At 73.4% G+C, this 56,702-nt stretch carries 55 protein-coding genes (1 of these 55 cut by a window edge); 9 read left to right on the top strand and 46 right to left on the bottom strand.

Features of this window, described 5'->3' with window-relative positions:
* From ACWGKI_RS02980 to ACWGKI_RS02940, 9 genes are all read right to left on the bottom strand, one after another.
* A protein-coding gene (locus ACWGKI_RS02980) for a hypothetical protein (protein WP_452184560.1) crosses the window boundary here: on the bottom strand, nt 1–816 show its 5' portion. The gene continues 18 nt to the left of window position 1, outside the view; only the first 816 of its 834 coding nucleotides appear in the window; its start codon is at nt 814–816; its stop codon lies off the left edge, out of view.
* 11 nt (nt 817–827) lie between these two features.
* Nucleotides 828–2,138 carry a thymidine phosphorylase gene (locus ACWGKI_RS02975; protein WP_452184558.1) on the bottom strand — a complete coding sequence of 437 codons (1,311 nt, stop codon included), beginning with the start codon at nt 2,136–2,138 and terminating at the stop codon, nt 828–830.
* Nucleotides 2,135–2,614, bottom strand: coding sequence for a cytidine deaminase (locus ACWGKI_RS02970; protein WP_380242147.1), 480 nt, complete (start codon nt 2,612–2,614; stop codon nt 2,135–2,137). The genes ACWGKI_RS02975 and ACWGKI_RS02970 overlap by 4 nt, the downstream gene beginning before the upstream one ends.
* Before the next feature lie 2 nt (nt 2,615–2,616).
* Complete coding sequence (locus ACWGKI_RS02965) at nt 2,617–3,912, bottom strand: ABC transporter permease (RefSeq protein ID WP_380242145.1); 1,296 nt, start codon at nt 3,910–3,912, stop codon at nt 2,617–2,619.
* A complete protein-coding gene (locus tag ACWGKI_RS02960; protein ID WP_380242143.1) occupies nt 3,909–5,303 on the bottom strand; it encodes an ABC transporter permease in 1,395 nt (464 codons plus the stop codon). The genes ACWGKI_RS02965 and ACWGKI_RS02960 overlap by 4 nt, the downstream gene beginning before the upstream one ends.
* Nucleotides 5,300–6,844, bottom strand: a complete 1,545-nt coding sequence (locus ACWGKI_RS02955) for an ABC transporter ATP-binding protein (RefSeq protein ID WP_380242141.1) — start codon at nt 6,842–6,844, stop codon at nt 5,300–5,302. The genes ACWGKI_RS02960 and ACWGKI_RS02955 overlap by 4 nt, the downstream gene beginning before the upstream one ends.
* Nucleotides 6,845–7,008: 164 nt before the next feature.
* A complete protein-coding gene (locus ACWGKI_RS02950) occupies nt 7,009–8,109 on the bottom strand; it encodes a BMP family lipoprotein (protein ID WP_452184555.1) in 1,101 nt (366 codons plus the stop codon).
* A 172-nt stretch (nt 8,110–8,281) separates the two neighbouring features.
* Nucleotides 8,282–9,469, bottom strand: a complete 1,188-nt coding sequence (locus ACWGKI_RS02945; RefSeq protein ID WP_452184553.1) for an amidohydrolase — start codon at nt 9,467–9,469, stop codon at nt 8,282–8,284.
* The gene (locus ACWGKI_RS02940; protein WP_452184551.1) at nt 9,466–10,584 is read right to left on the bottom strand and encodes a mannose-1-phosphate guanylyltransferase; all 1,119 of its coding nucleotides are present in this window, start codon (nt 10,582–10,584) and stop codon (nt 9,466–9,468) included. Before ACWGKI_RS02940 ends, ACWGKI_RS02945 begins: the two co-directional genes overlap by 4 nt.
* A 183-nt stretch (nt 10,585–10,767) precedes the next feature.
* On the opposite strand from ACWGKI_RS02940, the gene sdhC reads away from it, so the two are divergent.
* From sdhC to ACWGKI_RS02920, 4 genes are read left to right on the top strand one after another with little or no spacing between them, the layout of a single operon-like run.
* Nucleotides 10,768–11,151: a succinate dehydrogenase, cytochrome b556 subunit gene (gene sdhC, locus ACWGKI_RS02935; protein ID WP_380242462.1), complete on the top strand. Its 384-nt coding sequence runs from the start codon at nt 10,768–10,770 to the stop codon at nt 11,149–11,151.
* Nucleotides 11,151–11,615: a succinate dehydrogenase hydrophobic membrane anchor subunit gene (locus tag ACWGKI_RS02930; protein ID WP_380242460.1), complete on the top strand. Its 465-nt coding sequence runs from the start codon at nt 11,151–11,153 to the stop codon at nt 11,613–11,615. The genes sdhC and ACWGKI_RS02930 overlap by 1 nt, the downstream gene beginning before the upstream one ends.
* Before the next feature lie 15 nt (nt 11,616–11,630).
* Complete coding sequence (gene sdhA / locus ACWGKI_RS02925) at nt 11,631–13,466, top strand: succinate dehydrogenase flavoprotein subunit (RefSeq protein ID WP_380242458.1); 1,836 nt, start codon at nt 11,631–11,633, stop codon at nt 13,464–13,466.
* Entirely contained in the window at nt 13,466–14,242 is a 777-nt protein-coding gene (locus ACWGKI_RS02920) for a succinate dehydrogenase iron-sulfur subunit (RefSeq protein WP_380242456.1), read from the top strand. The genes sdhA and ACWGKI_RS02920 overlap by 1 nt, the downstream gene beginning before the upstream one ends.
* Here ACWGKI_RS02920 and ACWGKI_RS02915 read toward each other — a convergent pair.
* From ACWGKI_RS02915 to sigE, 7 genes are all read right to left on the bottom strand, one after another.
* Nucleotides 14,226–15,284, bottom strand: coding sequence for a YihY/virulence factor BrkB family protein (locus tag ACWGKI_RS02915; RefSeq protein WP_380242454.1), 1,059 nt, complete (start codon nt 15,282–15,284; stop codon nt 14,226–14,228). The two genes, ACWGKI_RS02920 and ACWGKI_RS02915, sit on opposite strands and share 17 nt — an antisense overlap.
* A gap of 27 nt (nt 15,285–15,311) precedes the next feature.
* Nucleotides 15,312–15,866: a 2'-5' RNA ligase family protein gene (locus ACWGKI_RS02910; protein ID WP_380242452.1), complete on the bottom strand. Its 555-nt coding sequence runs from the start codon at nt 15,864–15,866 to the stop codon at nt 15,312–15,314.
* Nucleotides 15,863–16,930 carry a tryptophan--tRNA ligase gene (gene trpS / locus ACWGKI_RS02905; RefSeq protein ID WP_380242450.1) on the bottom strand — a complete coding sequence of 356 codons (1,068 nt, stop codon included), beginning with the start codon at nt 16,928–16,930 and terminating at the stop codon, nt 15,863–15,865. The genes ACWGKI_RS02910 and trpS overlap by 4 nt, the downstream gene beginning before the upstream one ends.
* Before the next feature lie 82 nt (nt 16,931–17,012).
* Nucleotides 17,013–17,417: a Sec-independent protein translocase family protein gene (locus ACWGKI_RS02900; RefSeq protein WP_380242448.1), complete on the bottom strand. Its 405-nt coding sequence runs from the start codon at nt 17,415–17,417 to the stop codon at nt 17,013–17,015.
* Nucleotides 17,418–17,479: 62 nt separating this feature from the next.
* Complete coding sequence (locus ACWGKI_RS02895; RefSeq protein WP_452184546.1) at nt 17,480–18,814, bottom strand: S1C family serine protease; 1,335 nt, start codon at nt 18,812–18,814, stop codon at nt 17,480–17,482.
* Nucleotides 18,811–19,764, bottom strand: coding sequence for a zf-HC2 domain-containing protein (locus ACWGKI_RS02890; RefSeq protein ID WP_452184544.1), 954 nt, complete (start codon nt 19,762–19,764; stop codon nt 18,811–18,813). The genes ACWGKI_RS02895 and ACWGKI_RS02890 overlap by 4 nt, the downstream gene beginning before the upstream one ends.
* Nucleotides 19,765–19,799: 35 nt before the next feature.
* A complete protein-coding gene (gene sigE, locus ACWGKI_RS02885) occupies nt 19,800–20,426 on the bottom strand; it encodes an RNA polymerase sigma factor SigE (protein WP_380242441.1) in 627 nt (208 codons plus the stop codon).
* A 192-nt stretch (nt 20,427–20,618) separates the two neighbouring features.
* Between sigE and ACWGKI_RS02880 the strand changes: the two genes are divergently transcribed.
* Complete coding sequence (locus ACWGKI_RS02880) at nt 20,619–21,191, top strand: O-methyltransferase (protein WP_380242439.1); 573 nt, start codon at nt 20,619–20,621, stop codon at nt 21,189–21,191.
* A gap of 100 nt (nt 21,192–21,291) precedes the next feature.
* On the opposite strand, the gene ACWGKI_RS02875 is transcribed toward ACWGKI_RS02880, so the two are convergent.
* The 4 genes from ACWGKI_RS02875 to dapE form a co-directional block, all read right to left on the bottom strand.
* Nucleotides 21,292–21,459: a DUF3117 domain-containing protein gene (locus ACWGKI_RS02875; RefSeq protein ID WP_380242437.1), complete on the bottom strand. Its 168-nt coding sequence runs from the start codon at nt 21,457–21,459 to the stop codon at nt 21,292–21,294.
* A gap of 163 nt (nt 21,460–21,622) precedes the next feature.
* Nucleotides 21,623–22,570 (bottom strand): dihydropteroate synthase, encoded by a 948-nt coding sequence (gene folP, locus ACWGKI_RS02870; RefSeq protein WP_452184541.1) that lies wholly within the window; start codon nt 22,568–22,570, stop codon nt 21,623–21,625.
* Nucleotides 22,567–23,433: an LOG family protein gene (locus ACWGKI_RS02865; protein WP_380242433.1), complete on the bottom strand. Its 867-nt coding sequence runs from the start codon at nt 23,431–23,433 to the stop codon at nt 22,567–22,569. Before ACWGKI_RS02865 ends, folP begins: the two co-directional genes overlap by 4 nt.
* A 9-nt stretch (nt 23,434–23,442) precedes the next feature.
* On the bottom strand, nt 23,443–24,648 hold the full coding sequence (gene dapE, locus ACWGKI_RS02860; RefSeq protein WP_452184539.1) for a succinyl-diaminopimelate desuccinylase: 1,206 nt from the start codon (nt 24,646–24,648) through the stop codon (nt 23,443–23,445).
* Nucleotides 24,649–24,678: 30 nt separating this feature from the next.
* Between dapE and dapD the strand changes: the two genes are divergently transcribed.
* Both dapD and ACWGKI_RS02850 read left to right on the top strand, forming a co-directional pair.
* Nucleotides 24,679–25,647, top strand: coding sequence for a 2,3,4,5-tetrahydropyridine-2,6-dicarboxylate N-succinyltransferase (gene dapD / locus ACWGKI_RS02855; protein ID WP_452184537.1), 969 nt, complete (start codon nt 24,679–24,681; stop codon nt 25,645–25,647).
* A 2-nt stretch (nt 25,648–25,649) separates the two neighbouring features.
* Entirely contained in the window at nt 25,650–26,558 is a 909-nt protein-coding gene (locus ACWGKI_RS02850; protein ID WP_452184535.1) for a hypothetical protein, read from the top strand.
* A 29-nt stretch (nt 26,559–26,587) separates the two neighbouring features.
* On the opposite strand, the gene ACWGKI_RS02845 is transcribed toward ACWGKI_RS02850, so the two are convergent.
* From ACWGKI_RS02845 to fdxA, 3 genes are all read right to left on the bottom strand, one after another.
* The gene (locus ACWGKI_RS02845; protein WP_380242425.1) at nt 26,588–27,910 is read right to left on the bottom strand and encodes a citrate synthase; all 1,323 of its coding nucleotides are present in this window, start codon (nt 27,908–27,910) and stop codon (nt 26,588–26,590) included.
* A 183-nt stretch (nt 27,911–28,093) separates the two neighbouring features.
* Nucleotides 28,094–29,266 carry a succinyldiaminopimelate transaminase gene (gene dapC, locus ACWGKI_RS02840; protein ID WP_452184532.1) on the bottom strand — a complete coding sequence of 391 codons (1,173 nt, stop codon included), beginning with the start codon at nt 29,264–29,266 and terminating at the stop codon, nt 28,094–28,096.
* Entirely contained in the window at nt 29,266–29,583 is a 318-nt protein-coding gene (gene fdxA / locus ACWGKI_RS02835; protein ID WP_380242421.1) for a ferredoxin, read from the bottom strand. Before fdxA ends, dapC begins: the two co-directional genes overlap by 1 nt.
* 193 nt (nt 29,584–29,776) lie before the next feature.
* On the opposite strand from fdxA, the gene ACWGKI_RS02830 reads away from it, so the two are divergent.
* Complete coding sequence (locus tag ACWGKI_RS02830; RefSeq protein WP_380242419.1) at nt 29,777–30,010, top strand: hypothetical protein; 234 nt, start codon at nt 29,777–29,779, stop codon at nt 30,008–30,010.
* Nucleotides 30,011–30,019: 9 nt separating this feature from the next.
* Here ACWGKI_RS02830 and ACWGKI_RS02825 read toward each other — a convergent pair whose 3' ends face one another.
* The 17 genes from ACWGKI_RS02825 to ACWGKI_RS02745 form a co-directional block, all read right to left on the bottom strand.
* Nucleotides 30,020–31,099, bottom strand: coding sequence for a prephenate dehydrogenase (locus ACWGKI_RS02825; protein WP_452184529.1), 1,080 nt, complete (start codon nt 31,097–31,099; stop codon nt 30,020–30,022).
* Entirely contained in the window at nt 31,096–32,061 is a 966-nt protein-coding gene (locus ACWGKI_RS02820) for a prephenate dehydratase (protein ID WP_452184527.1), read from the bottom strand. Before ACWGKI_RS02820 ends, ACWGKI_RS02825 begins: the two co-directional genes overlap by 4 nt.
* On the bottom strand, nt 32,058–32,963 hold the full coding sequence (locus ACWGKI_RS02815) for an ACT domain-containing protein (protein ID WP_380242413.1): 906 nt from the start codon (nt 32,961–32,963) through the stop codon (nt 32,058–32,060). Before ACWGKI_RS02815 ends, ACWGKI_RS02820 begins: the two co-directional genes overlap by 4 nt.
* Nucleotides 32,963–35,254: a VanW family protein gene (locus ACWGKI_RS02810; protein ID WP_452184525.1), complete on the bottom strand. Its 2,292-nt coding sequence runs from the start codon at nt 35,252–35,254 to the stop codon at nt 32,963–32,965. The genes ACWGKI_RS02815 and ACWGKI_RS02810 overlap by 1 nt, the downstream gene beginning before the upstream one ends.
* 231 nt (nt 35,255–35,485) lie before the next feature.
* Nucleotides 35,486–35,905 carry a DUF6113 family protein gene (locus tag ACWGKI_RS02805; protein WP_452184523.1) on the bottom strand — a complete coding sequence of 140 codons (420 nt, stop codon included), beginning with the start codon at nt 35,903–35,905 and terminating at the stop codon, nt 35,486–35,488.
* On the bottom strand, nt 35,902–36,903 hold the full coding sequence (locus ACWGKI_RS02800; RefSeq protein ID WP_452184521.1) for a PIG-L family deacetylase: 1,002 nt from the start codon (nt 36,901–36,903) through the stop codon (nt 35,902–35,904). The genes ACWGKI_RS02805 and ACWGKI_RS02800 overlap by 4 nt, the downstream gene beginning before the upstream one ends.
* A 16-nt stretch (nt 36,904–36,919) precedes the next feature.
* The gene (typA, locus tag ACWGKI_RS02795; protein WP_380242404.1) at nt 36,920–38,830 is read right to left on the bottom strand and encodes a translational GTPase TypA; all 1,911 of its coding nucleotides are present in this window, start codon (nt 38,828–38,830) and stop codon (nt 36,920–36,922) included.
* A gap of 116 nt (nt 38,831–38,946) precedes the next feature.
* Complete coding sequence (locus ACWGKI_RS02790; protein ID WP_380242402.1) at nt 38,947–40,674, bottom strand: BCCT family transporter; 1,728 nt, start codon at nt 40,672–40,674, stop codon at nt 38,947–38,949.
* 92 nt (nt 40,675–40,766) lie between these two features.
* Nucleotides 40,767–42,548 carry a dipeptide ABC transporter ATP-binding protein gene (locus ACWGKI_RS02785; protein ID WP_452184518.1) on the bottom strand — a complete coding sequence of 594 codons (1,782 nt, stop codon included), beginning with the start codon at nt 42,546–42,548 and terminating at the stop codon, nt 40,767–40,769.
* Nucleotides 42,545–43,522: an ABC transporter permease gene (locus tag ACWGKI_RS02780; protein WP_380242936.1), complete on the bottom strand. Its 978-nt coding sequence runs from the start codon at nt 43,520–43,522 to the stop codon at nt 42,545–42,547. The genes ACWGKI_RS02785 and ACWGKI_RS02780 overlap by 4 nt, the downstream gene beginning before the upstream one ends.
* Nucleotides 43,515–44,441 (bottom strand): ABC transporter permease, encoded by a 927-nt coding sequence (locus ACWGKI_RS02775; protein WP_380242934.1) that lies wholly within the window; start codon nt 44,439–44,441, stop codon nt 43,515–43,517. Before ACWGKI_RS02775 ends, ACWGKI_RS02780 begins: the two co-directional genes overlap by 8 nt.
* A gap of 248 nt (nt 44,442–44,689) precedes the next feature.
* Nucleotides 44,690–46,315 carry a peptide ABC transporter substrate-binding protein gene (locus ACWGKI_RS02770; protein WP_452184515.1) on the bottom strand — a complete coding sequence of 542 codons (1,626 nt, stop codon included), beginning with the start codon at nt 46,313–46,315 and terminating at the stop codon, nt 44,690–44,692.
* A gap of 219 nt (nt 46,316–46,534) precedes the next feature.
* On the bottom strand, nt 46,535–47,356 hold the full coding sequence (locus ACWGKI_RS02765) for a GNAT family N-acetyltransferase (protein WP_452184513.1): 822 nt from the start codon (nt 47,354–47,356) through the stop codon (nt 46,535–46,537).
* Nucleotides 47,357–47,442: 86 nt separating this feature from the next.
* Nucleotides 47,443–48,219 (bottom strand): phosphatase PAP2 family protein, encoded by a 777-nt coding sequence (locus ACWGKI_RS02760; RefSeq protein ID WP_452184511.1) that lies wholly within the window; start codon nt 48,217–48,219, stop codon nt 47,443–47,445.
* A gap of 183 nt (nt 48,220–48,402) precedes the next feature.
* Entirely contained in the window at nt 48,403–48,858 is a 456-nt protein-coding gene (locus ACWGKI_RS02755) for an SRPBCC family protein (protein WP_380242925.1), read from the bottom strand.
* Nucleotides 48,859–48,906: 48 nt separating this feature from the next.
* A complete protein-coding gene (locus tag ACWGKI_RS02750) occupies nt 48,907–49,326 on the bottom strand; it encodes a globin domain-containing protein (protein ID WP_452184509.1) in 420 nt (139 codons plus the stop codon).
* Nucleotides 49,327–49,390: 64 nt separating this feature from the next.
* Nucleotides 49,391–49,960: a dienelactone hydrolase family protein gene (locus ACWGKI_RS02745; protein ID WP_452184507.1), complete on the bottom strand. Its 570-nt coding sequence runs from the start codon at nt 49,958–49,960 to the stop codon at nt 49,391–49,393.
* Nucleotides 49,961–50,017: 57 nt separating this feature from the next.
* Between ACWGKI_RS02745 and ACWGKI_RS02740 the strand changes: the two genes are divergently transcribed.
* Nucleotides 50,018–50,605: an ArsR/SmtB family transcription factor gene (locus tag ACWGKI_RS02740; RefSeq protein ID WP_452184505.1), complete on the top strand. Its 588-nt coding sequence runs from the start codon at nt 50,018–50,020 to the stop codon at nt 50,603–50,605.
* 16 nt (nt 50,606–50,621) lie between these two features.
* On the opposite strand, the gene ACWGKI_RS02735 is transcribed toward ACWGKI_RS02740, so the two are convergent.
* The 6 genes from ACWGKI_RS02735 to ACWGKI_RS02710 all read right to left on the bottom strand — a co-directional run bounded on the left by ACWGKI_RS02735 (nt 50,622) and on the right by ACWGKI_RS02710 (nt 56,592).
* On the bottom strand, nt 50,622–51,125 hold the full coding sequence (locus tag ACWGKI_RS02735) for a GNAT family N-acetyltransferase (RefSeq protein ID WP_452184503.1): 504 nt from the start codon (nt 51,123–51,125) through the stop codon (nt 50,622–50,624).
* An 11-nt stretch (nt 51,126–51,136) separates the two neighbouring features.
* Nucleotides 51,137–52,222 (bottom strand): redox-regulated ATPase YchF, encoded by a 1,086-nt coding sequence (gene ychF, locus ACWGKI_RS02730; RefSeq protein WP_380242914.1) that lies wholly within the window; start codon nt 52,220–52,222, stop codon nt 51,137–51,139.
* A gap of 25 nt (nt 52,223–52,247) precedes the next feature.
* Nucleotides 52,248–53,048: a DinB family protein gene (locus tag ACWGKI_RS02725; RefSeq protein ID WP_452184501.1), complete on the bottom strand. Its 801-nt coding sequence runs from the start codon at nt 53,046–53,048 to the stop codon at nt 52,248–52,250.
* Between the two features lie 41 nt (nt 53,049–53,089).
* Nucleotides 53,090–54,139 carry a GNAT family N-acetyltransferase gene (locus ACWGKI_RS02720; RefSeq protein WP_452184499.1) on the bottom strand — a complete coding sequence of 350 codons (1,050 nt, stop codon included), beginning with the start codon at nt 54,137–54,139 and terminating at the stop codon, nt 53,090–53,092.
* Nucleotides 54,140–54,208: 69 nt separating this feature from the next.
* Complete coding sequence (locus ACWGKI_RS02715) at nt 54,209–55,801, bottom strand: hypothetical protein (protein WP_452184497.1); 1,593 nt, start codon at nt 55,799–55,801, stop codon at nt 54,209–54,211.
* A complete protein-coding gene (locus tag ACWGKI_RS02710; RefSeq protein WP_380242906.1) occupies nt 55,771–56,592 on the bottom strand; it encodes an ABC transporter ATP-binding protein in 822 nt (273 codons plus the stop codon). The genes ACWGKI_RS02715 and ACWGKI_RS02710 overlap by 31 nt, the downstream gene beginning before the upstream one ends.
* Nucleotides 56,593–56,702 lie beyond the last annotated feature (110 nt).

Genomic DNA, 56,702 nt, shown 5'->3' with positions numbered 1-56,702 from the left:
GGGCAGCAGCGCCCACACCACGTGGGGCCATCCACCGAGGGCCCGCCGGAGCACCTCGCCGTCCGGCCCGCGCCTGGCGCGGCCGTCCGGCGCAGCGAGCGCCCGCACCGGCACGGCGTGCAGCCGGCCGGACGACGGCTCGTACAGGGTGGCGAGCCCGTCACGCACGGCGGTGAGGAGCACCACGTGGCGTGGCACGGCCGTCGCCACGCCGCGCGCGAGGTCGCCGCCGGTGTAGAGCGGGACCGGTACCCCGCGCGCCGCGGCCGTCAGGGCGGACGCGAGCACGTCCCGAGCGGCGCGCCCGCCCACGACGCGGTGGGTGTAGCGCACGCGACCGTAGCGCGCGACGCGGGCGGCACCCCACGGCGGGGTGCCCAGCGCGCCCGGCCAGGTCGGGAGCCGCCAGGACGTGCGGGTGGCACGCAGGTGCAGCTCGCGCTGCAGGGCGGCGAACGCGGTGGCGGTGCCGTCCGGCCGCCGGACCAGCCCGAGCGCGCCGCGCGGGTCGCCCGCCAGGCCGAGCAGGCCCAGCACCGCGGGCCCGCACGAGCGCTCGTCGACCTGCCGCGCGGGGACGAGCACGCCGTCGGCCGCCGGGAGCGTCAGGAGGCGCGGGCGGCCCGGGACCGGCAGCGGGGCGGTACGGCCCAGCGGGTCACGCACCCACGCCCGCGTCGCGGGCGACAGGGCGGCGAGGGGCCGGGCGACGTCCTCCGGGACGACCGGCCGCGCGAACCGCCCCGCCGGAGGTGCCACCGGCAGCGGACCGCCGAACACCCCCGCGGCGGCGAGGACGTCCGTCAGGCGACGCATCTCGCGTCGGCTCAGCCGATCCGGTCCAGCAGGAGCGGTGCCGGCGCCGCCGACGCCTGGCCGTCCTCGACCGACCACTGCCCGTCGAGCGCGGCCAGGGCGCGGTCGAACCGCTCGGGCGTGTCCGTGTGCAGCGTGAGCACCGGCTGGCCGGCATCCACCCGCTCGCCGGGCCGGGCGTGGATCTCGACCCCGGCGCCCGCCTGCACCGGGTCCTCGCGCCGCGAGCGGCCCGCGCCGAGCCGCCAGGCCGCGAGGCCCACGGCGTACGCGTCGAGCCGCGTCACGACGCCGGCGCGGTCCGCAACGACCTCACGGCGGTGCGCCGCCACGGGGAGCGGGGCGTCCGGGTCGCCGCCCTGCGCGGCGATCATGCGGCGCCAGACCTCCTTGGCACGTCCGTCCGCCAGCGCCGCACGGACCTCCGCCTCGGGGACGGCCCGACCGGCGCCCGCGAGCATCTCGACGGCGAGCGCGACGGTGAGGTCGACGACGTCGGCCGGACCGCCGCCGTCGAGCACCTCGACCGACTCCCGCACCTCGAGCGCGTTGCCCGCCGTGCGGCCCAGCGGCACCTGCATGTCCGTGAGCAGCGCGACGGTGCGCACGCCGGCGTCCGTGCCGAGGTCCACCATGGTGCGGGCGAGCTCGCGCGCCGCGTCCAGGTCCTTCATGAAGGCGCCGGAGCCCACCTTGACGTCGAGCACGAGCGCGCCGGTGCCCTCCGCGATCTTCTTGCTCATGATGGAGCTCGCGATGAGCGGCACCGACTCCACCGTGCCCGTGACGTCGCGCAGCGCGTACAGCTTCTTGTCCGCCGGGGCCAGCCCCGCGCCGGCCGCGCAGACCACCGCGCCCACGTCCTCGAGCTGGTCCATCAGCTCGGCGTTGGTCAGCGACGCACGCCAGCCGGGGATCGCCTCGAGCTTGTCCAGGGTGCCGCCGGTGTGGCCCAGGCCGCGGCCCGAGAGCTGTGGCACCGCCACCCCGAACGACGCCACCAGCGGCGCGAGCGGCAGCGTGATCTTGTCCCCGACGCCCCCGGTGGAGTGCTTGTCCGCCGTGGGCCGCGACAGGCCGGAGAAGTCCATCCGCTCCCCGGACGCGATCATCGCTCCCGTCCACCGCGCCACCTCCGGACGCGTCATCCCGCGCAGCAGGATCGCCATCGCGAGGGCCGACATCTGCTCCTCGGCGACGGCCCCGCGGGTGTACGCGTCGACGACCCAGTCGATCTGCGCGGCCTCCAGCGGGCGTCCGTCGCGCTTGGCGCGGATGACGTCGACCGCGTCGAACGGCTCGTGTCCCGGTGTGGTGGTCATGCGGCACCGCCTCTCGGTGTGGTCGCGGCCGAGCCCGACCGCGTGCCCGACCTTGTGCCCGACGTCGTGCTCGGGCGCGGCCGGTCGAGGTCGGGCGCACCGAACGCGTCCGGCAGCACCTCGGTCATCGGCACGACACCGCGCGGCGTCTCGACGAGCAGCGCCGGGCCACCGTGCTCCCACAGCAGCTGCCGGCACCGGCCGCACGGCATCAGCAGCTCGCCCGCGCCGTCCACGCACGTGAACGCGACCAGCCGACCGCCGCCGCCCGTGACGAGCGCGGACACCAGCGAGCACTCGGCGCAGAGCGTCACGCCGTAGGCGGCGTTCTCCACGTTGCAGCCCACCACGACCCGGCCGTCGTCGGCGAGGGCCGCGGCCCCGACCGGGAAGCCGGAGTAGGGCGCGTAGGCCCTGCCGACGACGTCACGGGCCGCGGCACGCAGGGCGTCCCAGTCGATGGACGGGTCGGGCACGGCTACTCCTTGGTGTAGGGGGTGCCCGACGCCGCGGGCGCGCGGGACTTGCCGACGAGCCCGGCCACCGCCAGCAGCGTCACGACGTACGGGAGCATGAGCATGAACTGGCTGGGCACGGGCGAGCCGACCACGGACAGCACGTTCTGCAGGTTGGTGGCGAACCCGAACAGCAGGCCGGCCAGGGCCGCCCGCAGCGGGTCCCACTTGCCGAAGATGACCGCCGCCAGGGCGATGAAGCCGGCGCCGGCCGTCATCTCGCGGCCGAACTGGTTGATCGACACCACGGTGTAGAACGCGCCGCCGAGCCCGACCACCGCACCGCCGATGAGGACGGCCCGGTAGCGGGTGCGCAGGACGTCGATGCCGACCGTGTCCGCGGCCTTCGGGTGCTCGCCGACGGCGCGGACGCGCAGCCCCCAGCGGGTGCGGAACAGCGCGTACCAGACCGCCGCGACGGCGACGAACATCAGGTAGACGACGATGGTCTGGTTGAACAGCACCGGGCCGATGATCGGGATGCGCTCGAGCAGCGGGATCGGCAGGCGCTCGAAGCGGGTGGTGGAGTTGAGGGTCTCCGCGTTCGGGACCAGGAGCTCCGAGTAGAAGAAGCTCGTCAGGCCGATCACCAGCACGTTCAGCACGACGCCGACGATCACCTGGTTCACCTTGTAGGTGATCGTGAAGACGCCCAGCACGAGCGCGACCAGCGCGCTCGCGACGACGGCGGCCACGAGCCCGGCCCACGGGCTGTTCGTGAGCGAGCCGACGATGGCGGCGACGAACGCCCCCGCGAGCAGCTGGCCCTCGATCGCGATGTTCACGACGCCCGCGCGCTCCCCCACCACGCCGCCGAGGGCGCCGTACACGAGCGGGACCGCCAGGCCGACGGCGCCGCCCAGCAGCCCGACGACGGACAGGTCGCGCGGGCTGCCCGCGGCGGCCCAGGCGAGGAAGCCCACGAGCAGGGCCGCGGCGAAGACGGCGATCGCCCACGGGGGCACGCGCCGCCCGGCGCGGGTGCGCACGACGGCGTACCCCAGCACGAGCAGCGCGACGGCCCCGCACACCCAGGCGGTCGCCATCGCCGGCACGACGATCGTCGACAGCACGACGAAGTCGGTGCTGGTCGAGAGGGCGAACCGGGCCGACCCCTCGTGCGGTGCCAGGAGCAGCAGGAGCGCGTACAGGGCGAGGACCACGCCCAGGCCGATGACGGCCTTCCACGTGGCCGTGCTCACGGTGCGCGGCGCGGCCTGTGCGGCGGGTTCCGCCGCCTCGACGGTCGTGGCGGTCATGCCCGTCCCTCCTCGGTGGTGCCGGTGGCCCGGCGGCCCCGCCGGCTCTCGCGGCGGCGCGGTGCACGGTCCGGCTGCGGCAGGCGGAAGATGGCCCGCACCAGCGGCGGCGCCGCGATGAACAGCACGATCAGCGACTGCACGACGAGCACGATCTCGATCGGGATGCCCTGGGCGGCCTGCATCGCCGAGCCGCCGGCCTTGAAGCCGCCGAACAGGATGCCGGCGCCGAGCACGCCCCAGGGCGACGACCCGCCGAGCAGCGCCACGGTGATCGCGTCGAACCCGATGCCGGCGTCGATGTCGACGCTGAAGCCGGTGGTGACGGTGCCGAGCACCTGCTGCACGCCCGCGAGCCCGACCAGGCCGCCGGCGACGAGCATGACGAGCACCGTGGTGCGCGAGACGTCGATGCCCGCGACCCGCGCGGCCTTCGGGTTCTCCCCCACCGCCCGGAAGGAGAAGCCGGCGCTGGACCGGTTGAGCAGCCACCAGACGCCGACGACGGCGAGCAGCGACAGCACGAAGCCCCAGTGCAGGTTGTACGACGGACCCAGCAGCGGCGGCAGGACGGCGGAGTCCTGCATCGGCGGCGTCTTCGGGTTCGCGGACCCGGGAGCCTGCATGAGGCCGGGCGTCGCGAGGAAGTACGACAGCAGGTAGAACGCCACGTAGTTGAGCATGATCGTGACGATCACCTCGTGGGCGCCGGTGCGGGCCTTCAGCAGACCCGCGATGCCGGCCCACAGGGCGCCGGCGGCGATGCCCGCGACCAGGCACAGCAGCATGTGCCACGGGAACGGCAGTCCCGTCACGCCGAAGCCGATCCAGCCGGCGGCCGTGGCGGCCATGAGCATCTGCCCCTGACCACCGATGTTGAACAGGCCGGCGCGGAACGCGAGCGCGACGCCGAGCCCGGCCGCGATGAGCGGCGAGGCGTTGGTGAGCGTCTGCGTCAGCGGCCGGATGCCCTGCGCGAAGGAGTCCGCGCCGAAGTTGTAGACCGCGCCCTGGAACAGCGCGGAGTACGCGCCGCCCACGGCCTGGCCGATCGCGGCGAGCGTGTCGCTCGGCCGGGAGAAGAAGTAGGGCGCCGCCGCGAGCACGTCGGTGTCGGTGACGATGATGAGGATCGACCCGGCGACCACGGCCAGGACGATGGCGCCGAGCGCCACGACCCACCCGCCGGACGTCGCGCGGCGCAGCGCGTCGCGCCACCGGTCGCCCGACTCCTCGACGGCCGGGGCGGTCTCGCGCGCGACCTCCTGCTCCAGCTCCTCCGCCAGCCCGGGCTGCGCCTCCGCGTCGACCGAACCGATCGCGTCGCCCAGCGGCGAGCCGGGCTCGACCTCGGGCTTCGCCGACCGGTCCTGGGGCGTCTCGCCGCTCACGCCGCGTCTCCTTCGTTCTGGGGACCCGTCGGGGACGCGTCCTCGGGCGCGATGCCGGCCATCATGAGGCCGAGCACGTCGCGCGGGGTCGTGGCCGGGACGATGCCGACGACCCGGCCGCGGTACATGACCATGATCCGGTCGGCCAGGGCGACCGCCTCGTCGAGCTCCGTGGACACGACGACGACGGGGATGCCGGTGTCGCGGGTCTCGACGATCCGCTTGTGGATGAACTCGATCGAGCCGACGTCCACACCGCGGGTCGGCTGGGCCGCGACCAGCAGGCGCAGCTCGCGGGAGAGCTCCCGTGCCAGCACGACCTTCTGCTGGTTGCCGCCGGACAGGCGCCCCACCCGGGTCTCGATCCCCTGGGTGCGCACGTCGAACTCCGCGACCTTCTCGCGGGCGAACTCGTCGCGGCGCGCGAGCTGAAGCGTCCCGCGCCGCACGAACGGCGGGCCGTCGGTGCGGTCGAGCACCAGGTTCTCGGCGATGGTGAACTCGCCGACCAGCCCGTCCTCGTTCCGGTCCTCGGGGACGAAGCCCACGCCGGCGTCGAGGATGCGCCGCACCGTCCTGCCCACGAGCTCCGTGCCGTCCAGCTGCACGCTGCCGGTCACGGAGTCCTGGAGGCCGACGAGCGCCTCGGTGAGCTCGGTCTGCCCGTTGCCCTGCACGCCGGCGACGACGAGCACCTCGCCGCCGCGGACGGTGAAGCTGACGTCGTCCACCAGCACCTGCCCGTCGGGCCCGGCGACGCGCAGGTCGGTGACCACGAGCGCGTTCTCCGTCGGCCGCGGGGCGTCCTTGCGCACGGTCAGCTCGACCGCACGGCCCACCATGAGGGAGGCGAGCTCGCCGTCCGTCGCGGTCGGGCTGGCCTCCCCGACGACCTTGCCGTGCCGCACGACCGTGATCCGGTCGGCGACGGCGCGCACCTCGCGCAGCTTGTGCGTGATGAAGACGATCGCGGCGCCCTCGTCGCGCAGCTGGCGCATGATCGCCATCAGCTCGTCGGTCTCCTGCGGCGTGAGCACCGCCGTCGGCTCGTCGAAGACCAGGACGTCCGCGTCGCGCGAGAGCGCCTTGATGATCTCCACGCGCTGCTGCACGCCCACGGGGAGGTCCTCGACGATCGCGTCGGGGTCGACGTGGAAGCCGAACCGCTGCGCGATCTCGGTGACGCGGCCGCGTGCGCTGTCGATGTCGAGCACCCCGCCGCCACGCGTGGACTCGTGCCCGAGCATGACGTTCTCGGCCACGGTGAACACGGGCACGAGCATGAAGTGCTGGTGCACCATGCCGATGCCGGCGGCCATCGCGTCGCCGGGCCCCTCGAACGCCTGGACCTCGTCGTCCAGCAGGATCTCGCCCTCGTCGGCCTGGTAGAGGCCGTAGAGCACGTTCATCAGGGTCGACTTGCCGGCGCCGTTCTCGCCCAGCAAGCAGTGGATCTCGCCCGGCTGCACCACCAGGTCGATGTGGTCGTTCGCGACGAGCGCGCCGAAGCGCTTCGTGATGCCTCGTAGCTCGAGCCGCATGCTCTGCCTTCCCTCGGTCGAGGAGTCGTCGGTGCCCGCCCGACGTACCGTCGTCAGCCTCTCACCGGGACGGCCACGGCGCCGCCCCGCACACGTCGTGCGCGGGCCCCCGGGGTGTTCCCGCGGGCCCGCGCACGAGCGTCATCGTGGTGTCGTACCGGCGGTCACTCCTGGCCGGAGAGGTAGGACTTGACCGTCACGTCGCCGTCGATGATCTTCTGCTGCAGGTCCTTGACCTCGTCCATCAGGGCGGGGTCGACCTTGTCCTCGAAGCTGTGCAGCGGGGCGATGCCCACGCCCTCGTTCTCGAGCGTGCCGACGTAGGGCGTCGCGTCGAACTCGCCCTTGCCCGCGGCCACGACCGCTTCCTTGGTGGACACGTCCATCTTCTTGAGGATCGACGTGAGCACGTAGTCCTGCGTGGACGGGTCGGACTCGAAGAGGTCGGCGTCGACGCCGATGAGCGCGATGTCCTTGCCCGAGTCCTGGATCGCGGCGATCGCGGACTGGTAGATCGGGCCACCGACCGGCAGCAGCACGTCGACGCCCTGGTCGATGATGTTCTGCGCGGTGGTCTTCGCCGTCTCGTTGGCCTCGAAGCCGCCCGTGAACGAGCCGTCCTCGCCACCGTTGAAGCCGACGACCTCGACCTTGGCGTCCTTGGTCTCGTTGTAGTACTCGACGCCCTGCTTGAAGCCGTCCATGAAGATGGTCACGGTCGGGTACGGCTGCCCGCCGAACGTGCCGACCTTGCCCGTCTCCGAGTAGCCCGCCGACAGGTAGCCGGCCAGGAACGCGGCCTGCGCGGTGTCGTAGAGCAGCGGCTTGATGTTCGGGGCGTCCGTCTTGCCGTCGAAGTCCGCGTCCGCCGCGTCGTCGATGATGATGTACTCGGTCTCCGCGTTCGCCTTCGCGGACTCGATCGTGGCGGCCGACAACGCGAACCCGACCGAGACGATCGGGCTGCAGTCCTGCCCGACGAGCGACTCGACGTTCGGCTTGAAGTCGCTCTCCGACTGCGACTGGACGGACGTGAGCTTCATGCCGAACTCGTCGGCCGCCGCGGTCGCGCCCTCGAAGCTCAGCTGGTTGAAGCTCTTGTCGTCGAACCCACCCTGGTCCGAGACGATGCACGGCTTGAAGCCCTCCACCGCGGTGGCGGCGCTGCTGTCGCCGCCGCCGGACTCCTCGGGCGCCTCGGCACAGGCCGCCAGCGCGAGCGCGGCGACACCGGCGACAGCGGCGAGCTGGATCGCTCTCTTCACCTGTTGCTCCTGTCGATCGTTCGTCGGGCCAGGATCGTCCGGCCCGTCACCGAGGTGAGCCTAGCCACCGGTGACCGCCCGGAGAACCGTGAGCGGCGAACCTGCAGGAGTCGTTACCGAAGCGGTATCGACGCGGCACGTCCCCGGAACGCACCGGCAACTTTCCGGTGCCTCAGGGCTGCAACGCGAAACGTCCCAGCAGACGGGCCCCGAGAGCGATCGCCCGCTCGTCCACGACGAGGTCGCCCTGGTGGATGTCGTAGCGCCGCTCCCCCGGCGTGGCGGTGCCGAGCCGCGCCATCGCCCCGGGCACCTTGGTGAGGTACCACGCGAAGTCCTCGCCCCCGAGCGACTGCTCCGTGAGCACCACGCCCTCGGGCCCGAGCACGGCCGCGCCGGCCGCCTCGAGCGCACCGGTCACCGCCGCGTCGTTGTCCACCGGCGGGACGCCGCGCGCGTGCCGCACGGTGACGTCCACCTCGTACGGCGCCACGACCTGACCCACCGCGTCGTGCAGCACCTGCCCGGCGCGCTCCCACGCGCGCACGTCGAGGCAGCGCAGCGTGCCGCTCACCGTGCCCGTCGCGGGGATCGCGTTGTGCACGTTGCCCGCGTGCACGGCGCCCCACGTGAGGTTCACCCCCGAGCGCGGGTCCAGCCGGCGGCCCAGCACCGCCGGGACCTGCGTGATGACCTGCCCGAGGGCGTACACGACGTCGCCCGTGAGGTGCGGGCGTGAGGTGTGGCCGCCCGACGACGACAGGGTCACCGTGACGCTGTCCGAGGCCGAGGTGATCGGGCCGATGCGGGTGCCGACCTGCCCGACGTCCAGCTTGGGCTCGCAGTGCACCGCCGCGATGCGGTCGACGCCGTCGAGCGCGCCCTGGGCGACGACGTCGTGCGCACCGCCGGGCATCAGCTCCTCGGCCGGCTGGAACACGAGGCGGACACCACGCTCGAGCAGGCCCTCGTCGTGGAGCGCCGCGAGCGCCAGGCCCGCCCCCAGGACGACGGTCGTGTGGACGTCGTGGCCGCACGCGTGGGCGACGCCCGCCACCACGGAGCGGAACGGCAGCCCGCAGGAGTCCTCGAGCGGCAGCGCGTCGATGTCCGCGCGCACGGCCACGCGGCCGCGCCCGTCCGCGGTGCGGTCGGGGCCGATGTCGCAGAGGAGCCCGGTGCCCTCGAGCAGCCGCGGCTGAAGCCCGGCGGCGCGGAGCCGGTCGGCCACGAGGGCCGTGGTGCGCACCTCCTGGCGCCCCAGCTCCGGGTGGGCGTGCACGTCACGACGGATCTCGACGAGCTCCTGCTCCAGCGCCGCGACGACCTCGTCGAGCCGGCGGCCCGCGTCGGCGCTCACAGGACGTCCTCGCGGCCGTGCACGCGCATCGCGTCGACCATGTCCTTGACCTGCTGCGCGCGCGCCCGTGTCGTCACCAGCAGGGCGTCCGGGGTGTCCACCACGACGACGTCGTCGATCCCGAGCAGCGCGACCACGCGGTCGCCGTGGGGCACGACCACCGAGCCGGCCGACTGCACGCGCACCACGTCGCCGGGGTCGCCGAGCACCTTGGACCCGCCGTCGTCGTCCGACGGCAGGAGGGCGGCGAGCGAGTTGAAGTCCCCGACGTCGTCCCAGCCGAACGTGCCGGGCACGACGGCCACGCCGCCCTCCGCGGCGACGGGCTCGGCCACCGCGTGGTCGATCGCGATCTTCTCCAGGCCCGGCCACACCTCGGCGACCACCTCGGCGCGGCGCGGGGTGTCCCACGCCTCGGCGACCGTGCGCAGCCCGTCGTGCAGGGCGGGACGCAGCCGGGCGAGGTGGCCCAGGAGCACCGAGGAGCGCGCGACGAAGATCCCGGCGTTCCAGCGGTACTCGCCGGACGCCACGTAGGTGCGTGCGGTCGCGGCGTCGGGCTTCTCCGTGAAGCCGCGCGCGTGCAGGGCGCTGGGCGCGCCGTCGACGCCGAGCGGGTCCCCGCTGCGGACGTAGCCGAACGCCGTCGAGGGGCGCGACGCCGCGATCCCGATCGTCGCGACGTAGCCCGCGCGCGCGGCCGCGACCGCCTCCCGGACGGCGGCGTCGAAGGCCGACGCGCCGGACACGACCTGGTCGGCCGCGAACGAGCCGACGACGACGTCCCCGTGCCGTCGCTCGAGCACGGCCGCCGCCAGGCCGATGGCGGCCATGGAGTCGCGGGGCGACGGCTCCGCCAGCACGGCGTCGTCGCCGAGCCCGGGCAGCTGCGCGCGCGCCGCGTCCACGTGCTGCTCGCCGGTGACGAGCACCACCCCGCCGGCGCCGGCCAGCGGCGCCAGCCGGTCCACCGTGCCCTGCAGCAGGGTGCGGCCGGCACCCGTGAGGTCGTGCAGGAACTTGGGGGCGCCTGCCCTGGACAGGGGCCACAGGCGGGTGCCCGCGCCCCCCGCCGGGACCACGGCGAAGAACCCGGGGACGGGTCGGGTAGTCATGTCCGCAGCATAGTGACGCGTGCTGACGACGGAGCCCTGGGCGACGTCAACCCTGTGGGATGGGTCACGAAACGCCCCGGGGCGTCCCGGTTTGCCGGACCTGGTGTGCCACGAGCCGACCGGATGTCATTACAGTGACCGTGAACGGAATCCACACAGAATCCGCCAACGGAGGCTCCCCCCGTGCCTACAGCACCTGCTGGCACGCTCTACCGCGGCCGTGAAGGCATGTGGTCCTGGGTCGCGCACCGCGTGACCGGCGTGCTCATCTTCTTCTTCCTTCTCGTGCACATCCTGGACACGGCGCTCGTCCGGGTCTCGCCCGAGGCCTACAACGCCGTCATCGGCACGTACCAGACCCCGATCATGGGACTCGGGGAGGCGGGCCTCGTGGCCGCGATCGTCTTCCACGCGTTCAACGGCGTCCGCGTGATCCTCGTCGACTTCTGGGCCAAGGGCCCGAAGTACCAGAAGGCCATGCTCTGGGTCGTCGTCGGCCTGTTCGTCGTGACGATGGCCGGCTTCCTGCCGCGGCACCTGATGAACGTCTTCGGAGGTGGGCACTGATGGCTCAGACCCAGACCCCGTCCGCGATCGCCGCCCCGCGGTCCCCGTACGCGCGTCGCAAGACCACCCGCGGCAACTACGAGCTGTACAGCTGGGTGTTCATGCGGGCGTCGGGCGTCGTGCTGCTCGTCCTCGTCTTCGGGCACCTGTTCGTCAACCTCATGGTGGGCGACGGCGTGCACGCGATCGACTTCGCCTTCGTCGGCGGCAAGTGGTCCTCCCCGTTCTGGCAGGTCTGGGACCTGCTGATGCTGTGGCTCGCGATGATCCACGGCACCAACGGCGTGCGCACGATCATCAACGACTACGCCCAGCGCGACTCGACGCGCGGCGTGCTCAAGGCGCTGCTGTACCTGGCGTTCACGATCGTCGTCATCCTCGGCACCCTCGTGATCTTCACGTTCAACCCGTGCCCGCCGGACGCGCCGGCGAACCTCCTGCCGTCGATCTGTTCCGCGAACTAAGGACTGGCTCCCCCGATGCAGACACACCAGTACGACGTCGTCATCGTCGGCGCAGGCGGCGCCGGCATGCGCGCGGCGCTCGAGGCCTCCGGCGAGGCCCGCACCGCCGTCATCTCGAAGCTCTACCCCACCCGCTCCCACACCGGCGCCGCCCAGGGCGGCATGGCCGCCGCCCTCGCGAACGTCGAGGAGGACAACTGGGAGTGGCACACCTTCGACACCGTCAAGGGCGGTGACTACCTGGTCGACCAGGACGCCGCGGAGATCCTCGCGAAGGAGGCCATCGACTCGGTCCTCGACCTGGAGAAGATGGGCCTGCCCTTCAACCGGACCCCGGAAGGCCGGATCGACCAGCGCCGGTTCGGCGGGCACACCCGTGAGCACGGCCAGGCCGCGGTGCGCCGCGCCTGCTACGCCGCGGACCGCACCGGCCACATGATCCTGCAGACGCTCTACCAGAACTGCGTGAAGCAGCAGGTCGAGTTCTTCAACGAGTTCTACGTCCTCGACCTCCTGACGGACCACGACCTCACCACGGAGCAGATCGAGGACGGCGCCGAGGTCAACGCGACCGGCGTCGTCGCCTACGACCTGGCCAGCGGCGAGATCCACGTCTTCCAGGCGAAGGCGATCATCTTCGCCACGGGCGGCGCGGGCAAGATCTTCAAGACGACGTCCAACGCGCACACCCTCACGGGTGACGGCATGGCCCTGGCCTACCGCCGGGGGCTGCCGCTGGAGGACATGGAGTTCTTCCAGTTCCACCCGACAGGCCTGGCGGGCCTCGGCATCCTCCTGTCGGAGGCGGCCCGCGGCGAGGGCGGCATCCTGCGCAACTCGGACGGCGAGCGCTTCATGGAGCGCTACGCCCCCACCATCAAGGACCTCGCCCCGCGCGACATCGTCGCCCGGTCGATGGCCAACGAGGTGCGCGAGGGCCGCGGAGCCGGCCCGAACAAGGACTACGTGCTGCTCGACCTGACGCACCTGGAGCCCGCGCACATCGACGCGAAGCTCCCGGACATCACGGAGTTCGCGCGCACCTACCTCGGCATCGAGCCGTACACCGAGCCGGTGCCCGTGTACCCCACGGCGCACTACGCGATGGGCGGGGTGCCGACCAACATCCAGGGCGAGGTCCTCCGCGACAGCCACAACGTGGTCAAGGGCCTCTACGCCGCGGGCGAGGTCGCGTGCGTCTCCGTGCACGGCTCCAACCGTCTCGGCACCAACTCGCTCCTGGACATCAACGTGTTCGGCAAGCGCGCCGGCCGTTCGGCGGCCGCGTACGCGAAGACCGTCGCGCAGCACGCCGAGCTCCCCGAGAGCCCGGCCGCCCGCGTGGAGGCGCAGCTCGCCGAGATGCGCGACCGTCCCGACGGCGAGCGCGTGGCGGACGTCCGCCAGGCGCTGCAGGAGACGATGGACGCGAACGCCCAGGTGTTCCGCACCGGCGACTCCCTGAACGAGGCGCTCGCCACGATCCGCGACCTCCAGAAGCGGTACCGGAACGTGTCCGTCCAGGACAAGGGCAAGCTGTTCAACACGGACCTGCTCGAGGCGATCGAGCTCGGCTTCCTGCTGGACATCGCCGAGGTGACCGTCGTCGCCGCCCTCAACCGCAAGGAGTCGCGCGGCGGGCACTACCGCGAGGACTTCCCGGCCCGCGACGACGCGAACTACATGCTGCACACGATGGCGTACCGCCGCCCGACGTCGGCCCCCGACGCCGGCGACGGCCACGTCCCGGGCTACTTCGACCACGTCGAGGACTTCGGGGACTACAAGGTCGTCCTGGGGTCCAAGCCCGTCATCCAGACCCGGTACGAGCCCATGGAGCGGAAGTACTGATGACTGCTGTTCTCGAGAACCCCGCTGCCCCGTCGTCCGAGCCCCAGGCCGGCGCCGTCCCCAGCTTCGAGGTCACGCTCCGCATCCGGCGGTACAACCCCGAGTCGGTGCACGGCGAGGAGTCGACCTGGGACGACTTCACCGTCCAGGTGCACGGCACCGACCGCGTGCTGGACGCCCTGCACAAGATCAAGTGGGAGCAGGACGGGTCGCTGACCTTCCGGCGCTCCTGCGCCCACGGCGTCTGCGGTTCCGACGCCATGCGCATCAACGGCCGCAACCGGCTCGCCTGCAAGACGCTCCTCAAGGACATCAACCCCGACAAGCCGATCACCGTGGAGCCCATCAAGGGGCTGCCCGTGGTGAAGGACCTCGTGGTCGACATGGAGCCGTTCTTCGCGTCCTACCGCGAGATCATGCCGTTCCTCATCACGTCGGGGAACGAGCCCAGCCGCGAGCGGATCCAGTCCCCCGAGGACCGCGCCCGCTTCGACGACACCACCAAGTGCATCCTGTGCGCCGCGTGCACGTCGTCGTGCCCCGTCTTCTGGACGGACGGCCAGTACTTCGGCCCCGCCGCCATCGTCAACGCGCACCGCTTCATCTTCGACAGCCGCGACGAGGGTGGCACGCAGCGCCTGGAGATCCTCAACGACAAGGAAGGTGTGTGGCGCTGCCGCACGACCTTCAACTGCACCGAGGCCTGCCCGCGCGGCATCGAGGTCACCAAGGCGATCCAGGAGGTCAAGCGCGCGATGATCACCCGCGCGTTCTGACGCTGGACGCCCGCAAGGCGTAGGAGCCCCGTCGTACCCCGCGTACGACGGGGCTCCACGGCTTTCCGGAGCCCTGCCCGCGCCGCACGACTCGGTCGATCTCCGCGGCGTCCCGCCTCGCGGCGACCTCCGCCTCCGCGTAGGCGATCTCGTCCAGCCGCGGCGGGTCGTAGACCCACGCGCACACGAGCAGCAGCACCCGGGCGACGAAGTTGACCAGCACCAGCACGGTCACGAGCCCGGCGAACGCGGCCAGCAGCGCGTTCTTCGAGGCGCCCGCCGCCACGACGGAGGTGCCGAGCCAGCGCAGCGCGCCCGCGACCACCCCGGCCGCGAGGCAGCCCAGCAGGAAGTCCCGCCGTTTGCGGGGCTGGACCCGCGCGACGACGCGGACGATGAGGTAGACGAGCAGCGCGTCCAGCGCCACCCCCACGGCGGCCGTCCCCAGGGCGGTGAGCTGCGCCACGAGGAAGCTGCTGCCGAAGAGGTCCTCGACGCGCCGGCTGACGGTCTGCGAGACGATGCTCGCCGCGGCGGACGCGACGATCATCCCGCCGAGGATGACGAAGCCGAGCAGCTCCCAGATCTTGGACAGCACGGGGCTGACGCCCACGACGGGCAGGTCGAACATCGACCGCACCGACCGCCGCAGGGCCCGCATGAAACCGATCGCCGTCCAGAGGAACACCACGGCGGCGACGATGGTGGCCGGGTTGATGACCGACGGCAGCAGGAGGTCGCTGGGCGCGACGATGCCGTCCGGGTTCGCGTCCGACCGGATCAGGCCGGGCAGCCAGGTGTTGATCTGCTTGAAGACGGCTTCCTGCAGCTCCGGCCGGTCGGCGAGGGTGCGGGAGAACACCGTGAACCCGATGGTCAGCGCGGCGAAGAGGGAGAAGATCGCGGTGTAGGCGATGCCGCCGCACAACAGGGCGCCGCGGCGGTCGACGTACCAGTACCAGGACCGGACGGGCCGCAGGCTCCTGAACCACTCGTAGACGGTCAGGGACCGCTCCCTGACGCGCTCGAGTCGGTCGTTCACGAGGGCGACACTACCCAGCGGCGGCCCTCAAGGAGCGGCAGGCCCACCCGCGAGCCGGAACGACCGCTGCGGGCGCCACACGCCGTCGTCGCCGTGCTCGTACTGCCAGAGCCGGTCGACCTCGAACACGCCGTCGAAGTCGGCCATCTCGACGAAGGCGCGGTCCAGGTCGGCCTCGGTCACCTCGTGCGCGACGGTGACGTGCGGGTGGTAGTTGAACCGCAGCTCCTGCGCCAGCACGCCCGACCGCGCGGCGGTCTCGAGCTGCTCGCACTCGGCGATGCCCTCGGCGAGGGCGACGAACACGACCGGCGAGATCGGGCGGAACGTGCCCGCACCACGCAGGTGGATGCGGAACGGGGCCGTCTCCTCCGCGACCTTCTCCAGGTGCTCGGACACGGTGTCCAGCAGCGACTCGTCCACGACGGTGGGGCCGATCACCGTGATGTGCGGCGGGATGGCGTGCGCCAGGGGGTCGCCGAGCCGGGCCCGTGCCTCCTGGAGCTGCGTGCCGTACGGCTCGGGCACCGCGATGGCGACGCCGATCCGTACCTGGGCCGGCCCGCGGTCGGGGAGGTTCACCGGGCGCCCCGCGGCAGCAGGCCGAATCGTTCGTAGACCCGGTCGAGCACCGGGCGTGCGATGCCGCGCGCGCGCTCGGCGCCGTCGGCCAGCACCTTGTCGAGCTGTGCCGGGTCCGCCAGGTACGTCTGCGCCCGCGCCTGGAACGGCTCGAGGAAGGCGACGACGGCGTCGGCCAGGTCCACCTTGAGGTAGCCGTAGCCACGGCCGTCGTACTCGGCGGCGATCTCGTCGACGCCCCGGCCGGTGACCGCCGAGAAGATCGTGAGGAGGTTGGAGACGCCGGGCTTGGCGGCCGGGTCGTAGCGCACGCCGTAGCTCTCGTCGGCGTCCGTGACGGCCGACTTGATGGCCTTGACCGCCTTCTTCGGGTCCTCGAGCAGCCAGACGACGCCCTTGCCGCCGGCGTTCGACTTGCTCATCTTGGCCGTCGGCTCCTGCAGGTCCTGGATCTTCGCCACGGCCTTGACGATGTGCGCCTCGGGGACGACGGCGGTGCCCTCGCCGAAGCGGGTGTTCAGCCGCACCGCCAGGTCGCGGGTGAGCTCCAGGTGCTGGCGCTGGTCCTCGCCGACCGGCACGAGGGCCGTGTCGTAGAGCAGGATGTCCGCGGCCATGAGCACCGGGTAGGTGAACAGCCCGACGGTGGTGCCCTCGGACCCCTGCTTGGCGGACTTGTCCTTGAACTGGGTCATGCGGCCCGCCTCGCCGAAGCCGGTCTGGCAGGACAGGATCCACGCCAGCTCGGCGTGCTCGGCCACGTGCGACTGCACGAACAGGATCGACCGCTCCGGGTCGATGCCGCCGGCGAGGTACTGCGCGGCCGTGCGCCGGGTGCGCTCGCGCAGCGCCGCCGGGTCCGGGTTCACGGTCAGGGCGTGCAGGTCGACGACGCAGTACAGCGCCTCGTGGCCCTCCTGGAGCGCCACCCACTGGGCCAGCGCACCCAGGTAGTTCCCGAGGTGCAGCGACCCGTCGGTCGGCTGCATGCCGGAGAAGATGCGGGGCAGCCCCGGCGCGGACGCTCCGCGCTCCAGGGACGATGAGGTGGCGACGTCGGGCATGGCGTCCATTGTGGCAGGTCGCCCGGGCCCGCCGGAAACCGGTCCGGGGCCTGGTCGCTCCTAGGCCGCTCCTAGGTCGCTGCTAGGTCGCCTCGTCGTCGAACGGCGCGGGCACGGTGACGCTCGACTGCTCCGAGGTGGTCGTGGCGGCAGGCGTCGCGGACCCGCCCGCGGCGGGCGCCGCCGCGGCGGTCGCGGCCGGGACGGACGCCCGGACGGGGGCCGGGTCGTCGTCGTCGTCCATCAGGGCCTCGCGCACGATGCGGCGCGGGTCGTACTGCCGGGGGTCCAGCTTGGACCAGTCCACGTCCTTGAACTCCGGCCCCAGCTCCGTGTCGACCCGTTCCTTCGCGTCGCGCAGCAGGCTCCGGCCGCGCTTCACGAGCGACGCGAGCTGGGCCGCGTACCCGGGGAGGCGCTCGGGCCCGATGAGCAGGACGGCGAGCACCACGATGATGAGGAGCTCACCGCCGTTGATGTCGAACACGGGAGCAGCCTAGCGCCCGCCGGCGGGGTGCCGGGCGTCGCGCCGGCAGACGGGCCGGAGCGTCACTCGCTCTCCCGCTCCTGGAGCACGACGCGCACGTCCCGCTCGTCGCCGTCGGAGCGGACGCGCAGGGTCACCGCGTCCCCCGGCTGCCGGGCACGGATGGCGACGATGAGCGCGTCGCTCATCGTCACCGGGCGCCCGTCGACCGAGAGGATCACGTCCCCGGGACGGATGCCGGCCCGGTCCGCGGGCCCGTCGGGGGTCACCGCCGCCTGACCCTGCTGGGGGTCGGTGGAGACCTTCACGCCCTCGCCCGTGTACGAGGTGTCCAGGAGCGCCCCGATCACCGGGTAGGTGGCGTGCCCGGACTCGATGAGCTGCTCGGCGGTGTGCCGGGCCTGGGCCGACGGGATCGCGAAGCCGAGGCCGATGCTCCCCGTCGCCGACATCGCGCCCGGAGGCTGGGCGATCGCGGAGTTGATGCCCACGACCTCGCCGTCCGCGTCGATCAGCGGGCCCCCGGAGTTCCCGGGGTTGATCGCGGCGTCCGTCTGGATCGCGTCGATGAACGCGGTCGCGGCGCCGCCGGTCTCGTCCCCCGCCTGCACCGGGCGGTGCAGCGCGCTCACGATGCCGGTGGTCACGGTCGAGTCCAGGCCGAGCGGGGCGCCCACGGCGAGCACGGCGTCGCCGACGACCACCTCGTCGGAGTCCCCGAGCACGAGCGGGTCGAGCCCGTCCTCGTCCACCTTGAGCACGGCGAGGTCGTAGTCCGCCGTGCGGCCGACGACCTTCGCGTCCCGCTCCCGACCGTCGGAGAACGTCACCACGGTCGCGCCGCGGCCACCCTCCGCGGCGACGACGTGGTTGTTCGTGAGGATGTACCCGTCCGCGCGCAGCACGAACCCGGACCCGGTCGCGACCCCGTCGGCTCCCGTCACCTGGATCGACACGACGCTCGGGAGCACCTCGGCGGCGAGCTTCGCGACCGAGCCTTCGGGACGTGCCGCCGCCGCGGTCGCTCCCGTCGTTGAGCCGCTGGTCCCCGACGTGGGCAGCGCCGCGTCGGCGGGGCGGCCGTCGTCGAGCGCGTCCGAGACCCGCGCGCCCGCGAAGCCGCCGACGGCGCCCGTCAGCAGGGCGAGAGCCACCACGGCGGCCGTGCCCGGACGACGCCGGCGGACGGTCGTGGAGGGGCGCACTGCGGGCTCACCCGGCGCTCCGGGGGCCTCGGCCGGTGCGGCCGAGGTGACCGGGGACGACAGGGTCGCCGGGAACGGCGACGCGGGGAGCGCGGGGGCGACGTGTGCGACCGGCGGGGTGGCCTCGGGGGCGCGCACCGGCGGCTCGGGCGGGGCGAACAGGTCGTCGTCGGGGCGGGACGGTTCGGTCATCGGCGCCAGAGGGCTCCTGTCATCGTGGTCCAGCCGCGGGAGATCTCGCGCAGCACGCCGGCGTCGTCGCCCTCGGCGGAACCAGGGAACGCGGCGACGAGCTCGGCGAGCGCGTCGGCGGGCAGGTCGGACGCGACGTCGACGGCGGTGTCGCCGGACTGCCAGGCGACGTGCCAGGGGTCGCTCGACAGCACGCGCAGGTCGTGGCCCCCGACCGCGAGCGCCCCCGTCGGCCCGGCGAAGCCCGTGCCCGACCCCGCGGACGTCTCCAGGTCGGCCAGCTGACCCTGGCGCAGGCACACGACGGCGTTGCCGTCCGGCCCGGACAGGTCCAGCTCCACCGACCCTGTGGCCGACCCGTCGGTGGCCGTGCAGCCGTCGGTGCGCAGCGCGTCGACCGCGTACCCCGCGGGCAGCGCGTCGGGCGCGGCCCACCCGTGCTCGTGCAGCCAGCCGAGCGCGTCCGTGGTGCTGGCGGCGGCCGCCGCCGCGTCGGCGTCCCCGTCCGCCTCCGCCCCGGCCAGCAGGGTGAGCGCCGCGGCGCGCGACGGGTCGGGGCTCACGACCGGCGCCTGGCCCAGCACGAACAGCGCCACGCCGAGCACACCGACCCCGCCGGCGCCCGCAGCGACGAGGCGCCGGGTGCGGAGGCGGCGCCGCGCGCCGAGGTCGCCGGAGAGCGTGGGCGCCCAGGCGGCGGGCCGCTCCCAGCCGGTCGACGTCCGCCGGTCGCGCAGCGGGTCGCCGGCCGTCGACGGGATCGAGGCGGACAGCGCCAGGAGGCGGTCGGTGAGCGCAGGGTCGGGCGCGACGTCGCAGGCGCCCGCGAGGGCGCGGTGCGCGGCACGGGCGGCGTCGAGCTCGGCGGCGCACCGCGCGCAGCCGGTCACGTGCACGAGCGCCCGCTCGGTGGAAGCGGCGTCGAGCTGGCCGTCGGCGAGGTCGCTCACCCACGGTCCGAGGTGCCCGCCCCCGGCGTAGCCCGTCACGAGGCCGCCCCGCCGCCCGCGTCCCGCGTCACCTCCGCGCGACGGTGCTCCAGCGCGTCGCGGAGCTGCGCGCGGGCCCGGTGGATGCGCGAGCGGACCGTGCCGAGCTTGATCCCCAGCGTGACGGCGATCTCCTCGTAGCTGAGGCCCTCGATGTCGCACAGGACGACGGCCGCACGGTACTCGGGCCGCAGCGCGTCGAGGGCCGCCTGCACGTCGTGGTCGAGGTTCGCGTGCTCGAACCCGCGCTCGGGCCGGCCGTGGTCCTCCGGCGCCGCGACCCGGGCCGCGTCGTCACCCATGGCCTCCATGCGGATGCGCTTGCGGCGCCGCACCTGGTCGAGGAAGAGGTTGGTCGTGATGCGGTGCAGCCAGCCCTCGAAGGTGCCCGGCGTGTAGCTGGACAGCGACCGGAAGACGCGCAGGAACGTCTCCTGGGTGAGGTCCTCGGCGTCCTGCCGGTTGCCGCTCAGGCGGTAGGCCAGGCGGTAGACGCGCGCCGAGTGCTCGCGCACGATCGCGTCCCACGAGGGGGGCGTCCACGCGGCGTCCTCGGGCACGCCGAGGGCCGCCTCGGCGGGGGCCTCGGGCACGTCCTGCACGGGAGCGGGGTCGGTCGTCATCATCACCATCGTCCCACGGCAACGTCCGGGCACGCCGCGACGTTCCCGCGTACGATCACGGCAGCATCACCCGCGCCGGCCACCGTCGGCGACCCCCGCCGTGGAGGACCCGCCATCAGCACCGACGTCGACGCCCGCAGCGGGCGCACCGCAGCCTGGGCCTACAGCGAGGCGTTCGTCCCCGAGGACGACGTGCTGCTGCGCGCGCGGGAGCGTGCGGCCGAGCTGGGCTGCCACGCCGCCTCGCCCGGCACGGGCGCCCTCCTGCAGGTCGTGGCCGCGTCGCTCGGCGCCCGCGCCGTGGTCGAGGTGGGCACCGGCACGGGCGTCGCCGCGCTCTGGCTGCTGCGCGGCATGCCGGCGGACGGCGTGCTGACGACCATCGACGCCGAGCTGGAGCACCAGCGGGCCGCGAAGCGGGCGTTCGCCGAGGCGGGGATCCGGCCGGCCCGCACCCGGACGATCCCGGGCCGCCCGGCCGAGGTCCTGCCCCGGCTCACCGACGGCGCGTACGACCTCGTGCTGGTGGGGGCCGAGCCCCACTCCTACCCCGAGTACGTCGAGGCCGGGCTGCGGCTGCTGCGCCCGGGCGGCGTGCTGGCGGTCGACGGCGCCCTGCACGGGGGGCGCGTGCCCGACCCCGCGCGCCGGGACGAGGTGACGACCGTCGTGCGCGAGGTCGGCCGCTCCCTGCGTGCCGACGACCGGGTGCTCTCCGCCCTGGCGCCGTCCGGGGACGGGCTGCTGCTGGCCGTGCGGCGCTGACCCGCGCTGACCTGCGCTGACCTGCGCTGACCCGGAGACAAAAAGAGACGAGCGCGAGGCACCTGCCTCGCGCTCGTCGCGTCTGTCGCGTCCGACGTCGTCAGCCGACGACGGCCCGGAGCGCCTCGCCCAGCTCGGTCGCCTCGGTGGCGTTCAGCTCCACGACCAGACGGCCGCCCCCCTCGAGCGGGACCCGCATGACGATGCCGCGTCCTTCCTTGGTGACCTCCAGCGGCCCGTCGCCCGTCCGCGGCTTCATCGCAGCCATCTGTGGCTCTCCATTCCGTTGTCCGGTTCCTCGGCCTTACCCCAGCCCGCTGCCCGCCGGTCGACGGGGGCGGGCCGAGGCGCGCCCCACCATTCTAGTTCAGAACCTGCCCCTGACTTCCACACCCCGGACGCCTGCGGTCGACTGGCGAGACCGTCGGCCGTCAGGCCAGCCCACGCAGCACCGCGTACGGCGGCGCGTCGTCGCGCACGACGGCGACCAGGTCGAGCACGCGGCGGGTGGCGACGACGTCGTGGGTGCGGAAGACGCTCGCACCCATCCACGCGGCGAGGGCGGTGGCGGCGAGCGTGCCCTCCAGCCGTTCGTCCGGGCCGAGCCCCAGGGTCTCCCCGACGAAGTCCTTGCGGCTGAGCGCCATGAGCAGGGGGTAGCCCAGGCCGGCGAGCGCCTCCGTGCGACGCAGGAGGTGCAGCGAGTGCCAGGTGTTCTTGCCGAAGTCGTGCGTCGGGTCCACCAGGACCGAGCGGGGCGGCACGCCGCACGCGACCGCTCGCGCGGCCGCCTCCCGCAGCGTCGCGACGACGTCGTCGAGGACCCCGTCGCGGGGGTCGCCGCCCGCTCGTGCGACCGGCGGGTACTCGACGCGGTAGGGGTCGGTGCGCGGCACCGCGCCGCCGGTGTGCGAGCAGACGACGCCGACACCGGCCGCCCCCGCCACCTCGACGAGCGCCGGGTCGTGCCCTGCCCAGGTGTCGTTGACCAGGTCCGCGCCCGCCGCCACGACCTCCCGGGCGACGGCGGCGCGCCACGTGTCGACCGACACGAGCAGGTCGGGCACCTGCTCGCGCAGCCGCGCGACGAACGGGACGACGCGGGCGATCTCCTCCGCCTCGTCGACCTCCGGGCCGACTCCGGCGCGGACCCCGCCGACGTCGAGGATCTGCGCGCCGTCCTCCCACGCCTGGTGCGCGGCGGCGAGCGCTGCCCCCTCGTCGGGCTGGCGCGCCGGGGCGTAGAACGAGTCCGTGGTGCGGTTGACGATCGCCATCACCACGGGCCGCAGCGCCCCGTCCGCGCCGCGGCCGACCTCGCGTCCGCGCAGCACCAGCGGGGTGCCCGCCGCGGGGACCCCCGCCGGCGCCTCGCTCACGAGGCGTCGGACGACGCCGCGTCCTGCTGGTCCTCGACGAGGTCCTCCACGGACCGGCGCTCCGACGCGGCGAGGGCGCGGCCCCGCTCCACGACGTACTCGACGGCCTCCGCGGGTGAGTCGGTGAGGTGCATGAGGTCGACGTCGGCCGCGCCGACCATGCCCCGGTCCTTGACCGCGGTGCGCACCCACTCCAGGAGGCCGCCCCAGTAGTCGGAGCCGACGAGGACGAGCGGGAACTCGGTGACCTTGTGCGTCTGGACCAGCGTGAGCGCCTCGAAGAGCTCGTCGAACGTGCCGAACCCGCCGGGCAGCACGATGAAGCCCTGGGCGTACTTCACGAACATCGTCTTGCGGGCGAAGAAGTAGCGGAAGTTGACGCCGAGGTTCACGTGCTCGTTCATGCCCTGCTCGAACGGGAGCTCGATGCCGAGCCCGATCGAGGTGCCGCCCGCCTTCTGGGCGCCCGCGTTGGCGGCCTCCATGATGCCCGGGCCGCCACCGGTGATCACGGCGTACCCCGCCTCGGCGAGCAGCCTGCCGACCTCGACGGCCTGCGCGTAGTCGGGGTGCTCCCGCGACGTGCGGGCGGAGCCGAACACCGACACGGCCGGCCCCACCTCGGCGAGGGCGCCGAAGCCCTCGACGAACTCCGACTGGATGCGCATCACGCGCCAGGGGTCGGAGTGCACCCAGTCGGGGTCGCCCCCGCCGGAGAGGAGTCGCTGGTCGGTGGTCTGGGCGGGGATCTGCGTGCCACGCAGGAGCACGGGCCCCTTGCGGTAGCCGCTGCCCTGCTCGGGCACCCCGTCGTCGCCGCGGCCGGTGCCCTGGCCGCCGGGAGAGGTCGTCGCTCGCGTCATGCCTCGAGACTAGGCGCCCAGCAGCCACGCGCGCAGGGCGTCGCGCCCGGCGGCGAGCCGCGCGACCGGCAGCCGCTCGTCGTCCTTGTGCGCCAGCACCGGGTCGCCCGGGCCGAAGTTCACCGCGGGGATCCCGAGCTCGGCGAACCTCGCGACGTCCGTCCAGCCGTACTTGGGCCGCGGCTCGGTCCCCGTGGCGCCCTGGACGGCGGCCACGAAGTCCGCCGCGAGGGGGGCGTCCAGGCCGGGGCGCGCGCCCGGTGCGGCGTCGGTGACGACGACCTCGAACCCCTCGAAGAGCTCCCGCACGTGGGCCTCCGCCTCCGCCACGCTCCGCGAGGGCGCGAAGCGGTAGTTGACCGTCACGGTGCAGGCGTCGGGCACGACGTTGCCCGCGATGCCGCCGCGGACGCCCACCGCGCCCAGGCTCTCGCGGTACAGCAGCCCGTCGACCTCGACCTCCCGGGCCTCGTAGGCGGCGAGGCGGGCGAGCACCGGGGCCGCCGCGTGGATGGCGTTGACCCCCGCCCACGCCCGCGCGGAGTGCGCGGCCACGCCGTGGGTGCGCACCTCGACGCGCAGCGTCCCGTTGCAGCCGCCCTCGATGCCGTTGTTGCTGGACTCCCCCAGGATGGCGAAGTCGCCCGCGAGCGCCTCGGGGTGGTTCCGCACGAGGCGCCCGAGCCCGCTGAGGGACGCCTCGACCTCCTCGTGGTCGTAGAAGACGTAGGTGACGTCGTGCACGGGCTCCGTGCCCGGCCGCCCCAGCTCGACGGCGAGGGCGAGGGCGATCGCCACCCCGCCCTTCATGTCCACGGTGCCCCGGCCCCACAGCTCGACGGTCCCGTCAGGGGCGGTCTCGAGCCGGGTCGGCAGGTTGGCCGGCTCCGTGAGGGGCACGGTGTCGAGGTGCCCGGCGATCACCACGCGCCGGTCGCGGCCGAGGTGCGTGCGCGCCACGAGGGCGTCGCCGTCGCGGAGCACGTCCAGGTGCGGCTGGGCGCGCAGCACGTGCTCCACGGCGTCGGCGAGCGCGGTCTCGTCGCCCGAGACCGAGGGCACGTCGCACACGGCGGCGAGGAGGTCCACGAGGTCGGACGACGCGACGGTCGCGGGGTCGAGCAGCGTGCCGAGCCGCACGGCGGGCTGCGGGGCGGGCTGCGGGGCGCGGTCGTCGGCGGGGGCGGCGGTACGGTCCGTGGTCACGCGCACCATCGTGGCAGACCCGCCGACTAGGCTGGTCGCATGACGACGCCTGCCTCCTCCCGCCCTGCCTGGGGCCTCGGACTCGCCACGGTCGCCGACGACGGCACGACGCTCGACGTCTGGTACCCCGCGCCCGTGCTCGGCGCCCCGCCGGAGTCCGACGTCGACATCCCGGTGGAGCTCGACGCCCTCACCGAGCGCGACGACGCCCGCCGGGTGGACGTCGTGGTGGTGCGCACGGTCATCGACCTGGACGCCGCCCCGCAGGACACCGCCGACGCCTACCTGCGCCTCCACCTGCTGTCGCACCGGCTCGTCCAGCCGCACGGCGTGAACCTCGACGGCCTGTTCGGCGTGCTGACCAACGTGGTGTGGACGTCGCACGGCCCGTGCGCCGTGGAGGGCTTCGAGGCCACGCGCCTGCGGCTGCGCGCCGACACCGGCCGCGCGGTCACGGTGCTCGGCATCGACAAGTTCCCGCGCATGGTCGACTACGTCGTCCCCGCGGGCGTGCGGATCGCCGACGCGGACCGCGTGCGGCTCGGGGCGCACCTCGCCGCGGGCACCACGGTCATGCACGAGGGCTTCGTCAACTTCAACGCGGGCACGCTCGGCGCGTCCATGGTCGAGGGCCGGATCTCCGCCGGGGTGGTCGTGGGCGACGGGTCCGACGTCGGGGGCGGCGCGTCGATCATGGGCACGTTGTCCGGGGGCGGCAAGGAGGTCATCCGCGTGGGTGAGCGCTCCCTGCTGGGGGCCAACGCGGGCCTCGGCATCCCGCTCGGCGACGACTGCGTGGTCGAGGCCGGGCTGTACCTCACCGCCGGGACGAAGGTGACCGTGCTCGGGGAGATGGGTGCCGACGGCGACCCGCTCGTCGTGAAGGCGCGCGACCTCGCCGGGCGCGACAACCTGCTCTTCCGCCGCAACTCGCGCACCGGCGCGGTCGAGGTGCTGGAGCGCGGCGGGGTGGGCATCGAGCTCAACGCCGCGCTGCACGCGAACTGACGGTGGGCGGGACCCGACGACGCCGGGCGCGGCGGGCGACCGGCGCCGCCGTCGCCGCCGTCCTCGTCGTCGGGGTCGGCGCGACGGCGGGCGTCGTGTGGTTCCTCGGCCGGACCGACCCGCCCGCGCCCGAGCGCTGCGCGGCCGAGCTGGACGGCACGTCCTGGTACCTGTCCACCACCCAGGCGGAGAACGCGGCGCTGATCGTCGGCACGTCCGTGCGGCGCGACCTGCCCGGCAGGGCCGCGACGATCGCTCTCGCGACCGCCCTCCAGGAGTCGCGGCTCGTCAACATCGACTACGGCGACCGGGACTCCGTCGGCATCTTCCAGCAGCGCCCGTCCCAGGGCTGGGGCACGGTCGACCAGATCATGGACCCGGTCTACTCGACGGGGAAGTTCTACGACGGCCTGGTGAAGGTCGAGGGCTACCAGGACATGGAGGTCACGGACGCGGCGCAGGCCGTGCAGCGCTCGGGCTTCCCGCAGGCGTACGCCCAGCACGAGACACGCTCGCGGGCGTGGGCGTCCGCCCTGACCGGGCACTCCCCCGGCGCCGTGACCTGCACGCTCCACGCGGTCGACGAGGGCGACGCGCCGGTCGGTGCCGCCGCGCGGGACGTCCTCGCGGAGCGGGCCGCGCGCGACCTCGGGCTGCCGGGCGACGCCCTGCGCGCCACCGGCGACGACCAGAGCTCCGTGCGCGTCGACGCGACCACCCTCCCGCTCGAGAGCGACCTCACGACGTGGGCCGTCGCCCACTGGGCGGTCGCGACGGCCTCGGTCACCGGTGCCGAGGAGGTCCGCGCCGGCGGCCAGGTCTGGTCGCGCGCCGACGGGGAGTGGTCCCGTGCGGACGACGAAGACCGCCAGCCCGACGGCCAGGTCACGATCGACCTGGCGGCGGGCTGACGGTCTCGGTCAGCGGTGCGGCCGTGCGCTCAGCGCTGCTCGAGCGCCACGTAGTCGCGCTCGGTCGGGCCGGTGTAGACCTGCCGCGGGCGGCCGATCTTCGTCTGCGGGTCGTGCATCATCTCGCGCCACTGGGCGATCCAGCCAGGCATGCGGCCCAGGGCGAACAGCGGCGTGAACATGGCGGGCGAGAAGCCCATGGCCTTGTAGATGAGGCCGGTGTAGAAGTCCACGTTCGGGTAGAGCTTGCGCTGGACGAAGTAGTCGTCCGACAGGGCGATCTCCTCGAGCCCGCGGGCGATGTCGAGCAGCTCGTCCTTGGCGCCGAGCTGGTCGAGCACGGCGTCCGCGTGCTTCTTGACGATCGCGGCGCGCGGGTCGTAGCTCTTGTAGACGCGGTGCCCGAAGCCCATGAGGCGGACGCCGTCCTCCTTGTTCTTGACCTTCTTCATGAAGGTCTCGACGGAGTCGTCGCCGCTGCGGATGCTCTCGAGCATCGTGAGGACGGCCTCGTTGGCGCCGCCGTGCGACGGGCCGGAGAGGGCGTTGATGCCGGCGGCGACGGACGCGTACAGGGTCGCGTTCGACGAGCCGACGATGCGCACGGTCGACGTCGAGCAGTTCTGCTCGTGGTCGGCGTGCAGGATGAGGAGCTTGTCCATGGCGGACACGAGCACCGGGTCGGACTCCCACTGCTCGTAGGGCCGCGAGAACGTCATGCGCAGGAAGTCGTCCACGTAGCCCCGGGCGTAGTCCGGGTACATGAGCGGCTCGTCGCGCGTGGCGCGGTGCAGGTACGAGGTGATGGTGCGGATCTTCGCGAGGATGAGGACCGTGGCGAGCTCGACAGCCTCCGGGTCGTGCGGGTCCAGCGACTCCGGGTAGTACGTCGGGAGCGCGTTCACCGCCGACGCGAGGATCGACATCGGGTGCCCGCCGCGCGGGAACGACGACAGGAACGCCCGGAAGCCCTCGGGGACCAGCGTGTGACGGTTGACCCGCTCCTCGAACGCCGAGAGCTCGGTGGCCGACGGCAGCTCGCCGTGGATGAGCAGGTAGGCCACCTCGAGGAAGGTGGACGAGTCGGCGAGCTGCTCGATCGGGTACCCGCGGTAGCGCAGGATGCCCTGGTCGCCGTCGATGTACGTGATCGCCGACTCGCACGACGCGGTGTTGGTGAAGCCGGGGTCGACCGTGACCAGGCCCGTGTCCTTGAGCAGGGACGACACGACGATGCCGTCGTTGCCCTCCGTGGCGGGGACGACGGGCAGCTGCCGGGCGGTGCCGTCGACGACGAGCTCGACCGTGGCGGTGTCGCCCGAGGTGCCTGCGGCAGGCGTGGTGGACGTCATGTCTTCCTTCCGTGACGGGCTCCACGGCTCCCGACGACGGGGGCGGTGAGCGCGTGACTCGTGACTCTGGGACGGGGGCGGCCCGGGGCACGCCGACCGCGTGAGTCCTCCAGGGCTACCGCGGCCTGCGGTCGAACCTACCCCCGAATACCAAGGTGTTCCAATCCCCTGCTCATCGCGCAGTCACGCAGATGTGATGCGGACCACAGCATCGGCCACGGAATCGTCCGGAGCGGTGAGCGCGACGCGGACGTGCCGCTCGCCCGCCGAGCCGTAGAACTCCCCGGGGCCGACGAGGATCCCGCGGCGCGCGAACCAGGCCGCGAGGTCGCGCGACGAGGCGCCCACCTGCGGCCCCGTGCGGTCGCCCGTCCCGGCGCGCCCGGCGGGGCGGGCCCAGAGGTACAGCCCCGCCTCGGACCCGTCCACGACGAAGCCGGCCGTCTCGAGGGCTCCGCGCAGGGCCGTCCGCCGGCGGCGGTAGACCTCGCGCTGCGCGAGCACGTGCGCGTCGTCACCCAGCGCGGCCGCCATCGCCGCCTGGACCGGGCCCGGCACGATCATGCCGAGGTGCTTGCGGGTGGCGAGGAGCCGGTCGACCAGGGCCGGGTCGCCCGCCACGAACGCCGCGCGGTACCCGGCCACGTTGGACTGCTTCGACAGCGAGTACGCCACCAGGAGGCCCTCGTGGCTGCCGCCCGTGACGCGGGGGTCGAGCAGGCTGGGCACGCGCGAGACCCCGTCCTCGCCCACCCAGGCGTCGCCCCACGGCAGCTCGGCGTAGCACTCGTCGCTCACGACGACGGCGCCGATGGCTCGCGCCGCCTCCACGACGCGGCGCAGGTGCGCGACGTCGGAGACCTCGCCCGTCGGGTTGCCGGGTGAGTTGACCCACACCAGGCGCACGTCGTCGCGTCCCGCCCAGGCGTCGACGTCGTCGGTGGCCAGCGGCGTCGCGCCGGCCAGGCGCGCCCCCACGTCGTACGTCGGGTACGCGACCGCGGGGTGCACGACCACGTCGCTCGGCCCGAGCCGCAGCAGCGACGGGAGCAGGCCGACGAGCTCCTTCGAGCCGACGGTCGGCAGCACGGCAGCCGGGTCGACGTCGGGGACGCCCCGGCGCCGGGCGAACCAGCCTGCGACGGCGTCGCGCAGCGCGGGCGTGCCGTGCGTCTGCGGGTAGCCGTGCGAGTCGGACGCCGCGGCGAGGGCGTCGCGGACCACGGCCGGGGTCGGGTCGACGGGCGTGCCGATCGAGAGGTCGACGACACCGCCGGGGTGGGCGCGGGCGGTGGCCCGCACGTCCCCCAGCGTGTCCCAGGGGTAGGGCAGGGAACCGAGGTCCGCGAAGCCCATCAGGCCTGGGGCGGCAGGGCGGCGATCATGGGGTCGTCCTTCTCGATGAGCCCCATCTTCGCGGCGCCGCCGGGCGAGCCCAGGTCGTCGAAGAACTCGACGTTCGCGCGGTAGTAGTCCTTCCACTGCTCGGGGACGTCGTCCTCGTAGTAGATGGCCTCCACCGGGCACACCGGCTCGCACGCACCGCAGTCGACGCACTCGTCCGGGTGGATGTAGAGCGACCGCGAGCCCTCGTAGATGCAGTCCACGGGACACTCCTCGATGCACGCCTTGTCCTTGACGTCGACGCACGGCTGAGCGATCACGTAGGTCACTGCGGGCTACCTTCCAGGTGACGAGGGGCCGCGTCCCGCCGGGGCGGTCTGCGGTGCTCGATGCTTCTTCGGCGATACCGGCGCGGGCGCTGCCCGCGCGGCCAACTCTAGTATCGCTGACGTGGTGCCTTCGCCGTCAGCCGTCCCACCTGCCGTACCGCCCCCCGCCGGTCCCCCCTGGACCCGGCTCCCCGTGGGCGCGCGCGTCGTCGTACGACGCCGCCTGACGCCGTCGGAGGCCGCCGCCGCCGGCGCCCGCTGGACCGACGTCGTCGGCGTCCTCACGGCCGTGTCCGAGGACGGGCTCCGGGTGCGGGCCGACCGCTCCCCCGGCCTCCCCGAGGTGGCCGTCCCCGCCGCCGAGGTCGAGGCGGTGAAGCCGGTCCCGCCGCGCCGACCGCGCCGGGGTCGCCCCGAGCAGGCCTGACGCCCGCCGTCACCCCCGCTCGGAGGAGGCCTGCCGCGGCACGCGCACGTGCACCGCGTCGTCGTCGACGCCGGTGACGACGGCACCCGCCGTGCAGCGCGCGACGAGGGCGTCGACCAGCTCGGCGCGCCAGCCCGTCCCGACCGCCAGGCTCGCCGCCGAGCCGTCGGGCCGCGGACCGCGGGCCGAGCGCCGCTCCCGCACCTCGTCGGCGGCGTGGAAGACGTCGTGCAGCGAGCCGTTCGTCTCCAGCGCGCCGATGACCACCTCGAGGTCGCGCACCACCTTGCGCAGGGCGGGCGCCACCCAGGCGGCGTTCTCCGTGACCATCGCCTCCGTGCGGGCAGGATCGGTGAGCGCCACCCGGGTGCCGTCGCGGAAGCTGCCGGCCGCCAGGCCGAGCGCGAGGTCGCGCACGGGCGCGCCCGCCACGGCGTTGAGCAGCTGCGTGGCCACGACGTGCGGCACGTGGCTGACCAGGGCGGCCGCCTCGTCGTGCCGGTCGTCGGTGACCACGGCCGCCGTGCCCGCCAGCGGCCCGGTCACCAGGCGGAGCACCTGGGCCAGACGGGTCGGCTCGTCCGGCGCGGCCGCGCCGGGGTCGGCGACCGTCACAGCCCAGGGCGCGCCGTCGAGCAGGGCCGCGTCCGACGCGCCGAACCCGCTGTGCTCGGTGCCGGCCATCGGGTGCGCACCCACGTACCGGTCGCCCAGGCCCGCGGCCCGTACCGCGGCGCGCACCGGCCCCTTGACGCTGCCGACGTCGGTGAGGGTCGCACCGCCGTCGCCCAGGAGCGGCGCGAGCTCCGCCGCCGTCGCCCGCACGGCCCGCAGCGGCACGGCCAGCACCACCAGCTCGGGACCCGCCGCGCACAGCCGGGCGAGGTCGTCCTCGACGCGCAGCCCCACCGCCCGCGCGTCGGCGCGGGTGCCGGGGTCCAGGTCGGTGGCGACGACGTCGACGCCGCGCGCCGCCAGCAGCCTGGTCAGCGACCCTCCGACCAGGCCCAGCCCGACGACCCCCACGGTGCCCGTGCCGCGAGAGCGCGAGCCGGGGCCGGGACCGGGGCCGGGGCCGTGCGAGGTCACCACAGCAGCCCCTGCGCGAGGGTCGCCGCCGCGTCCTGCTGCCGCACGCTGCCGGTCGGCGCGTGGTCGGGCAGCACACCGTCCAGGCCCGGGCCGCCGGGCGACACCGGGAAGGCGCCCAGCACCTTGAGCGAGTCGCCCGCGCCGAGGAGGGCGGCGAACAGGTCCCGCACGCGCGGCTCCCAGGGTGCGCCGTCGAGCGTCACGACGAAGACGTACTGGCTCTCGCGCACCTTCAGCGGACGTTCCACGAGGCTCGTCATGTTGACGCCGCGCGCCGCGAACTCGCCCGTGACCCGCGCGAGCACGCCGGGACCCGTGACGACCGGCGTCATCGCCAGCATCGTGCGCCACGTGCCCGGGCCGGCGGCGCGGACCGGCGCCCACGCCTCGTCGGCCGCGTCGCGGCGGCACAGGACGAGGAAGCGTGTCCGGGCGCCGGCGAAGTCCTCCACGCCCGTCGCGAGGGTCTCCAGGCCGTACAGCTCACCGCACAGGCGGGGGCCGAACGCGACCTGGTGGTCGCCCAGGTCACGGCACGCCGCCGCGTTGGAGGACGCCGGCACGGGCAGCAGGCCACGCTCGGCGACGAACCGGCTGCACTGCGCCAGACCGTGCGGGTGGGCGGTGGCCTCGCGCAGGCCGGGGCCGCCGGCCCGCCCGGGGCGGACGAAGGCGTCGAACGACACGTCCAGCACGACCTCGTCGACCGCCACCACGTCAGGGCTGCCCAGGAGCGCGTCGAGCGACGGCACCACGTACCCCTCGACCGAGCTCTCGATCGCGACGACCCCGCGGTCGGCGGCGCCCGACGCGACCGCGTCGTGCACCTCACGGACCGTGGACAGCGGCTCCTGGCCCGCCCCTGTCCCCGAGCCGCCCGACCTGCCCGGCCGCCCGGTCCAGCGGCGCGCCGCCTCGTGGGTGAACGTGCCCTCCGGCCCGAGGTACGCGACCGTCATGCCCCGGCCTGCCCGCCCTCTGCCCAGCGCGGCGCGAGCGGCACCGGTCCCGGCACGAAGCCCTCCCCGGGCAGGACCGCGAGCGTGCGGTGCGCGACGCCGCGGGCGTCCAGCTCGGCGACGAGGCCGTCGAGCACGGCGACCGACGGGCAGCGGAAGGAGGTGAAGAAGACGTGCGGCCCGTGGGTCGACGGGTGGCTGCGCAGGTGCTGCAGGTCGACCCCCGCGGCCGAGAGCACGGCCAGGGTGTCCTGCAGCGACCCGCGGTGGTCGTCCGACGGCCCCACGGCGAGCCAGACCTGGGCCGGCACGTCGAAGCGCGGCCACGCTGCGCGCGCCTCCAGCAGTCCGTACCAGACCGGACGGCGGCCGGCGAGCCGCTCGCTGCCCGGCACCTCCGCCCACCCTGCCGGGACGCGCGACCGCTCGACGACGATCGAGCCCGCCTGGCCGGCGAGCGCGACCCGCTCGTCGACGGACGTCCGGGTCGGCACGAGCCGCGGGCTCACGCCCATGCCGCGCAGCAGGTCCTGGCAGTCCCGCATCCCGGCCTCGTCGATGACGACCTGGCCGCCCGACGCGCCCGCCGGGGCGACCCACACCCACTGCGGCGCGACGGCGACGGCCGCCGTGACGATCAGCGACGGGTCGCCCGCCAGGATCGCCTCCTCGAGCGCGGGCGACGGCTGCTCCGGGTGGCCCAGGTGCACGACCGCGGCGAGGTCGTCGATCGTCGCCACCGTGGCGAGCGTGTCCGACGTCGTCCCCAGGTCGAGCAGCTCGAGCGACTCGTCCGCCACGGCCGTGACCACCACCGACCCCGCGGCGACCCCCGACCACCCCGCGTCGTGCGCCGCCTGCGCGGCGTGCGCCGGGGACTCGCGTTCCGAGCGTCCGAGCATCAGTCCTCCTCGGTCTTGCCGTCGTCGCCGCCGTCGGTGCCGCTGCCGCCGGTGTCGTCCTTCGCCTGCCGCTCGTCGTCCCGGTCGGCCTTCGGCTGGTCGCACACGACCGGGTTGTCGGGCTTGTAGGTCCAGGTCTTCGACTCGTCCTTGACCTGCTTGCCGTCGCGGAACACCTGGCGGTAGTTCGTGATCGTGAAGCCGTCGCTCCCGCCGGGGTAGCTCTCGCACGACGCGCCGGAGCTGTGCACGGCGGTGGCGGGCACGATGTTGTGCTTGTCGCCGGCCCTCGTCGTGACGTCGTAGTACGGGGTGGACCAGATCGCCACGTGCACCTCGCCGCCCGAGACCCACGACTGCATGACGGCGCCGTACGGCGTGTCGTTGGTGAACTTCATGTCGATGGCGCCCACGTAGATGGTCGCCTCGCGCCCCGCCGGGTACCGGTCGAACCAGTAGCTGTGGGGCTGGTGGCCCGCGTCGTCGTACCCGGCGAAGTAGGCCGCGTTGTAGGTGGTCGTGGCCATCTGCGACAGCCCGCCGCCGATCGCGTCGGTGTGCACGCCGTTGCTGATGACGCCGGACTGCACGTACCCGTTCGCCGCCGAGACGGGCGACAGGGTGTCGAGCAGTGAGAACGTCTCGCCCGGGGCGACGAGCGTGCCGGTGACGAGCTCGGCGCCGCGGATCAGGTTCCGGGTCCTGACCGTGTCGCTCGTCAGCGGGGTGGCGAACTGGGAGACGACCTCCTTGACCCCCATCTTCTCCAGCCCCTCCTTGGTGCGCTCGGGGTCGCGCTCCGTCAGCTCGAGCTGCACGGTGCGGTCGTCGCCGACCGCGGCCTTCCCGACGGCCGCCGCGGTGTCGTCGGGGTCGAGGGACGTCCCCTGCTCCCCGCCCTCGACGACGGGCTTGCCGTCGCGGAACACGAAGTGGGCGTCGTCCGGCTCCGTGAGCAGGTCGTCGGTCTCGTCCACCACCACCGAGACGATCTTCTCGCCGTCGAAGCGCGCGACGAGCGCGCCGTCCGTGTTCTTGTAGGTCGTCACCTGGCCGAGCGTCTTGCGTCCGAGCTCGGCGGTCTGGTCGCCGACCTCGACCTCGACGGGGCCGCTGACGACCTGCTTCGCCTCGGCCAGGGCCGTGTCCGTCTCGTCCTGGGTGACCGCCGGGGCGACGGTCTTCGTCGGCAGGTCGACCGGGCCCGAGGCGACGAGCCACGCGTCGGCCACGGCATCCACCGACTCGTCCACCACCACGCTGGAGCCGTCCTTGGCCTTCGTGGCGACGGCCTTCCCGGCCCGGAAGCCGACCGTGCCGTCCACGGGCTCCACCTGCAGGGACTCCTCCAGGCCGGAGAGCGTCTTCGTCAGTGCCGTCCGGCTGACGTCCACGACGGGGTCCACCTCGCCGCCGCCGACGACGTGCTCCCACAGGCGCGTGGGGTCGAGCGAGAAACCGGTCAGCCCGTCGACCGTCCCCTCCGCGTCGAAGGACAGGCCTGCGTCGGCAGGGTCGACGGTGCTCGTCGCCTCGCCCGCCTGGACCGTGATCGGCTCGGCGGCGCGGGGCCCCAGACCGTCGTCCAGCGCGGACACCGCCGCGGCGCTCTTCATCCCGCCGATGTCGACGCCGGCGACCGACGTGCCCTTCGGCACGGTGCCGGCGACGGCCATCTGCGCCCCGGCGTAGAGGCCCGCGACCACGACCAGGCCGACGCCGGCCCAGAGCGCGACCTTCGGCGCACGGCTCGGGGCGCCGTCCCCCGCCAGCCCGTCGAGCGGGGAACCCCCGGAGCCGGCAGGCGGAACAGCCGGACCCGCTGGGCCCGTGGGACCTGCCGGGCCGGCGGGTCCGCCAGGCGCACCAGGAGCGCCCGTGGCGGCGAACGGCGCGGCAGCCGTCGTGGACACGGCCGGCAGCGCCTGGGTGGGCGCCCCGGTCGACGGCGCCGGCACCGTGGCGATGATGCGCTGCTCGTACAGGCGCACCCGGGGCTGGTACGGGACCTCGGACTCCGGCGACTCGGACTCCGGCGACCCGGGCTCCGGCGACCCGGGCTCCGGCGACCCAGCCTCCGGCGACCCAGGCTCCCGCGGCGGAACAGGGGTGGACCCGGGCGCGCTCCCCGGGGCCGCCGCCGAGACCGTGCCGGGTTCGGTGCCGGGTCCGGTGCCGGGGCCGGTGCCGGGGCCGGTGCCGGGGCCGGTGCCGGTGCCGGGTCCGGGACGTGCGGGCTCGGCGGGTGCGGACCCGGTGCTCTCCGGATCGCGCTCGGTCGGGTGACCCATGCAGAGGCTCCGTCAGGGTGAGGTGCGGGGACGACGCCCCGGGAGGACAGGTGACGCGGGGCGGGCCCGCGTGCAGGATCCTACTCGGGAGCCCCCGACGCACGGCCCCGCAGTTCGGGTGAAAGCGTCATTTCGGACTCGGGTTCGCACACGTTCGTCACCGTGGCCGCCATGGCGCGCACGGGACGGTCACACCCGACCGGTCACACCCGACCGGTCAGCCCCGACCGGTCAGCCCCGACGGTCGGTGAACCAGGAGCGCGGCAGGAACGCGCCGACGAGGAACATCAGGAGTCCGCCGTAGGTCCACACGAGGCCCACCGCCTGAGCCGGGACGACCACGTCCCCGCCGGGCCCGGCGACCGAGAGCACCTGCACGGCCACGACCCAGCCCGCGCCCGCGGCCAGCAGCGGGCCGAGACCCGCCCACGCCCGGCACAGCACTGCCGTCGAGAGAGTGATGGCGAGGGCCAGCACGATGCCGAGCGGCAGGTCGTGCCACTGCGTGCGGTGCGCCACCGTGCCCAGCACCCCGACGACCGCGCCGAGGGCCAGGGCGAGCACCGCGCGCGCGGCGGACCGCCACCACCGGCCGGGACGGGCCGGGACGGAGCCGGTGGAGGGCGACGTCGGGTGCACGGGCGTGGTCATCGCGACGAGCCTACCGGCGCGGACACCAGGTACGACTCGTGCGCGAGCACCGGGGCGAGCACGCCGTTGCTCAGCGCGTACCACCCGAGGAGGCCGGTCGCCGCCCTGGCCGCCGAGGCGTGCTGCACCTGCGTGGCGTGCGCCCGCATCGCCTCGAGCACGCGGTCCAGCACGGGTGCGACGTCGACGGTGCGCACCTCGCCGGTCGAGAGCTCCGCGTCGTGCGCGGCGAGGGGAGGCAGGTCCTCGTCGGGGTCGGGGAACGTGAGGCCCGCCCGGGCCGCGAGAGTCCGGGCGTCCGGGTCGGCGGCGAGGGCGCGGCGCCCTGCTCGCAGCGCCGCGGAGGAGGCGACCGCCTGCCAGAACTCGGCGCCCGCCCACGGCTCCCCCGGCAGGCCAGCACCGGGGTCGGCGGCGAGCGCGAGCGCGCGGGCCGTGACCTCGTGGGTGCGCACGTGGTCCGGGTGGCCGTAGCCGCCGCGCGTCTCGTAGGTGGCGACGACGTCGGGCCGGTGGGCGCGCACGAGCGCCGCGAGCCGCGCCGCGGCGTCGTCCAGCGGCACCCGCGCGAAGGCGGTCGGCGGCGCGTCGTCCGCGGGCCCCGCGATCCCCGGGGCGACCCACGTCATGCCCGAGTCCTCGAACCGGGGACGACGGCCGGAGCCAGGGTCGCCGGACGCCTCGGTCCCCCGGGCGGGCCGTGCGTCCGAGAGGTCGGCCGCGTCGAGGAACACCTGCCCGACGGCGTCCGGACCGCCGCCGAGCGCGGCGACGGCCGCGGCCACCTCCCCCTCGCGGTGGGCGGCGAGCGCGGGACCGTCGCCCTCCAGCCGGGCCAGGCCCGTGGGGTGCGCGGGGGTGTCGATGACCTCGCCCCGCTCGCCGCGGGTGCAGGTCACGACCGTGACGGGACGCCCGGCGGCCGCCCACGAAGCGATCAGCGCACCGGTCGCGAGGGTCTCGTCGTCCGGGTGCGCGTGCACCGCGAGCAGCCCCACGGGCGTCGCCGGTCGATCAGGCGCGCTTGGCGCGGGCGACGGCGCGAGCGCGGGAGGTCGCGTCGAGCTCGACCTTGCGGATGCGCACGACCTCCGGCGTCACCTCGACGCACTCGTCCTCGCGCGCGAACTCGAGGGACTCCTCCAGCGTGAGCTTGCGCGGCGGGATGAGGTTCTCGAAGTTGTCGGCGGTCGAGGACCGCATGTTCGTCAGCTTCTTCTCCTTGGTGATGTTGACGTCCATGTCCTCGTTGCGGGAGTTCTCGCCGACGATCATGCCCTCGTAGACCTCCTGCGTGGGGTCGACGAAGAACGAGCCGCGCTCCTGCAGGTTGATCATGGCGAACGGCGTCACCTTGCCCGCACGGTCGGCCACGAGGGAGCCCGTGTTGCGCGACTCGATCGGACCGTGCCACGGCTCGAAGCCCTCGGAGATCGAGGCGGCGATGCCGGTGCCGCGCGTCTCGGTGAGGAACTGCGTGCGGAAGCCGATGAGGCCGCGCGCCGGGACCATGAACTCCATGCGCACCCAGCCGGTGCCGTGGTTGCTCATCGTCTCCATGCGGCCCTTGCGCTGCGCGAGGAGCTGCGTCACGGCGCCGAGGTACTCCTCGGGCACGTCGATCGTCATGCGCTCCATCGGCTCGTGCCGCTTGCCGTCGATCTGCTTGGTGACGACCTGCGGCTTGCCGACGGTGAGCTCGAAGCCCTCGCGGCGCATCTGCTCGACGAGGATCGCCAGCGCCAGCTCGCCGCGGCCCTGCACCTCCCACGCGTCGGGACGCTCGGTCGGCAGCACCTTGAGCGACACGTTGCCGATGAGCTCCGCGTCGAGGCGGTCCTTGACCTGGCGCGCGGTGACCTTGTGGCCCTTGCCGCCCTTGCCGGCCAGCGGCGACGTGTTGATGCCGACGGTCATCGAGATCGCCGGGTCGTCCACCGTGATCAGCGGCAGCGGGCGCGGGTCGTCCACGTCGGTGAGGGTCTCGCCGATCATGATGTCCGCGATGCCCGCGACGGCGACGATCTCGCCCGGGCCGGCCGACTCGGTGGGCACCCGGTCGAGCGCCTTGGTCTCGAGGAGCTCCGTGATCCGGACGCTCGACAGCGTGCCGTCGTGGCGGGCCCACGCCACCGTCTGGCCCTTGCGCAGCGTCCCGTTGAAGATCCGCAGCAGCGCGAGGCGGCCGAGGAACGGCGACGCGTCGAGGTTGGTGACGTGCGCCTGGAGCGGCATGTCGGCGTCGAACGTGGGCGCCGGGATCTTCTCGAGGATCGTGGCGAACAGAGGCTCGAGGTCCTCGTTGGCGGGCAGCGCGCCGTCGCCGGGCTGGTCGATCGACGCACGGCCGGCCTTCGCGGACGCGTAGACGACGGGCACGTCGAGGATGGCGTCCAGGTCGAGGTCGGGCACCTCGTCGGACAGGTCGCTCGCGAGGCCCAGCAGCAGGTCGGTGGTCTCCCCCACGACCTCGGTGATGCGGGCGTCCGGGCGGTCGACCTTGTTCACGACCACGATGACGGGCAGCTTCGCGGCCAGCGCCTTGCGCAGCACGAAGCGGGTCTGGGGCAGCGGGCCCTCCGACGCGTCGACGAGCAGCACCACGCCGTCGACCATCGACAGGCCGCGCTCGACCTCGCCGCCGAAGTCGGCGTGGCCCGGGGTGTCGATCACGTTGATGGTGATCCCGCCGGGCTCGCCGACGCTCGCGGCCGACGGACCGGCGTACCGGACCGCGGTGTTCTTCGCGAGGATCGTGATCCCCTTCTCGCGCTCCAGGTCGCCGGAGTCCATCACGCGGTCGTCCACGTGCTGGTGGGCGGAGAAGGCGCCTGCCTGGCGCAGCATGGCGTCCACGAGGGTCGTCTTGCCGTGGTCGACGTGGGCGACGATCGCCACGTTGCGCAGGTCTGAGCGCACAGACATCGAGGGTCTCTTTTCCTGGGGAGGGAGGGGTGGCCCGCGATCGGGCCTCGGCTATCTTACCTGCCGCGCGAACCCGCTCGCGGACCGGCCCCGGACCCCGCCCCGACCCGCCCCGCTCAACCGCCCGCTGGACCGCCCGGTCCGCGCCCGTCGTCCGGTCCCGGCTCCGGCGCCCTGCCGGGCTTGGTGTCCCGCCGTCGGGGCACGCGCAGCCGGAGCGCGCCGGGCGCAGGCGGCAGCACGTTCTCCCAGCGCCCGGCGAGCGTCGTCGCGACCTTCTCGGTCACGTGCTCGGTGAGCGCCGTGCGTGCCGCCCGCCGTTCGGCGCGCACGATCGCGCGGTGCTCCACCCCGAGCTCCTTGACGATCGAGACAGCCATCCCGATGAGCACGAGCGAGAACGGCAGGGCGATGAGGATCGCCGCCGTCTGGAGGGCCTGCAGACCGCCCGCCAGCAGCAGCGCCGCCGCGACGAGGCCCTGGAGCACGGCCCAGAACAGCCGGCTCCACAGCGGCGGGTTCGGGTTGCCGCCGTTGGCGAGCATGTCGACGACGAACGACCCGGAGTCGGACGACGTGACGAAGAAGACGACCACCAGCACGATGCCCGCGACGGCGAGCCACGTGCCGCCGCCCGGCAGCGACGCGAAGAGCTGGAACATCGCCGTGTCGGTGTTCACGCCTCCGGTCGCGGGGTCGAGCATGCTGCCCGGCTGCGTCATCTCCTGGTGCAGGCCCGCGCCGCCGAACACGCTGAACCAGATCGTGGCGACGGCCATCGGCACCGCGAGCGTGCCGAGCACGAACTCCCGCACGGTGCGGCCGCGGGAGATCCGGGCGATGAAGACGCCGACGAACGGCGCCCAGGAGATCCACCAGCCCCAGTAGAAGATCGTCCAGCTCGACTCCCACGCCAGGCCCTCGTCGCCGCGGAAGGCCAGGGTGTCGAAGGTCATCTGGATGACGTTCGCGAAGTAGTACCCGAATGACTGCACCCAGCTGCGCAGGAGGAACAGGGTAGGCCCGATGACCAGCACGACCACGAGGACCACGCCCGCGAGCACCATGTTGCCGTTCGACAGCCACTTGATGCCCTTGGAGAGACCGGAGGCGACGGACAGCGCGGCGAGCGCCGTGATCGCCGCGATGAGGCCGATCTCCAGCGCCGTGCTGGGCTCCACGACGTCCAGGTAGCCCAGCCCGTGCGCGACCTGCAGCACCCCGAGGCCGAGCGACGTGGCGACGCCGAAGACCGTGCCGATGATCGCCACGACGTCGATGACGTTGCCCAGCCAGCCCTTGACCCGGTCGCCGAGCAGCGGCTCCAGCGCCCAGCGGATCGACACGGGCCGGCCCTTGCGGTGGATCGCGTACGCGAGCGCGAGACCGGCGACCACGTAGATCGCCCAGGCGTGGAAGCCCCAGTGCACGTAGGTCTGGGAGATCGCCGCCTGGGCGAGGGTGGCGTCGTCGCCGGTGACGCCCGGCTTCGGGCTGACGAAGTGGGACAGCGGCTCGGACACGCCGTAGTAGACGAGGCCGATGCCCATCCCGGTGGCGAAGAGCATCGAGAACCAGACCGGGAGCTTGAAGTCCGGCGTCTCGTCGTCCGGGCCCAGCACGATGTCGCCGAACCGGCTGAGCCCCATCCAGATCGCGAAGATCACGAAGCAGGCGACGAGGAGGACGTAGTACCAGCCGAACGCGCCGATGACCTCGGACTGGAGCGCGTTCATCACGTTCGTCGTCGCGTCCGTGGCGAAGACGGCGAGCAGCACGAAGAGCAGGATGATGCCGGCTGCAGGGTAGAAGACCCCGCGGGACAACGTCGACGCGCGCGTCATGCCCCTCACCCTGACGCCGAGTGCCCGGGCCGGCAAACGGAAGAGGGGCCGCCCGGCGCTGCCGGACGGCCCCTCTCGCGTCGTGCGTCGCGTCAGCCCGCGATCGCGGCGCCCTCCAGGCCGGCGCCGGGGATGGCAGCCAGGAGGTCACGCGTGTACTGCTCGCGCGGGTTGTCGAACACCTCGTCGGTGGTGGCCTGCTCGACGACCCGGCCCGTCTGCATGACGACGACCTGGTCGGCGATCTGGCGGACCACCGCGAGGTCGTGCGTGATGAACAGGTACGACAGCCCCAGCTCCGACTGCAGGTTGCCCAGCAGGTCGAGGATCTGCGCCTGGACCAGCACGTCGAGGGCGGACACGGCCTCGTCGAGCACGATCACCTCGGGACGGAGGGCGAGCGCCCGCGCGATGGCGATGCGCTGGCGCTGGCCGCCCGAGAGCTCGTTCGGGAAGCGCCGCATCGCCGACTGGGGCAGCGCCACCATGTCGAGCAGCTCGCGCACCCGCTTCTCGCGCTCCTTCCTGGAGCCCACCTTGTGCAGGGCGAGCGGCTCCTCGATGGAGCGGAAGATCGAGTACGTCGGGTCGAGCGAGCCGTACGGGTTCTGGAACACCGGCTGGATCCGGCGGCGGAACGCGAAGGCCTCCTTGGTGGAGAACCGCGAGATGTCCGCGCCGTCGAACTCGACCGTGCCGGACGTGGCGTCGAGCAGCCCGAGCACCATGTTCGCGGCGGTCGACTTGCCGGAGCCCGACTCCCCCACCAGCGCGAGCGTGTGCCCGCGCTTGAGGGTGAAGCTCACGTCGTCGACGGCCTTGAACTCCGTCGACGCCCCGGGCCTGCCACCGCGGATGTTGAAGACCTTGGTGAGGTTCCGGGCCACGACGATGTCCGACGTGCCGGCGGCCTGCGCCCCGGCGCGGGGCACCGTGGCGTCGAGGTCGGGGGCCAGCAGGTCGTCCGACTCCTCGCCCGCCTCGCGCGCCACCTGGATCCGGCGGGACGCGAGCGACGGCGCGGAGGCGACGAGACGTCGCGTGTACGGGTGCTGCGGGTCGGCGAGGATCTGCCGGGCGGGGCCCGACTCGACCACGCGGCCCTTGAACATCACCACGAGGTGCTCGGCGCGCTCGGCGGCCAGGCCCAGGTCGTGGGTGATGAACAGGACGGCGGTGCCGAGCTCCTGCGTGAGCACCTCGAGGTGGTCGAGGATCTGCCGCTGCACGGTGACGTCGAGGGCCGACGTCGGCTCGTCCGCGATGAGCAGCTTCGGCCGCGAGGCCAGGCCGATCGCGATGAGCGAGCGCTGCCGCATGCCGCCCGAGAACTCGTGCGGGAACTGCCGCGCGCGCCGCTCGGCGTCGGGCAGGCCGGCCTCCTGGAGCAGGCCCGCGACGCGGTCCTTGCGCTCCTGCTTGCCGCCCTCGAAGCCGTTGGCCTTGAGCGCCTCCTCGATCTGGGTCCCGATGCGCCAGACCGGGTTGAGGTTGGACATCGGGTCCTGCGGGACGAGGCCGATGTCGCGGCCGCGCATCGCCTCGATCTCCGTCCGGGGCAGGCCGACGATCTCGCGGCCGTCGAACATGATGCTGCCGCCGGTGACCTTGCCGGTGCCCGGCAGCAGGTCGATCACGGCGTGCGCGGTCGTCGACTTGCCGGATCCCGACTCGCCGACGATCGCGACCGCCTGGCCGGGGTAGACCGTGATGTCCGCGCCGCGGACGGCGTGCACCTCGCCCTCGGAGGTGTTGAACGTCACCTCGAGGTCGCGGATCTCGAGCAGGGGCTTGTCGGTCCCGGCCTCGTAGCTCGAGCCGTCGCCTCCACCCGCGGGCAGGTTGCCGTTCGTCACGGGGAACTGTGTCGTCATCGCTTCCGTGCCTTCGGGTCGAGGGCGTCGCGAACCACGTCGCCCATCATGATGAAGCCGAGCACCGTGAGAGCCAGGCCGCCGGCCGGGTAGAAGAGGATCTCCGGGGCCACGCGGATGGACCTCTGCGCCATGCTGATGTCGCCGCCCCACGAGACCGTGCTCGGCGGCAGGCCGATGCCGAGGAAGCTCAGCGTCGCCTCGGCGACGATGAACGTGCCCAGGGCGACGGTCGCGTACACGATGATCGGCGCGGCCGAGTTGGGCAGGACGTGCCGGAGCAGGATCTTGCCGCGGCCCATGCCGAGCGAGCGGGCGGCCGTGACGAACTCGTTGTTCTTCACGGACATCACCGTGCCGCGCGTGATGCGGGCGATGGACGTCCACCCGAACGCGGCGAGCACGAAGGCGACGGTGAAGCTCGTCCGGTTGGTCGTGACCGACATGAAGACGATGGCGGCCAGCACCAGCGGGATGGCGAAGAAGATGTCCGTGATGCGCGACAGGACGGCGTCGAACCAGCCGCCGTAGTAGCCGGCGACGGCACCCATGGCGGTGCCGATGATGACGACCATCACGGTCGACATGACGCCCACGAGCACCGACGCGCGGGCGCCGTAGATGGTGCGGGAGAAGATGTCGCAGCCCTGCTTGTCGAAGCCGAAGATGTGCCCCGGCTCCGGCCCCGCGAGGGAGTTCGACAGCTCGCACTCGTACCGGGGGTGGATGTCCGTGAACCAGCCGGGGAAGGCGGCCACGATGACGACGAGGACGATGATCGCGGCCGACACCCAGAACAGCGGGCGGCGGCGCATGTCGCGCCAGGCCTCGCGCCACAGGCTCGAGGGCGCCGCGTCGGCCCGGACCGCGTCGACGGCCCCGAGGCCGCCCTCGTCCACCGCGGCGGCGAAGTGCTCCTGCCCGGGGCGGGGTCGCCGCCCGCCGGGCACGGTCTCGAAACGGTTCTCAGGCATAACGGATCCTCGGGTCGAGGGCGGCGTAGAGGAGGTCGACGAGCAGGTTCGCGAGGATGTACACGAGGACCAGCACCGTGGTGATCGCGACGACGGTCACGTTCTCGCCGCGGATGATCGCCTGGTAGAGCGTTCCGCCGACGCCTTGGATGTTGAAGATGCCCTCGGTGACGATCGCCCCGGCCATGAGGTTGCCGAGGTCGGCGCCGAGGAAGGTCACCACGGGGATGAGCGAGTTGCGCAGCACGTGGCGGCCGGTGACCTGGGTGCGGCTCAGGCCCTTGGCGCGCGCGGTGCGCACGTAGTCGGCGCTGAGGTTCTCGCCCACCGACGTGCGGGTCAGCCGCAGCACGTACGCGAACGACGTCGCTGCCAGCACCACCGCGGGTAAGAACAGCTCGTACAACCCTGGGTCGTTGCCGACGCTGACAGGGAACCACCCCAGCTTCACGCCGAAGATGAACTGCAGGACGAAGCCGATGACGAAGGTCGGCACCGCGATGACCACGAGGCTGAGGACCAGCACCGTGCCGTCGAAGATGCCGCCCTTGCGCATACCGGCGATGAGTCCGAACAGGATGCCGAACACGCCCTCGAGGATGAGGGCCATGATCGCGAGCTGGAAGGTGATGGGGAACGCGTGCGCCATCACGTCCGTGATCTCGCGGCCGCGGAAGTCCACCCCGAAGTCGAGCGTGAACACCCCGCGCAGGAACAGCAGGTACTGGACGATGAACGGCTTGTCGAGGTTGTACTCCGCGCGGATCTGCTCCTGGACCGCCTCGGGGAGACCGCGCTCCCCGCCCAGGCCGGCCACGGGGTCACCGGGACGGAGGAACACCATCGCGTACAGCAGGAGGGTCGCCCCCAGGAACACAGGGATCATCTGCAAGAGCCTGCGTCCGAGATACCAGAGCATGTGTGTTGTCTCCTCGTTCGCTCCGGGGATCCCCCGGGCTACGGGTCGTTGTCCGGCCGTCGTTGCCCGGACAGCCACGGGGGCGGAGCGTGCGTCGTCGGCACGCCCCGCCCCCATCACGGTCGGGTGGCCGACCGCGACGCTACAGGACGCGGTCGGCGGGTTCCGAATCGGACCGCCGACCCAGGGCTCGCGGACGGGGTGCCCGTCCAGGATGCCCTGGGTCGACGGTCGTCATCGGACGGGGGTCACGAGTTCTTCGTGACCTGGTACAGCAGCGGGTCGCTGTCCCAGCCGAACACCACGTTGTCGACGTCCTCGCCGTAGCCGGCGGTGACGTTCTGGTACCAGAGCGGGATGCCAGGCATGTCCTTGAACAGGATCGTCTGGGCCTCCTTGTAGAGCGCGATCGCCTTCTCGGGCGTGTCGGCGCCGTTCGCCTCCTTGAGCTTGGCGTCGAACTCCTTGCTCGAGTACTGCGCGTCGTTCGAGCCAGCACCCGTGCCGTAGATCGGCCCGAGGAAGTTGCTCATGGCCGGGTAGTCGGCCTGCCAGCCGCCACGGAACAGGCCCTTGAGGGTCTGGTTGTCACGCGCGTCGAGGAACTCGTCGAACGTGGGGAACGGGGCGAACTCGCAGTCGACGCCGAGGGCGCTGCGGATGTTGTTGCAGACCGCGTCGACCCAGGTCTGGTGGTCGGAGTCCGCGTTCGAGGCGATGGTGATCGCCTTGTCACCGAACTTCGAGATGCCCTCGGCCTGGTCCCACAGCTGCTTGGCCTTCTCGGGGTCGTACTTGAGGACCTCGTTGCCCGGGATGTCGTCCGACCAGCCGTCGATCACGGGAGACGTGAAGTCGGTGGCCGGCGTGCGGGAGCCGTTGTAGATCGTCTTGGTGATCTCGTCACGGTTGATGGCCATCGAGACGGCCTGGCGACGCATGTGCCCCGCCTCGCCGCCCCACTCAGGCAGGTACTCCGGGACGTTGACGACCTGGATGACGGCCGACGGCTGGTTGACCGCACGGTCGCCCAGGTCGTCCTCGAACGTGGCGAAGGCCGACGACGGGACGTTGGTGACGATGTCCAGGTTGCCCGAGAGGAGGTCGTTGTACGCGGTGTCCTCCTCGGTGTAGGCGATCAGGTCGATGCCACCGTTCTGGACCTTGCGCGCACCCTGGTAGTCCTTGTTCGGGCGCAGCGAGATCTGCTGGTTGTGCTCCCACGAGTCCAGCATGTACGGGCCGTTGCCGACCGGCTTCTCACCGAAGGCCTTCGGGTCGTCGAAGAACGAGTCCGGCAGCGGCATGAACGCCGCGTAGCCGAGACGGGTCTTGAAGTCGGACTCGGGCTGCATCAGCTTCACCGTGAACTCGGTGTCCGACACGACCTTGAGGCCCGTCAGCTCCGAGTCCTTCTCGTACGAGAAGCCCTCGATGGGCTCGAAGAAGTACGACAGGTTCTGCTTGTTCGACAGCTTGGCGCCGTAGTTCCACGCCTTCACGTAGCTGTCGGCCGTCACCGGGGTGCCGTCCGTGAACTTCCAGCCGTCCTTGATCTTGATCGTGTAGGTCTGCTGGTCTTCGGTGTCGATGGACTCGGCCATCTCGTTCTTCACGGCGCCGTCGGCGTCGTAGTACACCAGGCCGGCGAAGAGGTTGTTGATGACCTTCGAGCCGTAGGTCTCGTTGGTCATCGTGGGGATGAGCGGGTTCTGCGGCTCGCCGTTGCTGACCGTCACGATGCCGGTCGTGGGGCCGCCGTCGCCGCCCGTGGCCTCGGGGTTGTCCCCGGATCCGCCACCGCACGCAGACAGCAGCAGGGCCGAGGCCAGGGTGAAGGCCCCGATGCCTGCAAGTCGTCGTCGAGGTGTCACGTGTCCTCCTGAGTTGGGTCGCTCATCGGAAGGGGTCGCCCCTCGATGAGGTACAGGCGCGTGTGCGCGCGCACTGCACTGTGCGCCGGTGAGCCTAGTCACGTCTGGGGCCCCGGTCATACCCTTGGTCCGGTTTGCGCCCGTAACCGTGACCATTCCGGTATCTCGTCGCAACCTGCGGGACACGCCGTCCCACGCCTCGGCCGCCCTCAGGAAGCGTCAGCGGCGCCACTCGTACGGCGTCGTGGTGGACACCTTGACCAGCCCGGACCGCTCCAGGATGGGCCGGGAGAACTCCGTGGAGTCGCTGTGCATGTACCGCTTGCCCCGTGCCAGGGCGGACCTCGCCCGCGCGGCGGTGAGCGCCCGGTAGATCCCGCGGCCGCGCCACTCCGGGCGGGTGGACCCGCCCCACAGGCCGGCGAACTCGGTGCCCGCCACCGGCTCGAGGCGCCCGGCGCTGACCACCCGGTCGTCGGCCTCGGCGACCCACAGCTCCATCTCGGGGTAGAGCTCCTGGCGGCGCAGGATGTCGTCGGCGTGGCCCGAGGTGGCGGGGTCGTCACCGAACACCTCGTCGGCCATCGCCGACATGGCGCGCACGTCCGCCTCCTCCGTGACCTGGCGGAGGGTCACCCCCGCAGGCAGCGGCACGTCGGCGACCAAAGAGCTCACCTCCCCGATCATGATCGACTCCGGCTCCTCGGGCACGAAGCCGTGGTCGACGAGCGCCTCGTGCAGCCCCGGGGCGACGTCGTGCCCCCGCGTCTTCCACTCGACCCGCGAGATCGTGGCGTCGTCGCGGAAGTGCGCGAGCGCCGCGGCGACGAAGCCCCGGATCGTGGCCGCGTCCGCCCCACCGAGGTCGCGATAGGTGATGAAGCCCCGGCCACCGCCGAAGGTCACGAGACGCACAGGCCCGAGCCGGCTCACGGCCAGGGCACCGGGGGCCTCCGCATCGGTGCGCAGCTGGGTGTCGTAGGCAGCCAGGAGGCTCGCGGGGGCTGCGCCGGTCGGCGAGCCGGGAAGGGGTGAGTTCACGGCGGACACCCTTCCAGAGGCGCTCGCCCCCGGGCAACGGAATTCGTCCGGCGCCACGGAGTCCGCAAGCCGCGGGTCGGAGCGGTTCAGGGACGATGCCCGCGGGAGGTCCGGCGCAGGACCCGCCAGTCGCCGCGGTCTGACTCGACGAGCAGGCGCAGCAGGAGGCCGCCGACCAGCAGGCCGCCCACGAGGTCCGTGACCCAGTGCCAGCCGAGGTAGTACGACACCGCCACGGCGTTGGTCGCGATCGCGCCCACCCCGAACCGCAGGGCACGCATCGTGCGCGCCGACGCCGCCGTCCACCGTCCCACCAGGTACACGGCCGTCCCGTAGACCAGCACCGCCTCCGACGCGTGCCCCGAGGGAAAGCTGATCCCGTTCCAGCCGAGCTGGCGCAGGCCGCCGTCAAAGAGGTCGGCGTCGTCCGTGGTCGGCGCCGGGCGGGCGAGGACCACCTTGAGCAGGCCGACCCCACCGTAGAACGCGAGCTCGGCCATGGCCGCGCAGCACAGGGGACGCCAGGTGCGACGCCGCCACGACAGGGCCACGGCGACCACCGCGAGCAGCGGCAGGCAGACCGCCTGCCCGGCGATCGGGTCGAGCACGTGCTGGATGAAAGGCTGCAGCCTCGGGGTGAGCTCCCTGGCCCAGTGCCCGTGCGCGGCCTCGTCGAGCCGCTGGGACGGCCCCGCCGCGAGGAGGGTCACGACGACCAGACCGACCAGCAGCGCGGGCGCCGACGTCAGCCGGGAGAGCGGCTCGTCGTGCGAGGGAGCCGGCCCGAATCGGCCCTCACCCCTCGCCGCAGGGCGCGGGCGGTCGAGGGCGCCCGGGGGCGAGGTAGGAGCCTGGAGCAACATCAGAGGGAGGGTAAGCAGCCCGACTGGGCGCCGGCTGTCCCCGCGCGGCCCAGAGACCGGGCGACGCGCGGGGCCACGACGGCAAGCAAGGAGCTGACCTGCATCGATACCCCGACCGGCCACGCGCACGACCGTGTCGTGTGGCGTGCCCCACGCCGGCGACGCCGGGCGTGGCGCCCCCGCTCAGCCGCGCGGCGAGAGCGCCTCGACGAGCCACTGGTTGCGCGTGCGCAGGAGCCTCGTCATGTAGCGGGTCAGGACCACGCGGTCCACCAGCCGGCCCAGCGGTCCTGCGGGGGACGTGAACTCGACCGTGTCGGTCATCCGGGTGCCACCGGGCACCGGCTCGAACCGGTGCTCGTGCCACCACCGCCGGAACGGTCCCGCGACCTGCTCGTCGACGAACCGGTGCGGCGCGTCGTGGGTGCTGATCCGCGACGTCATCCGGAACGGGACGCCGAAGTGCCGTGCCCGCCAGGTGACGGTGTCGCCGGGCCCCATGACCCCGGTCGTCACACCGCCGACGGCGCGCTCCCCCGACCGGCTCATCGACGCGGCGTGCGCGTCCACCGACAGGCTCGCCGCGAAGCAGGACTCCGCGGACGACGGGATCACGGTGGTCAGCACGATCGTCGGCACCCGGCGATGGTAGGCCCGCTCCCTGGGTGACCCGGCTCCGGGCCGATCTCAGGCCTGCGGCAGGGGCAGCCCGGCGGGCACGGCGTCGCGGCCACGGCCGTAGGCGCGCATGGCGACCGTCTGCCGCTCGAAGAAGTCGCCGACGCGAGCACCGACCTCCGGCCCCACCCCGACGTCGTCCAGCGCGCGCCGGAACAGGGTGACGCAGACCTCGTCGAGGTCGGGGTGCTCCCCGTTGCCGGCGTGCATGCGCTGCATCCTCGACTCGTCCCCGTAGCCCCCGGTGTATAGCCGCGGGCCGCCGAACGCCTCTGCGAGGTACGCCGCGAGCCGCTCGTCGTGCTGCGGGTGCAGCATGCCGTGCGAGAACGGGTGCGAGGCCACCGGATCCGCCAGGCAGAGCGCGTTCCACCGTCGGCACACCGCCAGGAGGACGTCGAAGCCCCCGACGTCGTCGTACAGGCTCATGCCCTCAGTATCGGCACCCGGCCGACGTTCGCCCGACGACGCTGCCCGCTCGGTGCCGCGGCGCTCACGAGAGCGTCGCCAGGAAGTCCCGCACCCGGCCGAGCAGCAACGCCGCCGCCTCCGCGTCGTAGCCGCTCAGCGACGAGTCGGCGAACAGATGGGCCGTGCCGCGGTAGAGGAACAGCTCGGCGAGCGGCGTGGTGTCGGCCAGCTCGCGGGCCGCCGGCAGGTCCTCGGCGAACCACTCGTCGTCCACGCCACCGTGGACCTGGACCGGCACGCCGTCGGGCCATGCGCCGAACTCGGCGACGGGAAGGCACCCGTCGACGAAGACCGCCGCCTGCGCCCCGGGACGGGTCTGCGCGAGCCGCTGCGCGGGCATCACCCCCAGCGAGAACCCGGCGTAGACGACTCCGGCAGGAAGCCCCTCCGCCGCCGCGACCCCTCGGGCGACCACCGTGTCGAACCCGATCTGCCGGGCGTGCGCGACGCCGGACTCGACGTCGTCGAACGTGCGCCCCTCGAACAGGTCGGGGACGTGCACGGTGTGGCCGGCGGCGGACAGCTCCCCGGCGAACGCACGCACCCCCGGTGTGAGCCCCTGCGCATGGTGGAACAGGACGATCTCGGCCATGACACCCTCCAATGAACCAGAAATACCGAACGTTCTAGAACGTTAGTATGTTCGACCATGGACGGCAAGACCCCCGACTACGACCTGGAGGACCGCCGCGTCCTGACCGACGCGGCCCAGGTCCGCGCGCTCGGCAACCCCCTGCGCACCACGATCCTCGGCCTGCTCCACGAGCGGGCTGCGAGCGTCACCGAGCTCAGCACCGCCGTCGACCGGCCCAAGAGCACGGTCGCCCACCACGTCAAGGTGCTCACCGAGGCCGGCCTGCTGCGAGTGGTGCGGACGCGGCGGGTGCGCGCGATCGACGAGGCGTTCTACGGCCGGACCGCCCGGATGTTCCACGTCTCGCTCGACGGGCACGACGGCGCGGCGCCCGACGACGGCGGACAGGGCCGACCGCTGGACTTCAACGACCTCGAGGTCGCCGCCCGCGAGTCCCGGCCGGCCTACCTGGAGGGACAGCTGTGGGGCTTCGTCCGGCACGCCCGGATCGACGAGCAGCAGAAGGAGGAGTTCTGGCAGCGCATGGCGGCGCTGGTGGAGGAGTTCGACACCCTCCCCCGGCGGGGCGAGGTGGTGCACGGGTTCGCGATCGGCGTGTACCCGGTCGCGGGCTACCCGCAGCTGCCGCGGCCGACCGACTGAGCCACGACGCGTCCTCTCAGGCCGGCCGTACCCACCGGGTCCAGTCGTCCTGAGGGCGGTACCCCATCGCCGCCCAGGCACGGGCGCCGAGCGCGTTCTCGGAGAGCACCATGGCGTCGAAACGGATCGCCCCCAGGGTCCGTAACCGGTCCTCCGCCGCCTCGACCAGCCGCCGTCCGACGCCCTGCCCGCGACACCCCGGGTCGACCGCCAGCCGGTACAGGTGAGCGCGCCAGCCGTCCCAGCCGGCGATCACGGTGCCGACGATCACGCCCGCCTGCTCGGCCACGAGGAGACAGTCCGGGTCTCGCCCGAGCAGGTTCTCGACCATCGTCGCGTCGTCGGCCGGCCGGGACGCGTTCTCGCCCGCCACGGCCCAGAAGGCGAGCAAGGCGGGGATGTCGGCGACCTCCCCGCGGCGCAGCACCACCGCCGGCACCCCGGCCTCGCTGCCGTGCCCGTCGCCCGACGTCGGTGTCGACGTCCGGCGGTCCGCCTCGGTCATCTCGTCGCCCGCCATGAGACGTCGGACTAGACGTTGAAGCGGAACTCGACGACGTCGCCGTCCTGCATGACGTAGTCCTTGCCCTCGACGCGCGCCTTGCCCGCGGAACGGGCGGCCTGCACGGAGCCCGCCTCGACGAGGTCGTCGAACGAGATGACCTCCGCCTTGATGAAGCCGCGCTCGAAGTCCGTGTGGATGACGCCGGCAGCCTGCGGGGCGGTCCAGCCCTTGCGGATCGTCCAGGCGCGCGACTCCTTGGGGCCGGCGGTGAGGTACGTCTGCAGACCGAGGGTGTGGAAGCCCACGCGGGCGAGCTGGTCGAGGCCCGCCTCCTCCTGACCGGAGTCGGCGAGCATCTCGCGGGCGTCCTCCGGGTCGAGCTCGACGAGCTCCGACTCGAACTTCGCGTCGAGGAAGACGGCGTCGGCCGGGGCTACCAGGTCGCGCAGGCGCTGCTGCATCCCCTGGTCGGCGAGGCCGGCCTCGTCGGTGTTGAAGACGTAGATGAACGGCTTGGCCGTCAGCAGCTGGAGCGACGCGACGTCGGCCAGCTCGAGTCCCGCGGCCTTCGCACCCTGGAAGAGGGTGGTGCCCGACTCGAGCACCTTCTGCGCGGTGGTGGCGGCGGCGAACAGCGCGGCGTCGCCCCGCTTGATCTTGACCTCCTTCTCCATCCGCGGCAGCGCCTTCTCCAGCGTCTGGAGGTCGGCCAGGATCAGCTCGGTGGAGATGGTCTCGATGTCGCCCTCGGCGTCCACGGACCCCTCGACGCGGACGACGTCGCCGTCGTCGAACACGCGGGTGACCTGGCAGATCGCGTCGGCCTCGCGGATGTTCGCGAGGAACTTGTTGCCCAGGCCCTCACCCTCGGAGGCGCCCTTGACGATGCCCGCGATGTCGACGAACGACACGGTGGCGGGCAGGGTGCGCTCGCTGCTGAAGATCCCGGCGAGCGTGTCGAGCCGGGGGTCGGGCAGCGGGACCACGCCGACGTTGGGCTCGATCGTCGCGAACGGGTAGTTCGCCGCGAGCACCTGGTTGCGGGTCAGTGCGTTGAAGAGCGTGGACTTGCCGACGTTGGGCAGGCCGACGATGCCGATGGTGAGTGCCACGTCGGGAGAGTCTACGTGGCGTGCCCTACCCGGCAGCCCGGGCGCGGTCCTCGAGCGTCGCCAGGTCGCGCTCCACGAACCGCAGGTGCGCCCAGTGCTCGCCCGCGACGACGCCGAGGCTCTGGTAGACCGCGCGGGTGAAGCCCTCGGGAGCCCACGGCGGGAGGCGCGGCGCCCGGGCCGTCGCGTCAGAGCCCGCGAGGTCGTCGTAGAGGGCGAGCACCTGCGCGACACGGTCGGCGTGGGCGGCGAGGGTCTCCTCCAGCGAGGGCTGCGCCGCGAGGTCGACGCCGAGCCGCGCCACCTCGGGCTCGTACTCGGTGAACGGCAGCCCCGCGTACCAGAAGGCGTCGTCGATCCCCCGCAGGCCGTACCGCACCCACCCGTCCATGGCGAACACCAGGTGGCGCAGCGTCTGCGCCGTCGACCACTCGCCGTCGACCGAGGCGTCGACGGCACCGGGTGCCAGGGCGGCTGCGCGCGCGAGGTGCGCGTCCCACGCCCGCAGCGCCGCCTCGAGCGACGCGCGCTGCTCGGCGAGGTCCGCCGACCGGGCATGCTCGCGACCCGGGTAACGACGGTTCAGCTCGGCCTCGATCAGCGGCACGACCTCGACGCCGTTGACCCGCAGCCCGGTGATCTCGCCGTCGACGTCCCCGTCCGTGAGGTCCACGCCGCGCAGCACCGCGCCGGGCATGAAGGTCTGGTCGAACCGTGCCCCGTCGAGCCGGGCGAGGCGGAAGGTGGCCCCCGTCAGGTCGGCCTCGACGAACCGGGCGCCCCGCAGCTCGTCCTCCGGCCCGAACCGGGTCCCGTGATCTGCCATGCGCCGACGGTAGGCGGGGCCACCGACACCCGCGCGGCCTGTCAGGCGTCGACGTCCTGGTGCCACGACTCCGTGACGTACGACGTGCGCCAGCCCCAGCTCTCGTAGAGCGCCGCGGCACCGGTCGGGCTGTCGGCGTCGACCTCGAGGCCGACGCGGTCGCGCCCGCGGGCCGCCGCGTCCTGGACGACGGCGAGCAGCAGCGCCGTCGCGACCCCGCGACCGCGCGCCCGGCGGTCCGCGCCGAGGTACTCGACGTAGCTGCCCTCCTTGCCGGACGGTCCCGAGGGCAGGGCCGCGCCGACGAGCGCTCCCATCGGCTCCGGCTCGTCCTCGGGGCGCTCCGGGTCGTCGACGAGCGCCAGCCACCAGTGGTCCCAGCGGTGCCCCGGGTCGGCCCGCAGCCGCACCAGGAACTCGCCGAAGCTCTCGCGGTAGGAGTTGAAGTGGTCCTCGAACGCGCTCTCGAGCACGCGGTGCACGGTCTGCAGGTCCTCGGCGACCGGCAGGCCGTCGTCGTGGGTGGCGACCCGGCGCACCGTCACCCCCGGCCGCGGGTCCGGCAGGACGCCGCGCAACGCCTCCTCGGGCACCACGGGGCGGCTCATCTGCAGCCAAGAGCGCGCCAGGACGTACCCCGCGGCGTCGAGCCAGCGCCGCTGGGTCACGTCCCCGGCGTACGCGCCGGCGTCGAGCTGGGTGCGCGCCAGCCCGCGCTGGGCCGCGAGGGCCCGTCCCTGCTGCGCCCCCCAGGCGTAGCACGCGGCCGCCAGGTCGTCCGCCTGCGGCACGTCGCGGTCGACGTCCACGCTCACCACGACGCGCCCGGCGGCCCGGTCGTGCGCCGTGGCCCAGGCCCGGATCACGCCTTCCGGGTCGCGCGCCACCAGCTGGCGCCGCGTCCACGACATCGGACCGGTCACCTCGGCCGCGAGGGCTTCCTGGTTCACCACGGACGAGCCGGTGAACGGCGCCGCGACGGTGCCGCGGAGCTCACCGAGACGCGGCAGGTCGCCGAGGTCGGGGACCGAGGCCGTCCAGCGCTCGGGGAGGGGCAGGTGCTCGGGGCTCAGGGACGTCACGTCCACCATTGTCGCAAAGGTTCCTTGGCGAGACCGTGACCGGGTCCACAGGATCGCGGGTCGCGTGCCGTCGGAACGTCAGCCGAAAGCCATCACCTGTTGCAGCAGCTCGGGGAGCCGGCGGTCGTAGGTGCGGGCGCCCCAGCGCACCCCGAGCAGGAGGACGAGGGCCCCCGTGACCAGCCCGACGCCCAGCGCCGCCCACCCGAGCGCGGCCTGGGGCAGCAGGATCGCGGGCACCGCGAGCGCCAGCGTGGGCACGCACACCGCGAAGATGATCCCCATCGCCGCGAGCTGGGCGACCATGGTCGCCATCGTCGCGCCCTGCGGCGTCTTGAACGGGCTGTCCCCGGGCTTCGGCACGGGGTAGACCAGCCGAGCGGAGACCGCGCTCGAGATCCCGAGCGCCGCGCCCAGCGTGCCCGCCGTGAGGCCGAGCAGGGCGGGCAGCGCGTCCCACCGCCCGGCCACGGCGCAGCCGACCAGCGCGAAAGCCACGGTCAGCGGCACTCCGCCGACCAGGACCGGCAGCACGCGCCCCCACCTGTCGGCGCGGCCCGGCGTGCCCGTCGCGACATGCAGCGCGAACGCGGTGTTGTCGTAGCCGATGTCGTTCGAGATGCCGAACCCGAGCAGCCACGCCGCCAGCGGGGCCATGACCAGCAGGAACGCGCCGCCCATCCCGTTGCCGAGGCCGACCACGAGGAGCACCAGCGGCACCAGCGGCACCATCGCGACCGACGCCGCGTAGCGCGGGTCGCGCAGCCAGTACGTCGCGGCACGCGCCGCGACGGCGCCCGTGGGGGTCGCGGGAAGCCGACCGAACCAGCCCAGCCCCTTGGCGGCCGAGGCCGCGCCCCCGCCCCGGGGCGTCACGAGCTCGCGCGCGAGCGCCCGGTCCCACACGACCCACGCGAGCGCGAGCGTGCCGAGGGCGATCAACAGGCGGGCCAGGGCCAGCATCCAGGCACCGTCGTGCACGGCCGACGGCAGCGCCCAGGGGGCGCCGAGCGGCGTCCATCCCACCACCTGCGCCAGCGGGCCGAGGACGGCGCCGGGGCCGCCGGCCGCGTCGGCCGTGCCCTCGAAGCCACCGGCGAGCCAGCCGAACGCCGGGCCGATGAGGACGAGGGGAACCACGGCCACGACGGCCAGCACCTCGCGGTAGCGGCGCGAGTCCAGCAGCGGCGCGAGCGCCGTCGTCGTCGAGCGCGAGCCCACCACGCACAGCGCGGTCGCCAGGACCCCGCCGACGAGGGCGGCCACCAGCGCCGCGGGGTCGCGCCACCACGCGAGCGAGACGCCGAGCGCCCCGAGGGTCGTCACCGCCGCGGGCACCGACACCAGGCCGCCCAGCGCCAGTCCGACGAGCATCGTGCGCCGCGGGATGGCGAACGTGACGAAGCGGCGCGGGTCGAGCGTCGCGTCCACGCCGAACGCGAGGACGGGCACGAGCCACCACGCGAGGACCACCAGCGCCCCGACGACGGTGACCACCTGTCCGGTGAGCTCGGGGTCGGCGGCGCCGCCCGCGACGGCGCCGACCAGCACGAGCACCAGCACGCCCAGCCCGTACAGGGAGGCGACGACGAGCCCGATCGTCTGCCACACGCTCCGGCGGAACGTGTTGGCCAGGAGGGTCAGCTTGAGGCGGACGAGCTGCGCAACCACGCCAGTCCCTCCGACTCCCGGCGGCCGCCCACGAGGTCCACGAACCGGTCCTCGAGGCTCTGCTCGCCCCGCACCTCGGCGACGGTCCCGGCAGCGAGCACGTGCCCGCCGGCGATGACCGCCACGTGCGAGCACATCCGCTGCACCAGGTCCATGACGTGGCTCGACACGACGACCGTGCCGCCGTCGTGGACGTAGGCGTGCAGGATGTCGCGGATGTTCGCCGCGCTCACCGGGTCCACGGCCTCGAACGGCTCGTCGAGGACGAGCACGCGCGGTGCGTGGATCATCGCCGACGCGAGGCCGATCTTCTTCGTCATGCCGGCGGAGTAGTCGACGACGAACGTGTCCCGGTCGCCGGCGAGGTCCATCGCCCGCAGCAGGTCCTCGGTGCGCTCCGCGACGGTGTCCCGGTCCAGCCCGCGCAGGAGCCCTGCGTAGGTGAGCAGCTGCGCCCCCGTGAGGCGGTCGAAGAGCCGCACCCCGTCGGGCAGGACGCCCAGCGTGGCCTTCGCCGCGTCGGGCCGTGCCCACAGGTCGGTGCCGTGCACGTGCACCGAGCCGAAGTCGGGGCGCAGCAGCCCGGTCGCCATCGACAGCGAGGTCGTCTTGCCGGCGCCGTTGGGCCCGACGAGTCCGAAGAACGACCCGGTCGGCACGTCGAGGTCGACGCCGGCGACGGCGATCTTCTGCCCGAACCGCTTCCACAGCCCGCGCAGGCTGAGCGCGGCGCCGAGGTCGGGCGGGACGGGTGCGGGGGCGGCGGGCGGCGGCCCGGTCTGGTCGCTCACGGGTCAACCGTAGTGGGCAGCGACCGGCCCGTGCACCGAGCGTGGGGGGGTGTTTACCCCATACAGCGGGTGTGGGTGTAAAAAGCGCACGAGGCGGGGGGGGGCGCCCG

Source organism: Isoptericola sp. NPDC055881, assembly GCF_053615895.1.
This window is presented reverse-complemented; position numbering and strand designations above follow the sequence as displayed.

Coding starts and splice junctions, on each gene's coding strand:
- ACWGKI_RS02975 (WP_452184558.1), bottom strand. CDS start 2,138: ATGACCACCACACCGGGACACGAGCCGTTCGACGCGGTCGACGTCATC.
- ACWGKI_RS02965 (WP_380242145.1), bottom strand. CDS start 3,912: ATGACCGCCACGACCGTCGAGGCGGCGGAACCCGCCGCACAGGCCGCG.
- ACWGKI_RS02955 (WP_380242141.1), bottom strand. CDS start 6,844: ATGCGGCTCGAGCTACGAGGCATCACGAAGCGCTTCGGCGCGCTCGTC.
- ACWGKI_RS02940 (WP_452184551.1), bottom strand. CDS start 10,584: ATGACTACCCGACCCGTCCCCGGGTTCTTCGCCGTGGTCCCGGCGGGG.
- ACWGKI_RS02930 (WP_380242460.1), top strand. CDS start 11,151: ATGGCTCAGACCCAGACCCCGTCCGCGATCGCCGCCCCGCGGTCCCCG.
- sdhA (WP_380242458.1), top strand. CDS start 11,631: ATGCAGACACACCAGTACGACGTCGTCATCGTCGGCGCAGGCGGCGCC.
- ACWGKI_RS02920 (WP_380242456.1), top strand. CDS start 13,466: ATGACTGCTGTTCTCGAGAACCCCGCTGCCCCGTCGTCCGAGCCCCAG.
- trpS (WP_380242450.1), bottom strand. CDS start 16,930: ATGCCCGACGTCGCCACCTCATCGTCCCTGGAGCGCGGAGCGTCCGCG.
- ACWGKI_RS02895 (WP_452184546.1), bottom strand. CDS start 18,814: ATGACCGAACCGTCCCGCCCCGACGACGACCTGTTCGCCCCGCCCGAG.
- sigE (WP_380242441.1), bottom strand. CDS start 20,426: ATGACGACCGACCCCGCTCCCGTGCAGGACGTGCCCGAGGCCCCCGCC.
- ACWGKI_RS02875 (WP_380242437.1), bottom strand. CDS start 21,459: ATGGCTGCGATGAAGCCGCGGACGGGCGACGGGCCGCTGGAGGTCACC.
- ACWGKI_RS02865 (WP_380242433.1), bottom strand. CDS start 23,433: ATGACGCGAGCGACGACCTCTCCCGGCGGCCAGGGCACCGGCCGCGGC.
- dapE (WP_452184539.1), bottom strand. CDS start 24,648: ATGGTGCGCGTGACCACGGACCGTACCGCCGCCCCCGCCGACGACCGC.
- dapD (WP_452184537.1), top strand. CDS start 24,679: ATGACGACGCCTGCCTCCTCCCGCCCTGCCTGGGGCCTCGGACTCGCC.
- ACWGKI_RS02845 (WP_380242425.1), bottom strand. CDS start 27,910: ATGACGTCCACCACGCCTGCCGCAGGCACCTCGGGCGACACCGCCACG.
- dapC (WP_452184532.1), bottom strand. CDS start 29,266: ATGGGCTTCGCGGACCTCGGTTCCCTGCCCTACCCCTGGGACACGCTG.
- ACWGKI_RS02820 (WP_452184527.1), bottom strand. CDS start 32,061: ATGACGGTCGCGTACCTCGGGCCGGAGGGCACGTTCACCCACGAGGCG.
- ACWGKI_RS02815 (WP_380242413.1), bottom strand. CDS start 32,963: ATGCTCGGACGCTCGGAACGCGAGTCCCCGGCGCACGCCGCGCAGGCG.
- ACWGKI_RS02810 (WP_452184525.1), bottom strand. CDS start 35,254: ATGGGTCACCCGACCGAGCGCGATCCGGAGAGCACCGGGTCCGCACCC.
- ACWGKI_RS02805 (WP_452184523.1), bottom strand. CDS start 35,905: ATGACCACGCCCGTGCACCCGACGTCGCCCTCCACCGGCTCCGTCCCG.
- typA (WP_380242404.1), bottom strand. CDS start 38,830: ATGTCTGTGCGCTCAGACCTGCGCAACGTGGCGATCGTCGCCCACGTC.
- ACWGKI_RS02790 (WP_380242402.1), bottom strand. CDS start 40,674: ATGACGCGCGCGTCGACGTTGTCCCGCGGGGTCTTCTACCCTGCAGCC.
- ACWGKI_RS02785 (WP_452184518.1), bottom strand. CDS start 42,548: ATGACGACACAGTTCCCCGTGACGAACGGCAACCTGCCCGCGGGTGGA.
- ACWGKI_RS02780 (WP_380242936.1), bottom strand. CDS start 43,522: ATGCCTGAGAACCGTTTCGAGACCGTGCCCGGCGGGCGGCGACCCCGC.
- ACWGKI_RS02775 (WP_380242934.1), bottom strand. CDS start 44,441: ATGCTCTGGTATCTCGGACGCAGGCTCTTGCAGATGATCCCTGTGTTC.
- ACWGKI_RS02760 (WP_452184511.1), bottom strand. CDS start 48,219: ATGTTGCTCCAGGCTCCTACCTCGCCCCCGGGCGCCCTCGACCGCCCG.
- ACWGKI_RS02750 (WP_452184509.1), bottom strand. CDS start 49,326: ATGAGCCTGTACGACGACGTCGGGGGCTTCGACGTCCTCCTGGCGGTG.
- ACWGKI_RS02745 (WP_452184507.1), bottom strand. CDS start 49,960: ATGGCCGAGATCGTCCTGTTCCACCATGCGCAGGGGCTCACACCGGGG.
- ACWGKI_RS02740 (WP_452184505.1), top strand. CDS start 50,018: ATGGACGGCAAGACCCCCGACTACGACCTGGAGGACCGCCGCGTCCTG.
- ACWGKI_RS02735 (WP_452184503.1), bottom strand. CDS start 51,125: ATGGCGGGCGACGAGATGACCGAGGCGGACCGCCGGACGTCGACACCG.
- ACWGKI_RS02725 (WP_452184501.1), bottom strand. CDS start 53,048: ATGGCAGATCACGGGACCCGGTTCGGGCCGGAGGACGAGCTGCGGGGC.
- ACWGKI_RS02720 (WP_452184499.1), bottom strand. CDS start 54,139: ATGGTGGACGTGACGTCCCTGAGCCCCGAGCACCTGCCCCTCCCCGAG.